The organism is Marinomonas spartinae (assembly GCF_900089775.1).
In the GTDB taxonomy this organism is placed as follows: Bacteria; Pseudomonadota; Gammaproteobacteria; order Pseudomonadales; family Marinomonadaceae; genus Marinomonas; species Marinomonas spartinae.
The window spans coordinates 1-43360 of record NZ_FLOB01000021.1 but is presented as its reverse complement, the minus strand read 5'-3'; the positions used below and the strand labels follow the sequence as shown (position 1 = coordinate 43360).

At 44.0% G+C, this 43360-nt stretch carries 50 protein-coding genes; 40 read left to right on the top strand and 10 right to left on the bottom strand.

Annotation, left to right across the window (positions count from 1 at the left end):
- Positions 1-430 precede the first annotated feature (430 nt).
- The 6 genes from MSP8886_RS21145 to MSP8886_RS21125 all read left to right on the top strand — a co-directional run bounded on the left by MSP8886_RS21145 (position 431) and on the right by MSP8886_RS21125 (position 5633).
- Positions 431-1069 carry a hypothetical protein gene (locus MSP8886_RS21145; RefSeq protein WP_067020901.1) on the top strand — a complete coding sequence of 213 codons (639 nt, stop codon included), beginning with the start codon at positions 431-433 and terminating at the stop codon, positions 1067-1069.
- Between the two features lie 180 nt (positions 1070-1249).
- Complete coding sequence (locus MSP8886_RS21140) at positions 1250-1732, top strand: YbaK/EbsC family protein (protein WP_067020898.1); 483 nt, start codon at positions 1250-1252, stop codon at positions 1730-1732.
- Between the two features lie 242 nt (positions 1733-1974).
- Positions 1975-3219, top strand: a complete 1245-nt coding sequence (locus tag MSP8886_RS21135) for a cystathionine gamma-synthase family protein (RefSeq protein ID WP_245659168.1) — start codon at positions 1975-1977, stop codon at positions 3217-3219.
- Positions 3220-3392: 173 nt separating this feature from the next.
- Positions 3393-3488, top strand: coding sequence for a helix-hairpin-helix domain-containing protein (locus MSP8886_RS22850; protein ID WP_083201084.1), 96 nt, complete (start codon positions 3393-3395; stop codon positions 3486-3488).
- A gap of 259 nt (positions 3489-3747) precedes the next feature.
- Positions 3748-5022, top strand: a complete 1275-nt coding sequence (locus MSP8886_RS21130) for a glycosyltransferase (RefSeq protein ID WP_067020892.1) — start codon at positions 3748-3750, stop codon at positions 5020-5022.
- Between the two features lie 119 nt (positions 5023-5141).
- A complete protein-coding gene (locus MSP8886_RS21125) occupies positions 5142-5633 on the top strand; it encodes a GNAT family N-acetyltransferase (protein ID WP_067020889.1) in 492 nt (163 codons plus the stop codon).
- Positions 5634-5716: 83 nt separating this feature from the next.
- On the opposite strand, the gene acnA is transcribed toward MSP8886_RS21125, so the two are convergent.
- Complete coding sequence (gene acnA, locus MSP8886_RS21120) at positions 5717-8461, bottom strand: aconitate hydratase AcnA (RefSeq protein ID WP_067020887.1); 2745 nt, start codon at positions 8459-8461, stop codon at positions 5717-5719.
- A gap of 629 nt (positions 8462-9090) precedes the next feature.
- Positions 9091-11469, bottom strand: a complete 2379-nt coding sequence (locus MSP8886_RS22020) for an aminotransferase class III-fold pyridoxal phosphate-dependent enzyme (RefSeq protein ID WP_083201083.1) — start codon at positions 11467-11469, stop codon at positions 9091-9093.
- Between the two features lie 277 nt (positions 11470-11746).
- Here MSP8886_RS22020 and MSP8886_RS21110 point away from each other — a divergent pair, with 277 nt between their 5' ends.
- The 6 genes from MSP8886_RS21110 to MSP8886_RS21085 all read left to right on the top strand — a co-directional run bounded on the left by MSP8886_RS21110 (position 11747) and on the right by MSP8886_RS21085 (position 16440).
- A complete protein-coding gene (locus MSP8886_RS21110; RefSeq protein WP_067020884.1) occupies positions 11747-13255 on the top strand; it encodes an aldehyde dehydrogenase family protein in 1509 nt (502 codons plus the stop codon).
- Between the two features lie 73 nt (positions 13256-13328).
- On the top strand, positions 13329-14159 hold the full coding sequence (locus tag MSP8886_RS21105) for a helix-turn-helix transcriptional regulator (RefSeq protein WP_067020882.1): 831 nt from the start codon (positions 13329-13331) through the stop codon (positions 14157-14159).
- Between the two features lie 106 nt (positions 14160-14265).
- Complete coding sequence (locus tag MSP8886_RS21100) at positions 14266-15021, top strand: SDR family NAD(P)-dependent oxidoreductase (RefSeq protein WP_067020879.1); 756 nt, start codon at positions 14266-14268, stop codon at positions 15019-15021.
- 86 nt (positions 15022-15107) lie between these two features.
- Complete coding sequence (locus MSP8886_RS21095; protein ID WP_067020876.1) at positions 15108-15524, top strand: GNAT family N-acetyltransferase; 417 nt, start codon at positions 15108-15110, stop codon at positions 15522-15524.
- A gap of 133 nt (positions 15525-15657) precedes the next feature.
- A complete protein-coding gene (locus MSP8886_RS21090; RefSeq protein WP_067020864.1) occupies positions 15658-16104 on the top strand; it encodes a GNAT family N-acetyltransferase in 447 nt (148 codons plus the stop codon).
- 120 nt (positions 16105-16224) lie between these two features.
- Positions 16225-16440: a DUF6434 domain-containing protein gene (locus MSP8886_RS21085; RefSeq protein WP_067020862.1), complete on the top strand. Its 216-nt coding sequence runs from the start codon at positions 16225-16227 to the stop codon at positions 16438-16440.
- A gap of 197 nt (positions 16441-16637) precedes the next feature.
- Here the strand turns inward: MSP8886_RS21085 and MSP8886_RS21080 are convergent, their stop codons facing one another.
- A complete protein-coding gene (locus MSP8886_RS21080; RefSeq protein WP_067020859.1) occupies positions 16638-17498 on the bottom strand; it encodes a LysR family transcriptional regulator in 861 nt (286 codons plus the stop codon).
- A 325-nt stretch (positions 17499-17823) separates the two neighbouring features.
- Between MSP8886_RS21080 and MSP8886_RS21075 the strand changes: the two genes are divergently transcribed.
- Positions 17824-18579, top strand: a complete 756-nt coding sequence (locus tag MSP8886_RS21075; RefSeq protein ID WP_217491379.1) for a sulfite exporter TauE/SafE family protein — start codon at positions 17824-17826, stop codon at positions 18577-18579.
- Positions 18580-18686: 107 nt separating this feature from the next.
- A complete protein-coding gene (locus MSP8886_RS21070; protein WP_067020855.1) occupies positions 18687-19136 on the top strand; it encodes a GNAT family N-acetyltransferase in 450 nt (149 codons plus the stop codon).
- 195 nt (positions 19137-19331) lie between these two features.
- Here MSP8886_RS21070 and MSP8886_RS21065 read toward each other — a convergent pair whose 3' ends face one another.
- Positions 19332-20453, bottom strand: a complete 1122-nt coding sequence (locus MSP8886_RS21065; RefSeq protein ID WP_067020852.1) for an FAD-dependent monooxygenase — start codon at positions 20451-20453, stop codon at positions 19332-19334.
- Positions 20454-20669: 216 nt separating this feature from the next.
- On the opposite strand from MSP8886_RS21065, the gene MSP8886_RS21060 reads away from it, so the two are divergent.
- The 12 genes from MSP8886_RS21060 to blaOXA all read left to right on the top strand — a co-directional run bounded on the left by MSP8886_RS21060 (position 20670) and on the right by blaOXA (position 28330).
- The gene (locus MSP8886_RS21060; RefSeq protein WP_067020850.1) at positions 20670-21029 is read left to right on the top strand and encodes a PaaI family thioesterase; all 360 of its coding nucleotides are present in this window, start codon (positions 20670-20672) and stop codon (positions 21027-21029) included.
- 61 nt (positions 21030-21090) lie between these two features.
- A complete protein-coding gene (locus tag MSP8886_RS21055) occupies positions 21091-21510 on the top strand; it encodes a TIGR03067 domain-containing protein (RefSeq protein ID WP_217491378.1) in 420 nt (139 codons plus the stop codon).
- Between the two features lie 457 nt (positions 21511-21967).
- On the top strand, positions 21968-22495 hold the full coding sequence (locus MSP8886_RS21050) for an alpha/beta hydrolase (protein WP_139063191.1): 528 nt from the start codon (positions 21968-21970) through the stop codon (positions 22493-22495).
- 70 nt (positions 22496-22565) lie between these two features.
- On the top strand, positions 22566-22925 hold the full coding sequence (locus MSP8886_RS21045; protein WP_067020846.1) for a MerR family transcriptional regulator: 360 nt from the start codon (positions 22566-22568) through the stop codon (positions 22923-22925).
- Between the two features lie 45 nt (positions 22926-22970).
- The gene (locus MSP8886_RS21040; protein WP_067020905.1) at positions 22971-23543 is read left to right on the top strand and encodes an NAD(P)H-dependent oxidoreductase; all 573 of its coding nucleotides are present in this window, start codon (positions 22971-22973) and stop codon (positions 23541-23543) included.
- A 148-nt stretch (positions 23544-23691) separates the two neighbouring features.
- The gene (locus MSP8886_RS21035) at positions 23692-24072 is read left to right on the top strand and encodes a VOC family protein (RefSeq protein WP_067020843.1); all 381 of its coding nucleotides are present in this window, start codon (positions 23692-23694) and stop codon (positions 24070-24072) included.
- A gap of 48 nt (positions 24073-24120) precedes the next feature.
- Positions 24121-24906 carry a 3-methyl-2-oxobutanoate hydroxymethyltransferase gene (gene panB / locus MSP8886_RS21030; RefSeq protein ID WP_067020840.1) on the top strand — a complete coding sequence of 262 codons (786 nt, stop codon included), beginning with the start codon at positions 24121-24123 and terminating at the stop codon, positions 24904-24906.
- Positions 24907-24931: 25 nt separating this feature from the next.
- Positions 24932-25330 (top strand): FosG/FosC2-related fosfomycin resistance glutathione transferase, encoded by a 399-nt coding sequence (fos, locus tag MSP8886_RS21025; RefSeq protein ID WP_067020837.1) that lies wholly within the window; start codon positions 24932-24934, stop codon positions 25328-25330.
- Positions 25331-25633: 303 nt separating this feature from the next.
- Positions 25634-26098 carry a sensor histidine kinase gene (locus MSP8886_RS21020; RefSeq protein ID WP_067020834.1) on the top strand — a complete coding sequence of 155 codons (465 nt, stop codon included), beginning with the start codon at positions 25634-25636 and terminating at the stop codon, positions 26096-26098.
- Positions 26091-26735 carry a response regulator transcription factor gene (locus MSP8886_RS21015; RefSeq protein WP_067020831.1) on the top strand — a complete coding sequence of 215 codons (645 nt, stop codon included), beginning with the start codon at positions 26091-26093 and terminating at the stop codon, positions 26733-26735. The genes MSP8886_RS21020 and MSP8886_RS21015 overlap by 8 nt, the downstream gene beginning before the upstream one ends.
- 83 nt (positions 26736-26818) lie before the next feature.
- Positions 26819-27436, top strand: a complete 618-nt coding sequence (locus tag MSP8886_RS21010) for a LysE family translocator (protein WP_067020828.1) — start codon at positions 26819-26821, stop codon at positions 27434-27436.
- 120 nt (positions 27437-27556) lie between these two features.
- The gene (gene blaOXA / locus MSP8886_RS21005) at positions 27557-28330 is read left to right on the top strand and encodes a class D beta-lactamase (RefSeq protein WP_067020826.1); all 774 of its coding nucleotides are present in this window, start codon (positions 27557-27559) and stop codon (positions 28328-28330) included.
- Positions 28331-28437: 107 nt separating this feature from the next.
- On the opposite strand, the gene MSP8886_RS21000 is transcribed toward blaOXA, so the two are convergent.
- The 3 genes from MSP8886_RS21000 to MSP8886_RS20990 all read right to left on the bottom strand — a co-directional run bounded on the left by MSP8886_RS21000 (position 28438) and on the right by MSP8886_RS20990 (position 31486).
- Positions 28438-29418: a TauD/TfdA family dioxygenase gene (locus tag MSP8886_RS21000; protein ID WP_067020824.1), complete on the bottom strand. Its 981-nt coding sequence runs from the start codon at positions 29416-29418 to the stop codon at positions 28438-28440.
- Between the two features lie 177 nt (positions 29419-29595).
- Positions 29596-30720 carry a Gfo/Idh/MocA family protein gene (locus MSP8886_RS20995; RefSeq protein WP_067020818.1) on the bottom strand — a complete coding sequence of 375 codons (1125 nt, stop codon included), beginning with the start codon at positions 30718-30720 and terminating at the stop codon, positions 29596-29598.
- 43 nt (positions 30721-30763) lie between these two features.
- On the bottom strand, positions 30764-31486 hold the full coding sequence (locus tag MSP8886_RS20990) for a GntR family transcriptional regulator (RefSeq protein WP_067020816.1): 723 nt from the start codon (positions 31484-31486) through the stop codon (positions 30764-30766).
- Positions 31487-31791: 305 nt separating this feature from the next.
- Between MSP8886_RS20990 and MSP8886_RS20985 the strand changes: the two genes are divergently transcribed.
- The 14 genes from MSP8886_RS20985 to rho all read left to right on the top strand — a co-directional run bounded on the left by MSP8886_RS20985 (position 31792) and on the right by rho (position 41341).
- A complete protein-coding gene (locus MSP8886_RS20985) occupies positions 31792-32694 on the top strand; it encodes an aldo/keto reductase (RefSeq protein ID WP_067020812.1) in 903 nt (300 codons plus the stop codon).
- Positions 32695-32730: 36 nt separating this feature from the next.
- Positions 32731-33285, top strand: coding sequence for a TRAP transporter small permease (locus MSP8886_RS20980; RefSeq protein ID WP_067020809.1), 555 nt, complete (start codon positions 32731-32733; stop codon positions 33283-33285).
- 47 nt (positions 33286-33332) lie between these two features.
- On the top strand, positions 33333-34625 hold the full coding sequence (locus MSP8886_RS20975) for a TRAP transporter large permease (protein ID WP_067020806.1): 1293 nt from the start codon (positions 33333-33335) through the stop codon (positions 34623-34625).
- Between the two features lie 33 nt (positions 34626-34658).
- Positions 34659-35738, top strand: a complete 1080-nt coding sequence (locus MSP8886_RS20970; RefSeq protein ID WP_067020803.1) for a TRAP transporter substrate-binding protein — start codon at positions 34659-34661, stop codon at positions 35736-35738.
- A 110-nt stretch (positions 35739-35848) separates the two neighbouring features.
- Positions 35849-35971, top strand: a complete 123-nt coding sequence (locus MSP8886_RS22735; RefSeq protein WP_281197875.1) for a hypothetical protein — start codon at positions 35849-35851, stop codon at positions 35969-35971.
- Between the two features lie 85 nt (positions 35972-36056).
- The gene (locus tag MSP8886_RS20965; protein ID WP_067020800.1) at positions 36057-36392 is read left to right on the top strand and encodes a DUF1493 family protein; all 336 of its coding nucleotides are present in this window, start codon (positions 36057-36059) and stop codon (positions 36390-36392) included.
- On the top strand, positions 36392-36874 hold the full coding sequence (locus MSP8886_RS20960; RefSeq protein ID WP_067020797.1) for a tetratricopeptide repeat protein: 483 nt from the start codon (positions 36392-36394) through the stop codon (positions 36872-36874). The genes MSP8886_RS20965 and MSP8886_RS20960 overlap by 1 nt, the downstream gene beginning before the upstream one ends.
- A 78-nt stretch (positions 36875-36952) precedes the next feature.
- On the top strand, positions 36953-37594 hold the full coding sequence (locus MSP8886_RS20955) for a glutathione S-transferase family protein (RefSeq protein ID WP_067020796.1): 642 nt from the start codon (positions 36953-36955) through the stop codon (positions 37592-37594).
- A 60-nt stretch (positions 37595-37654) separates the two neighbouring features.
- The gene (locus tag MSP8886_RS20950) at positions 37655-38167 is read left to right on the top strand and encodes a GNAT family N-acetyltransferase (protein WP_067020902.1); all 513 of its coding nucleotides are present in this window, start codon (positions 37655-37657) and stop codon (positions 38165-38167) included.
- 114 nt (positions 38168-38281) lie between these two features.
- The gene (locus MSP8886_RS20945) at positions 38282-38503 is read left to right on the top strand and encodes a penicillin-binding protein (RefSeq protein ID WP_067020795.1); all 222 of its coding nucleotides are present in this window, start codon (positions 38282-38284) and stop codon (positions 38501-38503) included.
- A complete protein-coding gene (locus MSP8886_RS20940) occupies positions 38472-38777 on the top strand; it encodes a hypothetical protein (protein ID WP_067020793.1) in 306 nt (101 codons plus the stop codon). Before MSP8886_RS20945 ends, MSP8886_RS20940 begins: the two co-directional genes overlap by 32 nt.
- A 208-nt stretch (positions 38778-38985) precedes the next feature.
- Positions 38986-39636 carry a hypothetical protein gene (locus MSP8886_RS20935; RefSeq protein WP_067020790.1) on the top strand — a complete coding sequence of 217 codons (651 nt, stop codon included), beginning with the start codon at positions 38986-38988 and terminating at the stop codon, positions 39634-39636.
- Positions 39637-39965: 329 nt separating this feature from the next.
- Positions 39966-40226 (top strand): hypothetical protein, encoded by a 261-nt coding sequence (locus MSP8886_RS20930; RefSeq protein WP_139063189.1) that lies wholly within the window; start codon positions 39966-39968, stop codon positions 40224-40226.
- Between the two features lie 167 nt (positions 40227-40393).
- On the top strand, positions 40394-41341 hold the full coding sequence (rho, locus tag MSP8886_RS20925; protein WP_067020784.1) for a transcription termination factor Rho: 948 nt from the start codon (positions 40394-40396) through the stop codon (positions 41339-41341).
- A 62-nt stretch (positions 41342-41403) separates the two neighbouring features.
- Here rho and MSP8886_RS20920 read toward each other — a convergent pair whose 3' ends face one another.
- The 3 genes from MSP8886_RS20920 to MSP8886_RS22195 form a co-directional block, all read right to left on the bottom strand.
- Positions 41404-41868 (bottom strand): bactofilin family protein, encoded by a 465-nt coding sequence (locus MSP8886_RS20920; protein ID WP_067020781.1) that lies wholly within the window; start codon positions 41866-41868, stop codon positions 41404-41406.
- Entirely contained in the window at positions 41772-42722 is a 951-nt protein-coding gene (locus MSP8886_RS22015; RefSeq protein ID WP_083201081.1) for a peptidoglycan DD-metalloendopeptidase family protein, read from the bottom strand. Before MSP8886_RS22015 ends, MSP8886_RS20920 begins: the two co-directional genes overlap by 97 nt.
- A gap of 314 nt (positions 42723-43036) precedes the next feature.
- Positions 43037-43189 carry a DEAD/DEAH box helicase gene (locus MSP8886_RS22195; protein WP_139063188.1) on the bottom strand — a complete coding sequence of 51 codons (153 nt, stop codon included), beginning with the start codon at positions 43187-43189 and terminating at the stop codon, positions 43037-43039.
- Positions 43190-43360: the final 171 nt, after the last annotated feature.

Sequence of the window (43360 nt, the reverse complement as noted above, 5' to 3'; positions counted from 1 at the left end):
CCCTGCAAAAGACGTGGCCGACTTAACTCCAAGGCGCTGGAAGCACCTGTTCGCAGACAAGCCGTTGAAATCGCCATTGCTCTGAGTCAGTGGCTGTCAATGACTCCCTAGAATGAACGCTTACTTTCTAGGGATGGAGAAGTGGTTTTTTTATAGCTGTTGATCAAGTGGACTATTGGTTACAGCAAAAGGTTGGCGCACTGACATACGTATTGGCTACGAATCGTTTGAAAAACAATCAAAAGTTTGTGTGTTTGTACTGGTAGTGACTCAAAAAGTCTGTATAAAATAACTCAGTTTACGAGTGTGATCCTATAACATGTCAGGCATATGCGGGTTTGCGACCATCTATTCCGTTGGCGTTGGCTCATAAAGTGATGCATACAACAAACGTGTAATTGAGACGTCATATTTTCAAAGGAGTTGAGCGGTGGATTTAGAGTTAGATCACGTTTTTATATTGACCGATAAACCAAAAGCAGCGGGTGATCTTTTAGTTTCTATGGGGCTTAATGAAAGCTTTAGTCGGGATCATAAGGGGCAGGGTACGTCAAATCGTCGGTTTGCGTTTTCTAATGGAATGCTCGAAATACTATACGTACGTGATAGTGAAGAGTCGAAGAATGGTCCAGCAAAAAAACTGAGATTCCCTGAACGGATACAAACAGAAAACGCATCACCGTTTGGAATTGTTCTAACGCGAACTAATGACTCCAAATTAGGTATGCCGTTTGGCGGGTGGAAATATCAACCAGACTATTTTGAGCCACCCAATGCATTTCATGTGGGAGAGAATTCTGAGATATTAGAAGAGCCTTTATGCATTTACGTGCCTTTTATCGGTCCAGTGAACAGAATTGAAGAAATAGGAACCTTTAAGTCTATTAGCAACGTGCAACTATCGGTCCCACTAGAGAAAATGTCTGATACGCTTCTTACATTGCAATCGGCGGATAGGCTTGACATTGAGCTTGGTCGTGAGCACATGGTCGTACTTACTCTGGATAATGGGCGTAAGGGATTATCCAAAGACTTGCGCCCAGTTTTGCCATTAATGATTCATTGGTAGATAGGTAAACATATAAGAGTTTTTTCTTGCCCTACGGAATAGTAACTAGAAGCTAGCTTATAAGCTCTATACTTCAACGATAATGGCCAAAATGACTTAAACAGTCGCTCAACCTGACTCGTTAAGTGTGCGACTGCGGCGTTATGTTTATCGTTGAGTTGCTTAGAATATGGAGGAATTATGTCAACAGAATTGAAGGCTTCATCATTGAAAGTACAAGCTTTTTTGTCTCAGCATGGACAGGATTTTGTTGTTCAGCAAATGCCTAGTTCAACTCGAACAGCGAAAGACGCCGCTGAGGCTGTTGGCTGTACGGTTTCCCAAATTGCTAAATCGTTAATTTTTAAAGATGGTGAAACTGGGGCACCTGTCTTGGTTGTCGCATCCGGTTCTAACATGGTTTGCACCGACAAAGTTAAAGAAGCAACAGGGATTACATTGGAAAAAGCAGATGCATCCTTTGTTCGAGAGAAAGTTGGCTACGCTATAGGTGGGGTTCCTCCCGTAGCGCATAATGAGAAGGTCCAAACTCTCCTAGATAAAGACCTACATCAATATACAGAAATTTGGGCGGCTGCGGGTACACCGAATTCTGTGTTTAAACTCAACCCACAATATCTAGGTGAGCTTACGCAAGGTCAGTGGATAGATTTAGCAAAATAAGCATACAAAGCCTTTAAGAGGCGTTCTTTTGGTAAGGGGCGCTTTTAGCCCCTTTTTGCTGCTGGTTCTGAAGTGTTTCTACTGAACAATTTGTCGTAAATAAATTAGCTAAGATAACCGTTAAGACTTGCCACTTTTGTCTAAGCTGATGATGCAAAGCAAAACTCCTCTAGTGGACCAATAGAAGAGCATGATATGGTTTATTAACACCGCTACACCTTATCAAAATGAAGGCAAATCAAGTGAGTAAATCAACAGCAAAACCTTTCTCAGAATCTAAGTTATTACATGCCGACCGCCGTTCCAACACCGAGCACGGTGCGGTGCGCAAACCGTTACATGTTTCCGCTACTTACGCGTACCCAACTGCTCAAGCATTAGTCGATACTTTCCAAGGCAAGCAATCCGGTTATGTTTACTCGCGTCAAGGAAATCCAACGGGCGCCGCTCTAGAAGCCCAAATTAATATGCTAGAAGACAGCCACAGTACCTGCTGCTTCACCACAGGCATGGCTGCAATTTCAGGTATGATGATCGCCTTACTACGCCATGGCGATCATATTATTTGTAGCCAATTCCTTTTTGGAAACACAAATAGCTTTATGGGAACCCTCTCTCAATTGGGAGTGGAGGTAAGTTTCGTTGACGCCACAGACCCACAACAGGTTGCATCGGCCATTCGCTCTGATACGCGTATGGTCTTTGTCGAAACGATTGCTAACCCAGCCACACAAGTCGCGGCTTTAGCCGAGATCGGCCAGCTGTGTGCACAACACGCTATTCTTTATGTGGTGGACAGCACCATGACGACGCCAGTTTTGCTGCAATCTAAAAACATTGGTGCAAGCCTAGTCATACACTCTCTAAGCAAGGGCATAGGTGGCCACGGCAATGCCCTGGGTGGCTCTATTTCAGATACTGGGTTATTTGACTGGAGCACATACTCTAATATCTACCCAGCGTACCAAAAAGGTGACCCTGCTAAATGGGGTATCACCCAGATTCGTAAAAAAGGTTTACGTGATATGGGGGCAACTTTAAGGGCAGAAGATGCTCATCGTATTGCCACTGGCCTTGAAACCTTGTCACTACGAATCAAAGCGACCTGTGATAACGCATTAGCGCTGGCGACATGGTTAGAACAACAGCCACAAATCAAACGAGTCTATTATCCTGGCCTTGCTAGTCATGCACAACATGAACGAGCAGCAGAGGTATTTAGTGGTTTATATGGCGGTTTATTAAGCTTTGAACTAGACGACACTATTGACTGTTTGGCGTTCTTAGATCGTCTACAAATGGTGATTTTATCTAGTCATCTATCCGATACCCGCACCCTAGCGATTCCAGTGGCTAGAACCATCTTCTGGGAAATGGGGCCAGAGCGCCGTGCCAGTATGGGCATAGATGATAACCTAATTCGACTGTCCCTTGGGCTGGAAAATACGAATGACCTGATCGATGATTTTAGACAAGCTCTTGCTTAGGGCTAAACCATCACTTGGAGAGCACGTCTAGATGATAGATGTGCTTTTCTAGGTAGAAAAAGCGGCTTGCTAACACGTCAAACTAAGTGGACGTTGTTTCTCACCGGTAGTGTGTTTGAGAGGTTATTGTGTGCTATGAATCCATTGAAAGTTAATCGTACAGAACCTATAAATTGACTGACTTACCCAATATTGGTAAGGCTGGTACTTCAGACTTGCAGCGGCTTGGAATCACAACCCCCAAAGAGCTTATTGGTGGTCATACATAAGTGAACGCAAACGTCTCCTATCAGTCCTAAATCAAACAATATGCAGCTTTGCGCCTAGCGTGCCAAAATCAGCTCTAACTTCTCTTCATTTACCAATCCTTCACTACTAAAACCCTCCTATGCTCCACAGACTAAAACAAGTCATTTTCTTTGAGCCTAATTCGACTTCTCACTGGTAAACTCTATTGTATGAACTATGATTTGTTCTCAATGGATGGTTTGATTTTTATTATTGGATGATATTGTAAAAGGCTCGTTTATGCAGATTGTGATTTTAACGATCGGTACAGAAGGGGATGTACGCCCACTTGTTGCACTTGCTGTTGGTCTTAAAAAACTAGGTCATCAGGTCAGAATAGCCACGGATATGAGCTGCCAAAGTCCAGTTGTGGATCACGGACTTGAATTTTCGCCCTTAACTGGTGATTTCATGGATTGGATGCGCCGTGACAAAGACCTGCAAAAACGCGGTTTATCAACATTGGCCATGGCGAAGGCGTTTCAAGCCCAGCTTTTGGAAATGAGCCAAGACTGGCCTGAACAGGGGCGGCAGGCGGCACAAGATACAGACCTGTTGATTGGCAATGGCATGGTGTATTTTCTGGCGCAATCGCTTGGTGAAGCGTTCGGGATTCCAGTCGTTGAAACCCAGTTAGTGCCAACCATGCCATCACATCATGCTCCTATCATGCCTTTGCCTGGTTGGATGAAGAGCCTGCCACCAGCGATAAATGTGGGCCTTGGTCACCTTACTCGCCAAATTGTGTGGCATGTCTATCAACCGGTTTATAACAAAGTGGTTCGGCCACAGCTGGGGTTAGCGGCTTATCCACGTTTCGGCCCGTACCATCATAAGAAATTTCAGCGTCCAAAGATGTTTGCTTACAGCCCATGCCTTATTGAGCCACGCAAAAACTGGCCATCAAGAATTCAGACAACCGGACCATGGATGCTTGAAACGGGTGCCGCTTGGGAACCTCCGTCAGAGTTGCTTGACTTTCTTCAGGCTGGGCCAAAGCCTATTTACATCGGTTTTGGCAGCATGTTCCATCATGATGCCCAAGCTTTTACGGATATGATTCAGGCCTCTATTGAAGAAACCGGGCAAAGGGTTATTATCGCGACGGGGTGGGGCGGTTTGCATGTCAAAAACATGTCTGAGGCCAGTCGCGACAAAATGTTAAGTGTCGGCCATATTCCACATGATTGGCTTTTCCCCCGTATCGCATTGGCTGTCCATCACGGCGGTGCAGGCACGACCCATGCTGTGCTCCGCGCAGGAATTCCATCGGTTGTTGTGCCTGTTTTTGGTGATCAGCCATTTTGGGCACAGCGTCTGGAAAGACTTGGTGTGGCACCTAGAGCTTTACCGCGCGAAACCTTAACCTCGTCAGACTTAACAAAGGCCATCACTGTTGCAGCGAGTACGGAAATGCGAGCAAGAGCCAGTACGGTGGCAAGGATGATGCAAGCGGAAAATGGCGTCGACAATGCCATCAAAGCGTTGCGGGATTTTGGTCTTTTGCCTGCGTGAGTTAGCAGGGCATAAGTGACGAATACATTGTCTGCTTTCTATTGTTTTGCCATGAAGTGTTACGGCATACTTAGGTATGAGAGTAGGAATTGTTCTGCCACGTATGAATTGGAGTCAGTATGTCTTTCTTGGTACCCATGTCAAAGCCCTTTTTTGCACCTTATATTGAAGAGTTGATGGTGCAATACGCAAAGGAGAATGTAGAGGCTGGTCGGTGGCAAAAGTCTGGATCATTATCTCGAGCTAGGCGTGATATTGAGCGATTGTTACCATGCGGATTAGACACAGAAAACCATCATTTTTTTGAAATGAAAGAGCCTGAAGTGAATGAGACAGTGGGCATGGTCTGGTTGTCGCTGGAGAATAGTACAACGACAAGCACAGTGTTTATTTACGATTTAGAAGTCAAGGCAGAGTATCGTCGAAAAGGTTATGCCAAGCTTGCTCTGCGGGAAATTGAAGACTTCGCGGCGACACATAATATTGTCAATATTGGCTTGCATGTCTTTTCTCACAATGCTGCGGCACAAAAGCTTTATAACGAAATGGGTTATGACGCCGTGAGCATTAACATGGTGAAGAAAATTAACCAGACTGACGTTTATTTATAGAGAGAAAAGAGTGCAATAAAAAACACCCAGTCTAGCTCAACAGTGAGCTAGACTGGGTGTTTTGTTATGGAACGGGTGGGGGATTAGTCGAGCATATCTCGCAATACGTATTGTAAAATCCCGCCATGCTTGTAGTAATCCCATTCTTTTGGCGTATCAATGCGTATGTCAGCACTGAAGGTTATTTTATTACCCTCGTTATTGGTCGCCACAACGGTGACATCATCGGCTTTGTCGAGCAAACCTTTGATATCAAATTGTTCTTGCCCTGTTAGACCAAGCGATTCGTAACTTTCACCGTCTTTGAATTGAAGTGGTAAGACGCCCATGCCTATTAAATTAGAGCGATGAATTCGTTCATAACTTTCTGCAATGACGGCTTTAACCCCCAGTAACAATGAGCCTTTCGCCGCCCAATCCCGTGACGAACCTGTACCGTACTCTTTGCCTGCTAAAATAATAAGCGGGGTGTTTTCCTTATGGTAGGTCACCGAAGCATCATAAATGCTGGCCAAGTTATTGTCAGGCTGAGTACGCGTAATACCGCCTTCCGTGCCAGGGGCAAGCAGATTTTTTAGCCTTACGTTGGCGAATGTGCCGCGTACCATGACTTCGTGGTTGCCTCGGCGCGAGCCGTATGAATTAAACTGCGCTTTTTCGACACCATGTTCTTGCAGGTATAAACCCGCTGGAGAGTCCGCTTTGATTGAACCTGCTGGAGAAATATGGTCGGTAGTGACTGAATCTCCCAGTTTGGCTAAGCAGCGCGCCCCTTCAATGGTTGGAACACCTGGAGGATCAATACTCATACCATCAAAGAAGGTGACTTTTTTAATATAGGTTGATGTGTCATTCCAGTCGTAAAGCTTGCCATCGGGTATTTTAATTTGTTGCCAGTGGTTATCGCCTTCGTATACGTTAGCGTAGCTTTTGGCGAACATTTCTTTGGTCACGATCTCTTTGACAAGATCACTGACTTCTTTAACACTTGGCCAAATGTCTTTTAGGTAAATCTCTTTGCCGTTTGCGTCTTGCGCTAGCGGTTCCTTATAAACATCAATATCGGTACGACCAGCAAGGGCATAAGCGACAACAAGCGGTGGTGAGGCAAGGAAGTTCATTTTCACATCTTGGTGAATTCGCCCTTCAAAATTTCGGTTCCCCGATAAAATAGAACTAACAATCAGTTGATTTTTTTGAATAGCATCAGATATTTCACTGGCTAATGGACCTGAGTTACCGATACAAGTGGTGCAGCCATAGCCGACAAGGTTAAAGCCAAGATTTTCTAGGTCATCCATTAACCCTGCTTTTTCTAAGTAGTCGGTGACCACTTTAGAACCAGGTGCCAGTGATGTTTTAACCCAAGGTTTAACATTAATGCCCAATTCTTTTGCTTTTTTAGCCACTAAACCGGCCGCTAAAATAACGCTTGGATTGGAAGTATTGGTACAGCTGGTAATGGCGGCGATAACACAAGCGCCATCACTCAATTCAAATTCTTGGCCGTTATAATGTACGATGGCAGCGCCTTTTATGGGGGCTTCATCAACGGATTCATCAGGATGGGTGACAGGACCTTCGCTTTCTATACGAATGTGTTCTTCACTGCTCTTTTCTTCACGAGCCAGACGTTCGTCTTGAAAGCCTTTTAAATGTTGGCGAATCGCGTCACCCGCTTTATCAAGAGCAATTCTATCCTGTGGACGTTTAGGGCCAGCAAGGCTTGGCACAACACTCGCTAGGTCCAGTTCAAGGGCATCGGTATAGTCGGCTTCATCACCATCATTACGCCATAGTCCTTGGTGTTTTGCGTAGTCTTCAATTAGGTTAAGTTGTGTTTCATCACGGTTGGTTAAACGAAGATAATTAATGGTTTCGTCATCAATCGGGAAAATACCACAGGTTGCACCATATTCTGGTGCCATATTGGCAATGGTCGCTCTATCGGCAAGGGGTAAATCAGCGAGACCGTCACCGTAAAATTCGACAAATTTACCAACAACGCCATGCTTCCGCAGCATTTCAGTGATGGTTAGAACGAGGTCAGTGGCAGTGGTGCCTTCTGGTAGGCGGCCGCTTAATTTAACGCCAACAACCTGAGGAATCAGTAAACTAATGGGTTGGCCAAGCATGGCGGCTTCGGCTTCAATGCCGCCAACTCCCCAACCCAGAATGCCTAAGCCGTTTATCATTGTGGTATGAGAGTCGGTGCCTACTAACGTATCTGGGTAAGCAAACTTTTGGCCGTTGCGATCTTCGTTAAATACCACACGGGCTAGATATTCTAAATTGACCTGGTGAACAATGCCGGTAGCGGGTGGCACGACTTTAAGGTTATCAAAGGCGGTTTGTCCCCAGCGTAAGAACTCGTAGCGCTCTTTGTTTCTTTCATATTCCAGCTTGGTATTTAAATCAAATGCACGAGAGTTACCATAACCATCGACTTGCACGGAGTGGTCAATCACCAATTCTGCAGGCGATAACGGGTTGATTTTAGCGGGATCACCGCCTAACTTTTCCATGGCGTCACGCATAGCCGCCAGATCCACAATGGCTGGGACACCCGTAAAATCTTGCATGACAACTCGGGCGGGGGTAAAAGCAACTTCGGAAGCAGGTTTGGCTTGAGGATCCCAATCTAGTAAAGCTTGGATATCGTGCTCTTTGATATTAACGCCATCTTCGTTGCGAAGAAGGTTTTCGAGTAATATTTTCAAAGAAAATGGCAGTCGTTTGGCTTTATCGCCAAGCCCTTTTAAGGAATGGATATGAAATTGCTCGCCGTTAACAGTGATCTGTTGCTGGGTATCGAAACTATTGTTCATCTTGTTCCCCTTTGGTTTTAGAGATCATTGCACGATTACTGCGTTTGCCTCCTTGTGGTTAAAAAGAGCCTTCCATTGGCTTCGCTTGCGATTTCGTACAAAGGTTTCTATTCGGCAGATATATTTAAAAACACCTCTACTTATAGTGCAGTTCGATGAAAGAAAAAAGTGTAACAGTACTTTTTTACTTAGACGACCTCACTTGCATGATATGCCTCCTTTTGCTTGCTTTCATCCCACCTTTTAGACCTGTGTGATAAACACGAACCTTAATTCTTTCGCATTTAATTTTTAGGACAATTGGGTGGCTAAGTGTGCCCTTTGTCGCAGAAAACCTTAGCGTGTCAGGCTCTCGTTTATTCTTCTAGAGAAGAGAGCTGCATTGCATTCATCTAACAAAAAGCAAAAAAGTTGAAAAATGATTGAGCTGTCTATTTTTTGATGAAGAAAGTGTCATTCCCTCCCATTAAATATGGGGAGGGAACTGGAAAGGCCACCGTAAAAGACGGGTTTAACCCTAACACATTTTGAATTGTCTTGTTGTTTATAATAGCCTAGCCGATTCGGCCAGCTAGGCTATTTAATGACAGACTGTGTTCTTGTTTCCCTAAAACGACAGAGTCGCTAATTTAGCTAAGCGCCTTCAGGCTTTCGTCCATTGCGTTGATAAAGAAATCCACTTCCTCTTTCCCCCAAGTCAATGATGGCCGAATTTTTAGGGTGCCCGGAAGGGATTTTCCGATCATGACTTGGCGTTTGATCATCTCATTAATCAATTGCTCTGTTTCTTTTTCCGCTGGAGTGCGGTTTTCCCTGCTTGTCACTAGCTCCAAGCCTACTAACATCCCGCGCCCGCGGACATCACCGATAAGAGGGTGTTTTTCTGCTAACTGGCGGAGTCTTGCGCGTAGCTGGTCGCCAATGTCATTGGATTTCTGTACCAGTTTTTCACGTTCGATGACGTCAAGCACGGCCATTCCTGCCGCACAGGCAACGGTATTTCCGCCAAAGGTACTGAACAGAAGAGGATGGGTGCCACCGATGAACTGCTTCATCATCTGGCTAGAAAGAATCACCACACCCAGTGGATGACCGTTAGCGACGGGCTTACCCATGGTAATAAAATCGACTTTTTCTGGGTTCAATCCCGCTCCCATGAAGCCCCAAAAAGTTCCCATTCGTCCGAGGCCTGCTTGCACTTCATCGGCGATAACATACCCCCCCGCCGCATGGACTTTATCGGCAATTCGGTCAAAGTAGCTGTCGGGCGGAGTGATGACGCCGTGGGCGCACATGGCCGTATCGAGTATAAGGGCGGCTGGCTGAAAGTCGCGCTGATTTAGAGCTTGTATGGCACGGTCAGCATCCGCTGCGTAAAGGGCTGCCGCATCGGGATGATCCGCGTAAGTGCCGTTGTACATATCCGGCTCGATTAGACACTCGATCTGTGTCGGGTATTGTGCTTCTGGCAGATGTAGCCATGATTCAGGAGAATATTTCGTCGTCAGCTCAGTACAACCATGGTAGGCGTTATTAAGGACTAAGCCACCCTGATGACCACTTAGAGACTGGGCTATCTGTATCGCTAGGTCGTTGGCTTCGCTGCCAGAATTGACAAAAATGCAAGTATCCAGATGGTCGGGAAGGTCCTTGGTCAGTCTTGCGGCGTAGTCCGCGACAATGTCACACATATAGCGTGTATTGGTGTTCAGAGCCTCGGCCTGACGAGCGATTGCCTTGACAATATGTGGGTTGCAATGGCCCATTTGGGGAACGTTATTGTAAGCATCAAGATAGGCTGTGCCATCTGCACTATACATCCAGCCGCCTTGAGCACGTGTGATGTGCAATGGCTGATCATAAAAGTGCCAAATCTTACCCAGATGCTGCTCTCTTTGTTGGACTAACGCCTCTTGATGATCTGAAAATTGAGGCCCCTTGTTGTCAATTGGGCTGTAGACAGGGAAGCGCAAGGCGTCACGCAACCGGCGCGTAACGGTTTCTTGGCCCATTTCGTTCAGCTTGAATAGCATCTTGGTAAAGAAGCGATCTTCCAGATGTGTTCCTGCCTCGGGGTCGTTAAGTTTGCGGTAGTTGATGATAAGAGAGGCTATCGCCAGTCGTAGATGCATCACATCAAACAGTAAATCGACTTCTTGTCCTGTGAGGGGATAGGCGCTGTCGTACCCTTGGGCAACATGCAATAAGGGGCGGATGGGGTCTTCCTCGCCTTCGGCGTAGGTCTCAGAGATGGTAACGATTTCTGCTAAAATGCTGTTAAATGCCACATCTCCGAAGTCCAGAATCGCAGCTATTTCAGTCGGATCGTCATGACTTACCATCACATTGGCGTCGTTAGCGTCCTGATGCACCAGTTGGCAGCGTGTTTTCTTCAGGGCTGGCAGGGTGTGATGCTCTGCTTTATCGAAGGTAGAAGTGAGTAGGTCGCGCAGTTCCCCTTCTGGTAGGCCCGGGAGCATATCGCGTAATTGCAGACAATGTCCTAGATCCCAAAGGTGCTGGTTACTGCCTGCATAGGGGTGATAAAAACTTTGTAGCGCGGCGTTCATCCGTCCCATGGTGGCACCGATATTAAAGTAATACTCATCGCAATAGGCTTCTGGGGTATTTTCCACAACACGGCCATCCATAAACGCAATTAGGCGTATCATATGACGCTCGCCACTTAGCTCGGACGTAATCCACTCGTAGGCGTTATGCTGACGGGTTGGTATGACAGGAGGTACGACCAAGGTAGGGTCTTGCTCAAGGATATGTTCGACCGCCTTTATTTGGAGGTCAACAATCCCTTCGGGCTCTTGAGCATTGGAAATTTTGATCACTCCTTGAGGGCCCTCTTCATTACGAATCAGCCAAGCGAGATCCCGTTCGCTATTCAGTGCGGTGAAACTGCCTTCTAGACCATACAGTTCCTTGACCAGAGATTTAATCTGGGACAGCTCAAATTGAGGTGGGTTACGATTAGCCAGAGATGAGTGATTCGTCATAGTGTTATCCTTTCAAGAATAATAGTCGCTGTTTGTATTGGCCTGTCTCAGACCTCTGAGACTATTCTGAGGTGAGGTCGAAAATAAGAAAATAACCCCTATGGCGTAGTTAACTGTGATTCGGTGTAAAAAAATACCCTGCAAAGGGTATACCTCTTTGGCTCAGGGGGATTCAGAGTAGAGTATGTTGTATGTAGGGTTGTGTTGAGCGGAAGCCTTGACGCTAATCCAACCGACCCCTTCGTTTGATTTCCACAAAAACAGGATGAAAACCGCTATGAATGAGACGATTAAAGCAATGCTGGAAAAATACAATGTCACACCAGAGACTCGCGCTTTTATTGAAGCCGGCCACCAGAAGATGTTTATCGACGGTCAGTTCGTCGATAGCGAGGATGGAGCGACGCTCAATATTGAAGACCCGTCCAATGGTGAGCATTTGTTGACAGTACCTAAAGCGACTGTAGCCGATTTGGACCGAGCCGTTGCCGCCGCTAATCGTGCATTCAGAACGGGTCCATGGGCAGAGATGAAGCCAAATGAGCGTCAAGCACTATTATTCCGCATGGCCGATGTGATGGAAGCTCACGCTCAGACTTTGGCTGAACTGGAAGCCATTGATGCGGGTAAGGCGATCAGTGGTTGTCATGAAGTGGATATCGCTGGGTCGATCGACTTTTTGCGTTATATGGCCGGATGGACGACGAAGATTGAAGGCAGCACTCGTAATGTCTCTTGTCCTGGGGAAGCGTTTGGTTTTACCTTGAAAGAACCAATTGGTGTCGTTGGCGCGATTGTGCCATGGAACTGGCCGCTAAACATGGCGATGTGGAAAATGTGCGCACCGCTGGTGGTGGGTTGTACAATTGTGCTGAAACCTGCTGAGATCACACCGATGAGTATGATCTATTTAATGAGAATTTGGCAGGAAGCTGGACTACCAGACGGTGTGGTGAATATTGTCATTGGTACGGGAACTGAGATTGGTAGCCCTCTGGCCGGCCATCCAGGAATCAACAAAGTGTCCTTCACTGGCTCAACACCTGTGGGTAAGCTGGTGGGGAAAGCCGCTTTGGAAAACATGAATCCTGCTACGTTAGAGCTAGGAGGCAAGTCTGCCATGGTTGCTTTTGACGATGCCAATCTAGAGGATATCGTCACAGGAACATTGCAATCCGTTTTCTTTAATTCTGGTCAGACTTGTTCTGCAGGTTCGCGTTTATATGTTCAACGGGGCTTGTATGACCAGGCCGTTGCCGCCGTTGCAAAAGCGGCCAATGATATGGTAGTTGGCGATCCGCTTGATACGAACATCACGCAAGGGCCACAAATTAGTCGTCGTCAACTGGATAAGATACTTAACTATATTGAATCGGGTAAAGCTGAAGGTGCTCGGCTGGTGTGCGGTGGCGAGCAAGTGGATCGCCCTGGCTATTACATGCAGGCGACGGTATTTGCCGATTGTAATAACTCAATGAAAATCGTACGCGAAGAGATCTTTGGCCCCGTCCTGGCCGTTATTCCGTTTGATACAGAAGAAGAGGCGGTGCGCCTAGCGAATGATTCGGATTATGGTCTTACTGCCTCTGTATTTACTCAAGATGTCAGTCGAGCACATCGATTATTGAAGAAAATGGAAGCTGGTACCGTCTTTGTGAACACCCATGATGCGATGGATTCCTCGTTGCCGTTTGGTGGTTACAAGCAGTCGGGTATCGGCCGTGACTTGGGGCCTGAACAATTAGAACACTTCCTACAAGTAAAAACGGTGATCATGCAGTTATAATGGGCTATTCGTTGCTGGGGGAATTTGTATGTCCTGCAACGGATTGTAGCAGGCACATACAAATGAGGTACTGATGAGCAGAACAATACACCCAACAGCCATAGCGATGATTGCCCGTTTGTCCGAAGGTTTGATCCAGCTCGTTCCACAAATCAGTAGTGAGGATTTTCCTCACTTACTGGTTGAGGTGGTCAAGCTATTTGTTCCTGCGGATGAGATAACACTGATTTTATTTGAGGATAAGCCTGAAGTTTTGGTGTCGGAGAAAACCGAGCAGATAGGTAATCAGTCAATTGATATGTATCTTGCGGGGGCCTACTTACTGGACCCATTTTACCGTGCGAGTGTCGAGTTGACGCAAAGCCAATTTTTCACTTATGACGAACTCGTCCCCGATGGGTTTCGTCAGAGTGAGTTCTACAAGCAGTATTTGGTTAAGATTGGGCTTGAGGATGAGTGTGGCTATCTGATTATCTTCCCCGGTGGGCAGTTTCTACATCTGAGTATTGGTCATGGTAGAGGGAGTTCGTCACGCTTAACTCCATCAGAACAGCAACTGCTCGACACTCTGACGCCTCTCATTGATATGTTGTGTCAGCAGCATTGGGGGGAACAACTGTCGAAACCCCTTAACCGTCAATTAGATCAGGCGTTGGCTAATTTTGGCTCCTCAAAACTGACAGAACGTGAGTGCGCTGTTATCCGTATGGTATTACAGGGGTATTCTCCAGCAGCCATTGCCGACAAGTTATTTATCTCTCCGGGAACCGTACGGGTCCACTTGCGTAACAGTTACAAAAAACTTGATATCGGTTCTCAGCTTGATCTGCATAATTTGTTTATAGGTGCTTTGATGCAGTTTGAACACTATGAGGGGGGCGATCCGTTAGAGGGGTTTTTCTGACCGCTCGATGCCTGTTGATGTTGTATCAAAAAAGTAGGACGTTAGGAAAACGCTATATAATATCATCGGCACTGGCATTATCGCCGACACAATTTTAGAGGTATAAATGTTTTCTCTTAAAGGATTAAATGCCCTTATTACAGGTGGTACTTCAGGTATCGGATTGGCGAGCGCAAGACGCTTTGCCGCTGCAGGCGCCAAGGTGGCGATCGTTGGTCGCCGTGATGGAACACATCTCGCCGATGAAATAAACGGAATATTCCTGCAAGCAGACGTGACTGATGAGGATCAGTTGCGCGCGTGTTTCGAGGAAGCGCAGGCACGCATGGGCAAGCTCGATATTGTTATGAACAATGCCGGAATTGAAAATTCTGGACCGACCATTGCCGAGCAAAGTGCCGATGAGTTTCAGCGTATCTTGGAGATCAATGTAAAAGCAGTCTACAACGGCTTGCGCTTTGCGCCGCTACATATGAATGACGGTGGATCGATTATCAATACGTCGTCAGACGTGTCAAAAGTCGGTTATCCCGGTTACGGTCAATACTCCGCAACCAAGTCTGCGGTTTGTAGTTTAACGCGAGTGGCTGCTATGGAATTGGTTCCGCGAAAGATTCGAGTGAATGCGATCTGCCCAGCCTCCATATGGACCGAGATGCTGTATCCTGGCCATTCTGAAGTGGTAATGACCGAGCGAACGAGTCCTATGATTAGGGTTGGTCAACCTGAAGAAGTAGCCGCTCTATGTCATTTTCTTGCTGCGCCTGACTGTAGTTACTTGACGGGGCAATCAATCAACGTCGATGGCGGACTGTCGGCAGGTATGGCCGATCACACTTTCGAGAGATTGATGCGGGACTGAAAGCGTTTAGAAAGAGGCCGAACAAAGTAAGCAAGCTGACGCTAAAATGCGCAGCTTCATTCCGCATTATGTGATTGGAGATTACATTGAATATCGAATACAAAGTGAATAAGCAAATTTCGGCCGAGGAATTTATAGACTTACTTAAGCGCTCAACATTAGGGGAGCGCAGACCAATTGAAAACATTAAATGTATCAATGGTATGCTGGAAAACAGCAATCTTATTATCACAGCGTGGGACGGCAGCAAGCTTGTTGGTGTTGCTCGCTCTGTTACAGATTTCCATTATTGCTGCTATCTGTCAGATCTAGCGGTTGATGAAGAATATCAAAGGTTGGGTATAGGGAAGCAGCTACAGGTTCAAACACAAGGCCAAATAGAGCCGACTTGTAAACTGTTTCTCATCGCCGCCCCAGCAGCCAATGACTATTACGGGCCACTTGGTTACACCAAAAATGAGCGTTGTTGGGTGCTAGAACGTGGCCGTAAAATTATCACATAATAATCATTAAGAGGGATTTTTAACGCTTGACATGGTCAGTCTGAGTCAGTTTTAGTGTTTACGGCACAATGCACAAGCCTTTGTATTGTGTTATCTGCTACTTAACAAGTCGGTATGTGAAGGAATAGATAACATGGAAATTAAAAAGCTTCAAAAAGCCGATCTAGAAGGGTTGTTACGACTTTACAGGCACCTTCATCTTGATGACAAACACCTCGAATTTGAAAAGGCTTCAGAAATATGGGCACAGTCAGCGAAAAACGACGCTATTTCCTACTGGGGCCTTTTTCTAAAAAGTACGCTTGTGAGTTCCTGTCAGCTAGTTCAAGTGCCAAATCTGACTCGGGGTGGTAGAGCGTATTGTTTGATAGAGAATGTGGTGACGCACCCAGAGTACAGAAATAGAGGATATGGTAAAACACTTTTAACCTCAGTTTTGGACCATGCCTGGTCACAGGGATGTTATAAAGCAATGTTAATGACAGGTCGTAGCGAGGAAAGTGTATTGGAATTCTATGGAAGTGTGGGGTTTAATGGTGGTGAAAAACAGGCATTCATCGCAAAGCCAAGCAATATATAACCGTTTCCCCATGTGCGATATCCGTTCCGTCGCCTTGTTTGTGATAGCTATACCACAAAAAGTTCCAACGACATAACGGCGCCATTGGTGGGCGTTACACAAAAAGGAGATTCCAAAATCATGGAAAAGTTTGATTGGCATAAAAATCCAATAGATGATTATACAATAATCACGGATAGCTATAAAACAACCCAAAATGTCCGTAGATATTTCAAATCAAAATTTGGTGAATCGTTTAAATTTGATCGTACTTTTATGGATTGGATGAAGAACGCAACTGGCTTGACTATGGCTGACGCTGCACAAGAGTGGATTAGACGCCAAGCATCAAAATAAGTTATTAACCAAACATTCTTACTTATGTAGGGGTGCGTAGAGAGGTGTTGTATAACAAAATATTAGCCTCAAAATGCCCTACGAGCGAATAAAAAATTTGGTAGTATTTAATTATGGCTACCCCATGGAATAGGAAGCTAGCCTCGTGGGAAGTTATTATGCCTGAGCAATAAAACCTATGGATCAGCTACTCAAATCTACATTTCAGATTTTATAAGCGTTAAAAAAGCCTCTTTGGCGGGATGATGACCGGTTTCCTTGTTCCATATAAAATAATTATGGATGGGTTTCAATGCCGCAAAAGAATACCCTTTTATCCCGCCAATAAGCTTGAACTGTTCAAATACTCCCTTGGGAACTAAGGAGACGCCTGCACCGGAGCTCACGCAGCCAAGAATGGTGCCATAGCTTGCGATGCTTGTTATGGGCACTGAAATACCACTTTCTGATAACCAATTCTCCAAGGCTTTTCGATAGGGACAACCTTCAGGCCACATATAGATGTTTTTACCAACGAGGCTTTCAGGAGATTCAATATTGTTAAGTGCGGAAGAAGCAATCACAGCCAGATCCTCCCAATAAATGGCTTCACAATGCAGCGATGGGTGAGCGGTCTTGACCGCAATAATGGCACCGTCCAGTTCATGCTTTACGACTTTGTTCTCCAAATTTTTCCATGTGTCGGTAGAAAATTCGATATTCACCGCTGGATACGATAGATGATAAGACGACAATAACTTCGGTAGTCTGCTCGTTGCTGAGGACTCTATTGCACCAATACTAAGTGTCCCTATAGGAGAGGATCCAGCGCCAATGGATCTTTTGGCCTCTTCACAAAGTGAGAGAATTTTATTTGTATACGCTAAGAAAACTTCACCAGAAGGGCTAAGAACCAGGCCACGTCCTTTTCTAATAAACAGTGGCTCTCCTAACTCTTCCTCTAAATTCTTAATTCTAGTGGTTATGTTAGAAGGGACACAGTGAAGCTGCTCAGCCGCTCTTGCAATGCCGCCATTATCTGTAATTTTCTTGAACATGCGCAGTTGAGATAATTCCATGACCGATCACTTAAAATGAATTTACCAATCAATATAAGTCACTTTTATTTATCTTTCTAGCCGATTAATTTGGGTATGTATCAAGGCGTCATATAAAGGCGCGGCAAATCATGCGAATTGAGACCGACGAAAGGGACTGACATGAATAAAACGACGCTAGAAAGATCAGCAGATTGTTTTCTTTCTGGACAAACGACCTCTTATGGAATGCTGGAATTTGAACAGACTTTTCTTGCAAAACGGCCATTAACGAAATAACGCCTCCCTTCAATATACCCCTTGTCACCGTTTTGGCAGGGCGCTCTAGAGTAAGAAAAATATGGTAATGGATCTTTATACATTAGGGTTCTTTTCTTTTTGTGGTGGGCTAATTGATGCCGCTGTCGGTGGTGGCGGATTAGTTTTGATGCCTGCCTTGCTCCATGCGTTACCAGATTACGGGTTAACGACGGTATTTGGCACAAACAAATTTGCCGTATGGGCTGGAACGCTCTCTTCTATATTTCGGTATGCAAAAGGTGTCAAGATCGTATGGAAAATCATGATTCCGACTGCTTTGTCTGCTTTCTTTTTTTCTTACTTAGGCGCCATGTCTGTTTCTTTGGTTCCCAAGGAAACGATGCAGGTCGTGGTTTTTATTCTTCTTGTCACAATGGCCATATATACCTTCATAAAAAAGGATCTAGGAAGGGAGCATCAGCACGTAAAAGTCACTAGCAAAGAGATCGCCAAGGGAATAATCTTTGGAAGTTTGATTGGCTTTTACGATGGGTTATTCGGACCAGGTAGTGGTAGCTTTCTCATTTTCCTATTTGTTCGAGGTTTTGGATTCGATTTCTTAAATGCCTCGGCATCGGCAAAATTAATTAATATGGGAACGTTCACAGCAGCCCTTTTGTTCTTTATCCCGTCAGGCAATGTCCTATGGGATGTAGGCCTCTTCGTCGCTGGTTGCAATATTCTTGGGGCTCTTGTTGGTGTATTTCTGGCAATTAGGTATGGAAGTCGCTTTATCCGCATTGGCTTTTTAATTCTGCTTACTTTCTTGATTGGAAGAATGGGACTGAATATTTTGCTTTAATCGTGGTATACAGGACTCTATATTAGTTGGTAAAGGCTTTAGGGGGCAACAGAACGAGTAAACATAGCAAGGCAAGGTAAAAATGATTGAGGTGTTATGTGGAAAGTATGAAATTCGAACACAAGAAAGTAGAACCTAGTAACGAAAACTTTCAATTGCTTGTTGCTGAGTTGAACAGGTCGCTTAGTCAGATTACTGGTGATTCTGGTGAAAGCTCGTTTTTACCTGAGGTTTTTGATTCATCGAAAGGTGGGTGTATTGTAGTCTATCTAAACAAATTCTCTGTAGCGTGTGGGGTATTTAGATATTATCAAAATGAAGTCTGTGAACTAAAGCGAATGTACTCTAATACATCTGGTGCGGGGTCTTATTTGCTTGAGCAGCTTGAATGTTATGCGGTTGAAAAAGGCTATAAAAAAGCTGTTCTGTCTACACGTAGAGTGAACTTAAAAGCGGTAAATTTCTACCAACGTAACTCTTACTCAGAATCACGTGCATACGGTAAATATGTTGGCGTAAAACGGTCAATTTGTTTATCAAAGGTGCTAGTTACATAACAATTTATATCTATGTGTCACAGAAGTTTGGCTATAAATTCGACGGTGGTTCGTTGTTTCCTTTTAATTTAATTGTTCGCGTTGCCAAACTTAATTCTCCGCTCATTCTGGGAGAATTAAGTTATGAACCCATTATCTGTGCTCCTTCACAACTTGTGGCCGAAAACAGATCTGGCTAAATTAATGCCGTGTTTTTTAATCCATCTCCGTTAGCAATTTTCGCCATCCTACAACATTGGCAGGGCCTTTTAGACGAATTATGGTATTGCGAATAAATCGCCCGATAGGCGAGCGGCCTAGACCTGCTAACTTAATAATTTTATTCGACTCTTTAACGGTCCAAGTGACTCTGTCGGCTCTTTTCTGCTGATATTGTTTTAAAGCATCATGCAGTTCATGTTGCTCTAAAAAATCCGCTAAACAGTTAATATCTTCTAAAGACATGCCAGCCCCTTGTTGCAAGCTTGGCGGACAACCATGTAAGGCATCACCGACTAACACCACCCGATTAAAAAGCGGTTCTGTGTGTTGCACGGTCTTTAACTGACCAAGCACTATGTGTTGATCCTCACTCAGGCTATTAATGCATTCAGTAACGGGTGATGCATAGTCAGAAAAAACTTCTTGAATGGCTTTATTGCTTGCTAACGAGGCAAACTTGCCGTCTTCATCCATAATTTGGCCGTAACAATAGACTTCATCTTCACTAATGGGGTAAATCATAAAGGCTGATTCATTACCAACATAGTAAGTTGGCTGAATACCTGCCACAGGCTTTTTAGCCGTGAATCTCCAGTTGGTGACTTTATGAGTTAGGGGAGCAGAATGGGGTTGTACCATCTGTCTAACGGAAGAGTTAATGCCATCCGCTGCGACCACCAAATCATAGGCTTTTGTCTCACCAGATTGGAAAGTCACAAGTACTTCGTTGTTATCTTGTTTAATGTCTTCAAGCCATGTGTTTAGTTGTACATCTTCTGCTATGTCCTTTCTCAACACAGACATAAGGTCATCGCGCTTCAATGCAACAAAAGGGGCTTTATTTAATGGGGCGGTATGCAAAGAAGCGCGCGCCAAGGTTTTGCCTGATGATAAGGCGTATTCAATTTGATCAACTTGATAGGCAAGATTGAGAACAGGTTTACTCAGGCCTAGTTTATCCAGTGCCAACATGGCGTTAGCGGGCAAACATATTGCTGCACCTTCGCTACTGAGTGTTGCTGACTTTTCAATGATATCTATTGTGAAACCTAATGGTTTCAAACGTCGATATAATGCACAGCCTGCCACTCCGGCCCCGACAATTAACACCCGCATTAAATGACTCTCTTGGTTGATTTATGTTGGCCGTATTTTATAACGAGAGGCGGCCAACTATCGATAGTCTCAGTATTATAAAACTAAAAAAGTCATATAAATTATAGTTTTATGCGTTTAGGGAGCGTGATAGAGTTGGCAAAGACCTCGTTTAGGCATGGGGTTTTCAGTCTATACTCGTGGAGGTTTCTTCTGAAGGGAAAAGGGGGATGATGTATGAAAGTCAAAGGAAACATTGAGTTTACCATCAAAGAGCACTCAGAAAGTATTGTGATCTCAGAGATGCCTGTGTCCGCAGGTATCAAAAATCCATTCGGTACAGCGCACGCTGGGGCGATACTTTGGTTTGCTGATGTTACTGCTACCGTGTTGGTTATGGGAGGTGTTGAAGCTAAAGAAGGCATGCAGGGCTTTCCTTTGGCGATCAATTTGAATGCCAACCTCGTTTCAAACCAAACAAGCGGCGAATTTGTGGCAAAATCGGAGTTTGTTAAACGTGGCAAAACGGTAAGTGTCGTGCGCACAACGGTCACAGGTGCTGGCGACAAATTGATTGCTGATCTAACAGGGTCTTGAACCACACTTTTGGCTATCCTGATAATGAGGCAATGACTGTCAAAAGTGAGGTATTCATCGTATGGGCATAACATCGGCTATGAACAAAGAAGAGCATTTAATTGCAAATGAAATAGAAATACTCCAAGGCGCGTGGCAACAGATTGCTTTGGAAGCGGATGGAGAAGTCAACCCTCCTGATGAGCACTCGGTGCCTGGAGCGCTTTGCTATTTTTTCGGGACGCAGTTCTCTGTCCGTACACCCGACGGAACGGTTTTGATTGAAGGGGACTTCGACATCGATCCTTCAGCACATCCGAAACGTATTACATGGATCGATTCCATAGGACCTGATGCGGGAAAACGACTGCCTGCCATATACGCTATTGAGGGCGATCACTTCATATTTGTCGCAACAGATGAAGGGCAGCCATGGCCCACTGAGTTTAAGACGGTTCCAGGTCTGACAATGCGTTCATTTATACGACATAAGGCAAGCTAGTGAGTGACATGTGATTCTCATTACATGAACTGTTTACCTAAGAAGGTGCTTTGTGTGGGTGAGCCGGTGCGTTATTTGTACGGTTGATTCGTAAGCCTCGGTATGCTTGGTTTAGGTAAGAGGGTAATGCTAGCAAAAATATGAATTGACTAGTATAAAAGTCCTAGGAGCGTTTTTAACAAGCTACCATGTTAAAAAGTTGGCAAAGAGGTTATAGAAGTCGGTTTTTTCATTATTTAGTACCAAAATCGATAACGTATAACCGAAGAGTTAGGCATGGACTCTGGAGGGCCATATTAAAGGAATAATACTTGCTATCTGCATTTTAATTGGGGGCGTTGCCACATATGTCTATTGTGATGCAATTGATTCTCAGCGGTTGCGTAATGCTAAGTTCCTCGGTGATAGGGATAGTCATTCTGTTGTTATCTATCTACATGGGATGGATCTACCTAATGTGTCAGATCAAGAGCTGGCTAATCATCAAAAGCTAGATGAAATTGGCCATGTCTTGTCTATTAAATTCTATTTACCTCGATCGGTTACTAAATGTCATCAAAATGATAATCAGCTTTGCTGGCCACAGGATAATGTAGATGAGTTGGCAAGGACGCTTTCGACGATAACAAGTAGTGCCAACTTTGAGCGTGGGGATAAGCTTGAGGGGATAATTGGCTTTTCTAATGGTGGCTTTTTTACCAGTAAGCTTATTCAAAATTGCTTGCTTCCTGATGATTTTTGGGTGGTATCTATTGGAAGTGCTGGTGCTTGGGGGGACTCAGAAAAAGATTTATCAAATTGTGGTCGTGTAACTTCCATCATAGGAAAAAATGATCGTTGGCATTACTCTTACATGCTGAATTTTCACCGATATCTTCAATCCGTTGGCGCAAAATCAAAACTAATTGAAGTTAATGGTGGGCATGCAATGCCACTAAGCGAGTTAAAAAGAGAGCTTGCTTTATTGCTTACGAAAAATCAGTAAAAAGGTATAGCGAGCAATTTTGAGTGATGCCCACCTTACTTTATTTTCGTTTCTACAACAGGAGTCTTAAGTGTTTATAAAGGAAGCATCTGAGGTATCTGGGGCAACTCAAAGAGCCATACGATTATATGAATCATTAGGCTTACTGAAGGTTCCACGCTCCGGCAGGTATCGTGTGTATAACGAGTCGAACATCAACTTAATTAAGATCATAAAAGAAGCGCAGAGTATAGGGATCAAACTGTCAGAGTTAGTTGCCTTAAAATGTGAAGAAGAGGATTTTCAATGGCAGAGAGTGAGTGAATTTCTTAGTAAAAGACACACTGATGTTGAAGCTCAGATAAAGGCATTAAAAGTTCAGAAGCAACGCATTGAGGAATATAAGAAATCAATTGATGCCTGCCTTCAAGGAGTTGACTCTGACCTATAGGTAAGACCTTACACTATGCTTTTATTCAAGAGGGATGTGATATTCATGAAAAAAGTACTAGTTGTTAATGCAAATCCTAAGTCCAATAGTTTGTGTAAAAACTTAGCTGAGCGTTACGCGCATTCTGCGTCGGTAAGGCATCAAGTTAAACGGATTGACATTGGTGAAATGAGCTTCGAGATTAGTTTAGAGCAAGGGTATGATAAAACTGTTTTATTAGAGCCAGATTTGTTGCGATTTCAGGAATTGGTTAAATGGTCTGAACATATTGTGATTGTTAGTCCTGTTTGGTGGGGGACGGTACCTGCAAAGTTCAAAGGTATGATCGATAGAAGCTTTCTGCCCAATTTTGCATTCAAATATATTGAGGGTAAGGCCGTACCAGAAAAGTTACTGAAAGGGCGAACATCTGAGCTGATTGTTACACTTGATACTCCTCCATTTTGGTATAAATACGCCCAAGGGAATGTCATATACAAACACCTAAAGAGCGCGATATTGGAATTTTCAGGCATAAAAAATCGGGCGTCGACTTATTTTGGTCCAGTAATGCATTCTAATAGCGTCAAGCGAGCAGCTTGGTTGGATAAAGTCAGCCGTCTAGCGGAGAGGATATAGTACCTGTCTCGGTGATTGGTGTAATAAGAGTACTATTAACTCAGAGCTGATCTGACCGTCACCTCACTGTCATCTTTTTTATATTGATCTGTGTGTTATTAGAGGCTAGCCTCGTGGGAGTTACTATGTCGATGCACTTGGAGGAACAGTGGAACTTAATCAGGTCACTTTACCGGTTAGCAATATGGCAGACGCCGTGCAGTTTTATCTAAAACTGGGCTTTACGCAAATAGTTGATGCCCCTCAATATGCTCGTTTTTCTTGTCCAGATGGGGCTTCAACATTTTCTCTTTCTCTTGAAAGTGATACATTTGAAAATCATTCGGTGATCTATTTTGAGCATAAAGCCCTTGATGAGCTGTGTGAGGACCTAGCGCAAAAAGGGATTGTCTTTGAACAAGCACCAACAGAACAACCTTACCTTTGGAAAGAGGCGATCATTAAAGATCCGTCTGGTAATAAAATTAAGTTGTATTGGGCGGGGGAGAACCGTTTAAACCCACCATGGAAAGTAGAAAAACGCGCTTAACAAACCTTGGTGTTAGTTTCTTAGCAACAAAAATAGGAGAAGAAAACAATGAAAATGAATCCGCAAGATTTTGTAGCAATGAAGGGAACGAAGCCTATCCCCATGCTAACTGCTTATACTTGCCCGGTTGCCAGAAGTCTTGAGGAAGCTGGGATTCCGGTGATTCTTGTTGGTGACACCGTGGGGATGGTTGAAATGGGCTTTGATAGCACCCGTGAGGTCACTATAGAACATATGGAATATCACATCGGGGCAGTACGTCGCGGTGCGAAGCAAACCCATATAATAGGAGACCTACCTTATGGCACAGATATTGATCCGGAAACCGCCTTCTCCAACGCTCAGCGGCTTATCCAGGCGGGGGCAGATAGCGTGAAACTGGAAGGCGCTAATGTCCAAGTTATCCAGCACTTAGTGAAGCACAATATTCCGGTGGTCGGGCATACTGGATTGCTCCCCCAAACGGCCAAAAATTTCAAGCAAGTTGGCCAGTCTAGCGAGGAAGCGAAGAAAATCATCAATGAAGCTCAAGCGATTGAGAATGCCGGGGCGTTTATGGTAGTGCTTGAGCATATCCCTTATGCGCTAGCAGGTGAGATCACCGAGGCATTGTCTATTCCTACCATCGGTATCGGTGCGGGCCCTGATACCGATGGACAAGTTTTGGTCATTAACGATGCTCTGGGGCTTGGTGATTATTGGCCGCCATTTTCGAAGCAGTATGCTTATGTCAGCAAGACCGTTTCGAAAGTGGCGAAGGAGTTTGCCGGTGAAGTTGAGTCAATGACATTTCCGAGCAATATCATTCCGCTCACAGGAACCAACGGACGTTAATAAGCGCATGTTGTTGGAGTAAACCGTGATTCTAGGCCTTAATCATATCACCATCGCAGTGAGTGACTTGGAACGTTCTCTAGGGTTTTATCGAGATACTTTAGGCTTTACTGCTCATGTTAAGTGGGACAATGGGGCGTACTTGTCGGTAGGTGAACTTTGGTTCTGTCTTTCTTGTGATGAACCTTGCCCTAAAAGCGATTACACCCATGTCGCCTTTGATATCGCTCCTAACGAATTTCAAGCCTTTACAAAACGCATCGTTTCGCAAGGTGTCGACGTCTGGAAAGAAAACAAAAGTGAAGGGCAGTCGTTGTATATTTTAGACCCTGATGGTCACAAATTAGAGTTACACTCAGGCTCACTCAAAAGCAGGTTAGAAGCTCTGACAACAAAGCCATATAGCGGACTTGTTTGGCTGTAAATAGAAAAGCTTTTAAGGTCAATTCCGTTTATTAAAAAGGCCAAGTGTTGCTAAAAACTAGCAAACACTTGGCCTTTTTGTATGACGCTTATAACGTTATTTTATTTCTAATTCGAGTTTGGTGCCGCGTTTTAGTAAAAACAGCATAATGCATACTCCCAAGGTTAACCAACATAGGCCTAAGGTAATAGCATCTTCATCAGGCTAACACGGGACATTCATGATGGGGTTGGCCAAGGGCTGTCTACACTTAAGCTGTTAATCAACCTCAATGCGTCTAAGTTGGAGTCCAATTTGGGGGAGATGCTTAAGTCTGAAGTCGCCAATACCTCGAATACATTGAAATCCGTCATTCGTAATCTAAAACCTATAGAGGTTATGTCAGGCTCACCGACGCAAGCCATTATCAGTTTGGCACAGCATAACTGCAGTTTGGCTGGCATAACTCTCAAAATATTTTCGAAAGATGAAGTTACTTTGAGTCAAGAGGGCGCTTATCAGGTGTATCGTATTGGACAAGAAGCCTTGAATAATGCGATTAAACACAGTAGTGCACAAGAAATTACCTTATCGTTTCGCGTAACAGGCAATATCTATCGAGTGCAGATAACGGATGATGGTAAAGGTATGGAAGAGGAGACAGCGGAAGACAGTTATGGTATGAACTCGATGAACGAGCGAAGTATGATTCTTGGGGCAAGTTTAAGTGTTGACAGCCAAGGTTCCAATGGAACCACTATATTGTTAGAGGTGCCAATTCATGATTAATGCGGTTGTGGTGGATGATCATGTGATGTTTCAGCAGGGCGTTAAAGCCTTGTTGGAAGAGTCTCAGCAAATTAGTGTGGTCGATACGGCTACCAATGTCATTGATGCTGAGCGAATCATCATGGGGAAAAAACCTGATGTTTGTGTGTTGGATATTTCCTTAACACAGGGGAATGGTTTGGAGCTTGCCGAGCGCCTACGTTCTCGTGGTTATCAAGGTGCCATCGTTATGCTGACCATGCATACTGAGCTGAGTATTTTTAAGCGTGCCTCGTCTATCGCTAAGATTGACGGTTATGTGCTTAAGCTGGATGCCTCTGAAGATCTGGTAAAGGCCATCATGGGGGCTATGAGCGGAAAGCGTTTTGTCAGCCCCGCGATTGCTCAAGAAATGGCCTGGCAGGATGGTCAAAATAATCTAGATGAAAGCCCGCTTAGCACGCGTGAAATCGAAGTGCTTACCTTGGTCGCTGAAGGACACGGCAGTGAAGCCATCGCGTCACGATTAAAACTAAGTAAGCGTACGGTGGATAATCATAGGGCGAATATTCGTAAAAAACTGGGTTTAACCAACTCAGCGGAGTTAACACGTTATGCCATTGAGCAGGGGTTACTGCTTAACCTAAATGTCCGCTAAGCCAAGAGATACATATAGTGATATTGTCTAGGTTTGGTGTTAGTGTTCTTGCTAGCTTATACTTTACAAGAAGGATACAGTCGATGATATCTTTTGGGTTTTTACTGACTTCGCTAGTTGTCGTGTTGATCCCTGGGACAGGTGTTTTATACACTGTTGCTACGGGTCTATTTTCTGGGAAGCGTGCGAGTTTCTTTGCGGCATTTGGCTGTACTTTAGGTATTATTCCGGCTTTGTTAGCGAGTAGTTGCGGGCTTGCGGCTCTTTTTCACACGAGTGTTGTTGCTTTTCAAGTTGTTAAGTATGCGGGGGCGGCCTATCTTCTTTATTTAGCATGGCAAATGTGGCGTTCTTCTTCTCCTTTAAGCCTCTCTAAGCAACAGTCAAACAAACAGTATTCGAGCCTTGTCATCAAAGGTTTCCTGTTAAATATCTTAAACCCTAAACTGTCCATTTTCTTTTTAGCTTTCCTTCCGCAGTTTATTCCTAGCAGTGTAGAAAACCCTTTGAACAGTATGCTTTTACTTGGGGCTGTATTTATGCTAATGACCTTTGTTGTGTTTGTTATATATGGCTTTTTATCCGGTTTGTTTAGTGCCTATATCATAAAATCTGAGAAGGCCAGTATTATGATTCAACGCATTTTTGCCACAAGCTTTGCGGCACTTGCCCTCAAGCTAGTATTTAGCGAGCGAACATAATAAGCATTCTGTTAGAAGAGATAGCTTGGTCTTTATAAGAGCTGGCTAAGCTTAAAGAAGCCCTAGCATTGTCTAGAAAACTGCTTACAACAGCATGCTACGTCGAGTAAGGATCAAGGAATGAATAAATTACTATTGCTCATCTTTTTTATTGCCACCAATGTTTTTGCCCAAGAGGGAGACGAAGACCTTAAAGCAGTATTTGCGGATTCTCAAGTTGAGGGAACGGTTGTTATTGAAAACCTAGACGGCTCAAAAAGGTATGTTTATAACCAATCTCGGGCCCATACCAAGCTTGCTGTTGCCTCAACGTTTAAAATTCCCAATACGCTAATAGGGGTAGACGAACATCTCGTAACAGGGAAATCCAGTGTTTTCGAGTGGGATGGGAAAGAACATGACATTAAGGCATGGAACCAAAACCAAACACTGGCTTCTGCTTTCCAAGTATCCTGTGTGTGGTGTTATCAAGATATAGCGAAAAAAGTCGGCGCAGAAAAATATAAAGCCTACATCAAAGCGATGCATTACGGTGCTTTGCCAGACCAGTTTGATGTACAAACTTTCTGGCTAGACGGTACGCTAAAGCTGACGGCGTACGAACAAGTTAATTTTTTAAAGCGCTTATATCATCATGAGCTGACTTTCAGTGATAACGCCTTCCATGTTCTAAAAGACATTATGCTGGCTGAGAAAACGGAAAACTACTCAATGTACGCCAAAAGTGGCTGGGCGCGACGAGTAGAAAGCCCTGTCGGTTGGTATGTTGGCTATGTTGAGAGCCGTTCTGGTGTTTGGTTTTTCGCTACCAATTTAGCGGTTAAGGATGCAAAACATTTAAGCCTAAGAAAGGCCATGACCGTTCGTGCTTTAAGGCATGTCGGGGCTATTTAGCGTTATTCTTACCGATGGAGGGGCGAAAAGACCTTTGCTTGGTGTTGCTCGTGACATCGTGCAAAGGTCTCTGGTTAATCAAATCCTGTCTACTATGGCGTTAGTATTTACTTGCAGGCAATCGAGACGAGAATGCGTCGCTCTCCTTCGAATGGTTGACGAGCATGCAGTACAGTATGATTATTCACCCAGAGTACATCCCCTGCTTGCCATTTAAAGTTAACGCAGCTTTCGTCCATTTCGGTCATTAGTTGTTGCAAAACAGCTTCCTCCATGACATCGCCGTTGGCGGTGGACACCGCCTTTTTACCTTCGTTTCGGGCATCATTCCAACCGGTATAAACCGCGACGATGGAGTTAAAGAAGACTTTTTGTTGTGTTTCTTCATCAAAGCGAATGGCTTTTAAGATCGCTGTTTCTGTTTTCAAATTACCGTTTTCAAGCCATTCCCAGCTCATGCCCGCTTCGCGCATTTTTTCTTCGGCTTGCTCTCGGGTTTTGACATTGAAGGTTTCTTTCCACGAGCGACCAATTGCAGAATTGTTATCCGTTTGGTCAGGCATAACACGAATATAGCGTACGCCTTGCTCTGCAATTTTTTGCGCAAAATCTTCATCGATTTCGAAAAACTTCTGACAGATCTCACCTGAATGAAGTAGGGAGGTCGCCCCACCTTTGTTAGCGGGTGTTTCACAATAAAAGAAAATATAACCCGGTGGAGTGGGGACTTGTGCCATCTCATGATGAAAGGGAATGGTTTCAGAAGCGGGCGATTCATTGGCGGTGACAATACGCGATGCCGTTACTTTTTCTCGTGGGGCAGCGCCACCCACATAGGGCATATTTTCATAGTCCGTCTGGTTGAGCATGTCTTCAAAAGATTGTGACGAGTCAACAGGAAAGCCTCTAAACAGGATAGCGCCGTGCTTAATGAGTAAATCATGAAGTTCCGCTTTATTTTCAGACACCCAGTCTAGAAAGCTTGGTTCATCCTTTTGGACATCATGATTAGGCGGTGTGACAAGCAATGGAAAGTCGAGACCGTTTACCTGCTTTTGTTCTGCCAGTTTGGAAATTACCACACTCATAAGCTACTCCCGAAAATTTTATTATTATTGGATCTGATACACCATATAAAGTGAATCAATAGTGTATCAATTTGTCTGTTCACTTTAATCTTCTGCTTTTAAAAAGTAAATCAATAGTGAATGAATTTTTCTTATCGTGACAAATGTATCCAGCTTACCTATTGATTTAAAAGCTTTTTAAGAAAAGTGAAAACCATCATCCGTTAGCTTGACTGATTGGCCTGTTTGGGCGGAATGCTGTGCGGCTAAACCGATGACCACCGCTCGAAGTCCATCTTCAATGGAGACATCGACGGCCGCTCCTTCGGTAATCGCTTTGAAAAATCCCAGATGCTGATAAAACGTTGAACCATTATGGTCGCCAGCGGCAAGTAACCTATCATCCACTGGAATATCTTTTTCAATGGGGCCTTTGGGGGAGCGTGGACTCAGTACGACCTTTGGCACGGGAGCGGGGCCCAGTGTTTCGCTTGGCCAAAAACGCCCAGGGCCTGGAACAAAGCACTCCAATTTGGCTTTTGGACCAATGGCGCAGATTTCTTCTTGGTAGCGAGAGCCTTCAGCAAACATATTGAGATCTAAAGAAGCCCGTTGACCGCTTGCAAAATCGACGATAACAAAGGCGTTGTCGATAATATCGGGCGTCATACCGTCGTAGCGCTCGTCGAGGTGGTTGCAATCTTGTCCTGTAGAAGCATAGATACGTTTGGCTTCTGACCTTGTCAGCAAGCGCATTAAATCAAAAAAGTGGCAGCATTTTTCAACTAATGTACCTCCCGTTTTTTCGTTAAAACGGTTCCAATCGTTTACTTTTTCTAGGAAGGGAAAGCGATGCTCACGGATGTTGAGCATTTTCATCTCACCAATATCGCCATCCTGTATTTGCTGGCGGAACAGACTGACAGGGGGCATGTAGCGATATTCCATGGCAACCCAAATAGGGGCAGGGTGTTTGGCGGCAGCGGCTCGGATGTTGGCGACTTGTTCTAAGCTTGTTACCACGGGTTTTTCCACTAAGATGGGTAACGCTGTTTTACTAAACAATTCCAATAACTGGTTAGCATGCTGGTAGTTTGGTGTGGTAATGACAATGGCTTCTAACCCCAGATCAGCATTTAGCATATCATCCAGTGTTTGGAAGTAGTGGGCGTCTGGCACTAACTCAGCACAACGACGTTGCATGGTTGGGTCCGGTTCGGTGATGGCGATGACGTCTGCGCCATCAATAAGAGCAAGGTTGCGTAAATGTTCTTGGCCCATCATTCCGCAGCCGAGCATGCCGTATCTTACTGATTTACTCATGTTTAACCTCTTATTTTTATTCGTGAGCGGTGGTTAGAAATGACTAGTGCCATCGTGCTATGTATCTGGCTTTTTCAGGGTGATACCAAGTGAATGAAAACTCTTCAATATTGCCTTCGTTGGACCAACTTCTACGTTGCACTCTTGGCAACACAGTCTCAGGGTCGAGTCCCAGTCCTTGCGTTACCCATTCAGATGGGCAGATACAATCAATTTCGTCTTCTACTCGACTAATCCAAAAGGAAAAATTTTCGCGATAATGGAGATATAAGGATTCGTGTAGGTCTGATGCTTGTAGGGATTTGGCATGGGCGTGACGGAACCAAATTTGTTCCATGGCAACCAATTGACGGTTTAAATAGCGCTCACGTTTGATACACCAAAGTTGATGGGGCTCGTCCTCTTTTAGGGCCAGTTGCTTGGACACGTAGTCGTTGTCATCAACAGAAACACTCAGGGTACTTGCCGTCGGAATGCCGCCACCTTCACGTAATTCAAGGTGGAAGAACTGGTAAATGGCTTGTCCATCAGGGGCGCGTTTTACATAGTTTCCTGACCCTTGGCGACGTTCAAGCAAGCCATCTTCTTCCAATTTTGCTAGAGACTTTCTCAAGGTGCCAACGGCAACGCCAAGCTTTGTAGCGAGTTCTGCTTCAATCGGCAGCTTGTCACCTGGAAGCCAATGGCCGGCGGCAATTTCTCGGTGTAGGAGCTCACTGATTTGAATGTATATCGGTAATTGCTTTGCTGTGTTGTTGTTTTTCACTTACTCACCCAATTTACTGAAAATAGCGATCTTTATTATATAAGTCAGCATGCTCTGTGTAAGTTGAAATGTCCGATACCTCTCGGACAGAACCTTAACTTCATCAATAGTAAAGAGTTTTTACGTTAAATTCATTCACTATTGATTTACATCAAGAGCATACACTGATAGTGTGAATATACAACTAATTGAGACGTCTTCCGAAACTGTGGACGATCTAGATTAGGGCAATAATAAAAATAAATGAGTCAGAATCGTTTAGGACGAATCTGGCTACTAAGCGCGTTAGTCGGGAGTAACAATTAATGGAAAAGTTGCGAGTTGGTCAGTCTGATCTGCAGTTTAGTCGTTTGGTATACGGTGTATGGCGTTTGTCTGATGCGGCGGATACATCTCATACCCATATCCGAGAGAAAGTGGATGCTTGTCTTGATCAAGGCATAACAACGTTCGATCATGCCGATATTTATGGCGATTATGAGTGTGAGCGGCTGTTTGGACAGATATTAGAAAAAGATTCTTCGCTACGTTCCCGAATGGAGCTCATTTCCAAGTGTGATATTGCGCTTTTGTCAGACAAATTCCCTAGTCGTCGCGTCAAATACTACGATACCAGCGCTCACTATATTGAAAAGAGCGTTGAGCAAAGCTTAAAAAACCTCCATACCGATTATTTAGATCTCCTATTGATCCATCGACCTGATCCTTTCATGAATGCCACTGAAACAGGCCATGCTCTTGATGCTCTTATTGATAGCGGTAAGGTTCGCGCGGTTGGGGTGTCAAATTTTTCCGTTTGGGATTGGCGATTATTGCAAGCCAATATGAGGCATTCCCTTGTGGCAAACCAAGTGGAAATGAGTTTGTTGCATCGTGATGAGTTTACCAATGGCAACCTTTCCGCCATGCAAATAGACGGTATGACACCGATGGCTTGGTCACCTCTTGCTGGTGGTGGGCTGTTTAGTTCGTCACCAGGAACACAACGTTTAGCCCCCATTTTTGAGCGCATGGCTGACATGCAAGACTGTACCGTGGATCAAATCGCACTCGCTTGGTTGTTAGCACACCCAGCTTGCATTATTCCAGTGGTCGGAACGAACAATTTGGATCGCATCAAAGCCTTATCCCATGTCTCAAATATAGACATAGATCGTGAAACTTGGTTTGAGTTATGGACGGCCGCTGCGGGTCAGGAAGTGCCTTAATCACAATAAAAACAGCCCTTAAAAGGGGAACGCACGATGATAGTGATAAAAATATTGGTGACCGTTTTAGCTCGCATCAATGAGTGGACCAGCTGTATTGGCAGACAAATCGCTTGGGTTTTGGTTAGCGCGATGTTTGGCATAATCTTGCTTCAGGTGTTTTTTCGTTACGTTCTAAATAACGCACTGCCTTGGCCTGAAGAGGCGGCCCGAGCTTTGATGATCTGGATGATGGCGATGGTGGCGGGAGAGGCTTATCGAAGAGGGTCCTTTGTCGCCATTGATATGTTTGTGCATGCCTTGCCAGAAAAAGCATCCAGCCTACTTAAACTCTTTTTGTTTGTTGTATCCGGTATTGTGTTATTAAAGCTCAGCTTTTTAGGCGTGGATTTTTTTGAGCGGGGTTTTAGGGTGAGAGCGGCTTCAATGCCTATTGCTCGTGCATGGATTTATCTGGCTATGCCGGTTTGTTTTGCGACCATGCTGCTCGCTAACATTGAACTTTGTCTAAGGGAGCTTGGATGTTTAATGGGTTATAAAAAAGACTTTGAACTGCATTTTTTATCCTCAGAAAACGTTAGTGCAGAATAGTTTAAATACAGAGCGTTACTTAAAAAAATAAAAAAGAGAGAGTCAGTATGCTAGCCCTGTTTTTACCTTTATTTTTAGTACTATTGTTAATCGGCATGCCTGTTTTTTTTGCCATGCTGGTAGCACCCGGTTTTATGTTGTTTTCTACTGGAATGGAGCGAGATATCTCTCTGCTGTTCCGCAATATCTATAATGGTATTGATTCTTTTCCTTTAATGGCGATTCCCTTTTTTATGCTCGCAGGCGAGATCATGAATCGAGGGGGAATCACTTATAATCTTGTGCAATTTTCTCAATCATTTATTGGGCATGTCCGAGGTGGCTTGGCCCATGTCAATATTATGTCGAGTATGTTGTTTGCTGGCTTGTCCGGTTCAGCGGTGGCCGATACGTCAGCCATTGGTTCCATGATGATCCCCGCCATGCAGAAGAATGGCTATTCTCGTAAGTTTGCTGCGGCCATCACAGCGGCTTCCTCCGTCATTGGGCCCATTATTCCGCCCTCTGGCATCATGATTATTTATGCTTATACCATGCAGGTGTCTGTCGCATCGTTATTTGCCGCCGGTATTGTGCCAGGGATTTTGATTGGCCTTTCTTTGATGCTTATGGTGGCCTTAATGGCGAAAAAGTACAATTTTCCAGCCGCTGGTGCGAAAGCCAGTTGGCCTGAGCGTGCAACGGCAACACGTAAGGCTATTTTTCCGCTTATGGCACCAGTCATTATTTTAGGTGGGATTATTGGTGGTTTATTTACCCCGACGGAAGCGTCCGCCATTGCAACTGCCTATGCGCTGATTATCAGTGTTTGGGTGATGAAAACAGTCAAGCTAAAAGATTTACCTGCAATTTTTGTCAAAGGGGCTCAGTCATCGGCGGTGGTTTTATTACTGGTCGGCGCAGCGATTGCCTTTAAAACCGTGGTCAGCTTGTCGCACAGTGCGGAAATTTTAGCCAACTGGGTGTTGTCTTTGAGTAGCAACCCACTCATTCTGCTATTTCTGATCAACGTGTTGTTGTTTATTGTCGGCATGTTTTTAGACGCAGGACCGGCCATTATTATTTTAGGGCCGATTCTCGCTCCGATCTTTATTCACCTTGGCGTCGATCCCATCCATTTTGCCATTATCATGAGTGTTAACTTGACCGTTGGCTTAGCAACCCCGCCAATGGGCTTGGTGTTATTTGTTGCTTCCAGTGTCTCAGGTGAGCGAGTAGAAACCATTTCACGAGCTATTTTACCGTTCTTGGCGGTTGAGATCGCCATTATATTCTTAATAACGTTTTTCCCTTCCATATCCATGACCGTGCCAAGACTACTTGGTTTGGTCGCTGGATAGTGCTATCAAGCAAACAATACAGAGGACTTGTCAATGTTACCTAGAATAAAAATAAATCATGTGATTGCCTCCGCTCTGATCGGCGTGTGTGTCATGCTGGGTGGAATTCAACAAGCATATGCCGCAGAGTTTAATCTTCGAGCTGTCTCTAACGCCAATGAAAGTGATGAGGATTACGATGGCTTAATGGTCTTTAAGGATTATGTGGAGTCCCATTCAAATGGGAAAATTGGCGTGGATATTTACATGGGCTCTCAGCTTTGTAGTAACGGTGTTGAGTGCCTTGAAGCGCTAGAGTCCGGATCGATCGATATCTATATCTCGACATCTGGCGGCGCGGCATCTATGTTCCCATATATTCAAGTGTTGGATTTGCCTTATATCTTGCCAAATGACCGTGTGGCTGAAACCGTATTTAGAACGGGCGATTTTACTCGAGCGTTGCGTCAGCAAATTTTGCAAGACTCTGGTCATTCAGTTCGTCTAATGACAATAGGGAACACAGGCGGCTGGCGTAATTTTGCGAATACCAAACATACGGTGAAAACACCTGCCGATTTAAAAGGCATGAAAATACGTACGATTGTTGCCGATCTACCACAGCAACTGGTTCGCGCGATGGGAGCAAGCCCAACACCGATTCCATGGGGCGATCTCTTTACTTCTTTGCAAACCGGTGTAGTGGATGGTTCCAAAAATGGCATTACCGATATAATGGGAATGAAATTTACCGATGCGGGTTTGAAATACTTAACGCTTGATGGGCATGCTTATATGGCGGCGCTTTGGTTTATGAACAATGATGTGTTTGAGAAAATGCCAAAAGACCTGCGTAAAGTCGTGGTGGATGGTTTTTATAATTTGCAGCAAGCGACCTTTGCTTCGCCAAAACGGAAATCCATTCAAGCCTATAAAGACTTTAAGAAAGCTGGTGGTGAAGTTTATGTCCCAACGCCTGCGGAAAAAGCTCAGTTTAAAGAAGCCGCTAAGCCTGTTTATGCTTGGTTTGAGAAGAACGTGAAAAACGGTGACAAGTGGTATAACTTGCTAAACAACGCCGCCATTAAAGCCGAGAAGCAGGTTAATACGGATGATGCAAAAGATCTGAAATAACAAGCCATCTTCGTAAGGCTGGCTGATAGAAGACAACAGGGAGGTTTGTCTTTTATCTGTCCGTTCTTATGTTATCTTCCTTTCATCTCTTGGCGTAATTCAGGTAATAATTGGCCTTGAATCACTTGCCTGCGTTGAATTATTTGTTGGGCGTCATAGCATATTATGAAGTGGGTATGCCGATGTGTGGTAACTCTGCCGTCGCCATTGCCCCTAAAAACGGCGCACTGTAGTGGCAGATATTGTCAGTATAATATATAAGTCTCAGTCCACGTATAATCGGATTGTCGATAAGTCTGATCGGTTGGTTGAGTAGTGATGATGGATATTTTTAATCGTTTAGCCAATATGATTGAGACTGAAACGGGTTACTCAAAACAAAAGGTCTCAAGAGAAACTCGTCTTTATCAAGATATTCGCATCGATGGTGATGATGTTGAATCGTTCCTATATAAGTACTCCGAGCTGTTTGATGTGGATATGAGTCGCTTTGAGTTTGATTGCTATTTTAATAGTGAAGGCTTTGATTCTATTGCTATCATAAAGTCTATTTTTTGCTTTGGTCGTCGCCCAAAACTTGATGATATTACCGTCGAAATGCTAGAGCGTTATGCGGTTTCACATAAATGGGGCAGTGAGGTTGGTGAATCTTGATGGAATCGGTTTTAGAAGAAGCGATAGCACTGCGTCAGTCTGGTCAATACGAAGAGTCCAGAAGGCGGCTTAATACCTTGTTATACAATGAAGATTGTAAGGCAAAGGCGCATCTACAGATTGCTTGGTCCTATGACAATGAAGGTAGGGAGCATGAGGCCATTGTCCACTATGAATCGGCATTGTCTGGCTTGCTCTCAAAGCAAGAGCGTTTCGATGCGCTGTTTGGGTTAGCGAGTACTCTTAGAAGCATTGGCTCTTATAAGGAGGCTCTTCACTACTTTGAGTTAACGCTTGCTGAGTATCCCAATGAGATTGAAGCCAAACCTTTTTATGCTATGTGTTTGTATAACCTAGGTCGTCATAAAGAAGCCACTGCATTATTGCTTGAGTTGTTGGTATCGACGACGAATCATGAGTCAATCAAAGCCTACCAACAAGCCATAATTTTGTATGCAAAGGATTTAGACAAACGCTGGTAGGGTATACCTTGTTTCGTTTATTCTAGGGGGTTTTATGTGAGCCTCTATTGGCTACCTGCTAAATCAAAGGAGTCTTTTGTGAAAATCTATGGTAGAACGACGTCATTTAATGTTCAAAAAGTCCTTTGGTTTTTGGAAGAGCTTGGCGTTACCTATGAGCATATTGAGCTAGGTGGGCGTTTTGGCGGACTTGAATCTGACACTTTTGTCTCATTGAATCCGATGAAAAAAGTCCCTGTCTTAATTGATGGTGATAAAGTTATTTGGGAGTCGCACACGGTTTTGCGTTACCTTGCGGCAACTTATGGTACTGACGACTGGTATTCGGACGATGCCTATCAGCGTTCGCTATATGAACGTTGGATGGATTGGTCTCATGTGCTTTTTCAACCGGCTTTTATGGCGATGTTCTGGGGCTATTATCGAATGCCTGCCAATAAACGCAACATGCCTGAAGTGAATGATGCTCTACAAAAATGCCTGACGTGCCTAGCAACATTAGATGCCGTACTCGCTTACTCCACATACGTTGCTGGTGAAACCATGACTCTGGGCGACATTTGCGCGGGTTCCATTATTTATCGGCTCATTTCCCAAGGACTAGATGTGCCGCTTCCCCAACATGTTGCACATTGGTATGAGAGGTTAAAAATGCACCCTGGTTATCAAAAATGGATCATGAGCGATTTTACTGAGCTGAAAGGTCGAGAAGATTTTTAATCTCTTGTTAAGATAAGGAAATACGGTAGAGAAGAGTTTGCAGGTAAATGATGAATGTCCATGACTGATAAAAGCGTTTCAAAGGTCTCATTGATCAGCATTGAGTCGACATCACGACGTGTACTGGAGAACTTATTCCATTACTATGTGTATGACATGTCTGAATTCATGGGATGGGCGCCAAATGATCAGGGGCAGTTTCCATTCCGGTTGTCTCAGTTTGATGTTTACTGGCAAAGAGAAGATCATTTTCCATATTTTATCTATGTAGAGGGGGAATTAGCGGGTTTTGCCCTGGTACGCAAATATCCTGCTAATAGGTCTGTCTACGATATTGAGCAGTTCTTTGTGTTACGCAAATTTAAAGGGCAGGGCGTTGGTAAGCAAGTTCTTGAACTGATTCTCAAATCCTACCCAGGGAAGTGGCAAATTCGTGTTTTAAAAGAAAATACAGGTGCGCTTCATTTTTGGAAGTCTGCAGTGTCTCGTATTGTGGGCAGTGACTATCGCCTCTGCGAAGATATCGATGTGGATTTGACGATGCATTTTGTTCGCTTTCAAGTGTCGACCTAACCTAAATAGTCAAATAAGCTGTTTTGAATGATAAAATGCTGGGTAAATGTGTTTAAAAACCTAAATAATTTTATGGTAATCAAATTAAAACTTTATTTTTGAATGGAACTTACAATGAGTGAAGAAGATCAACAAGCTATATTGGAAGCACTGAAGATTGCTTTTACCTACATGCCACAAGCGATAGAAGTGAATAAGTATGAGTACGGTGATCGTTATCAGTTGGTACTTCAACATGTCGAAACGGTGAGGGAAACTTTGCTAATTAATGGTATCGATCCTGATGAAGTTGATGGCGAAGTAAATGGCGATATTGCCCCAAATTCAAGCTATTAAAGATGGGGTAGCGTGTTTTATAAGTCTACAACCATTTTGGGCACAGCGTCTGGAAACTTTTGGTGTGGCTCCTGTGACTTTACCACGTGAAACCTTAACCTCATCAGCCTTAACGAAGGTAATAACTGTAGCGGCCAGTACTGAGATACGTGAAAGGGCTCTTACTGTGGCGACGATTATGCAAAACGAAAATGGCGTGGACACTGCCATCAAAGCGTTACGGAGTTTTGGACTGTCGCCGGCGAGATTAGGCCGCATCGACAAAGACAACTAAGACAGTTTGGGAAATTACATTGAATATTGAATAGAAGGTTAATAAGCAAGTTTCGGCGGATGAGTTTATAAACTTACTTAAGCGCTCAACACTAGGGCACGCAGACTGATTGAAAATATTAAATGTATGTTGGAAAAATAAATAGGATTGGATTTATTTATCTAATTTAAATTATAGTCTCTTAATATTCTGAATTATAGGAAGTAGCATGGGATATGATATTACATTTCATTCAATATCTAAGAATGAACTAAAACAGTTTTTCTTCGACATCATAATAGACCCTTCGTGTGCAGAAGCAAGAAGCAAATCTATTCCTGCATCGGAAGAAAAACAGAAGGCAATGTATGAACATCTCTACAAAGATAATCTAGTGCCATGGGGGGAGTTGGTAAGACAAGGAAAGGGAGAGACTATGGGAGATATTTCACCAAGTTTCTCAATGGCAGCAGCTGCAATATCTGGATATCTACACCCGTACCACTACTCAAGAAATTTTTCTCTTTCGCTCATCTCAGACAAATTTCCTGAGGTCAGAGGCTACTTCACCAGCTTAACTAATGTAGATGGTAGTCCACTGGTTGGTCTTTCCGATAGCGATAATGGTCTGATATCCTCAAATTACTGTAGTAGTGGAGTTTCAGATAAGCCGTCTAGCATCCTAGAATTTATCAAAAATAATGAAGAGTCGCTAATAACCGAATATGGTAGTGATGAAATATCAGCAATCAAATGTTGTCTTGATTACTGTATCAGTAATGATCTTTTGTTTATTGAAGCAGCAGAAATTGTATTTCCGCTAGGGGATGAGTGTTTTTCAGATATTGACAATCTGAGAGCATATTTTCTGAATCAATAGGGTTGGAGTCATGGATATTATCTAATTAAAAAAATGGTCTTTTCATGAATCAATGAAACCGACCCGATTCATCCGAAAAGTGTTCCTGTCATTAATGAGATATGCATCTTAAGAAAACAGTATGTTTAACTTGGGGTCCTGTTGTTATGATTGCAAACAGTGGGGCTTCAATAAACCTTATGAGTGAATCAGAATAGATAATGTCAAAGCCATGATTTTGAGGCTAATTGGCTGATCGACAATGGCAAGTGCTGGGGAAGGTATGAAGTATTATCTGTCGCCAAGTGGTGAGCTTGGTATGATGGCCCCTGTTGTCTGGCAGCAAAAAAATGGACTCTGACTTCCTAGCGATCTCTAGCTCAGATGGTAGTGTTTCTATTACTGCCAATACGTTCGGCAAAAACGGCGGACATTTCGAAGCGTTTGCCGAGTATCGTTTCAGTTCACTACAAGACTTATACATCTCTCAAAGCGACGTCTCTCCAATTAAATGCGATGTCTTGCGTGAATGTGAATATGAAAGTACACGCCAGAATGAGGCAGGGCACTCTTATTATTGCAGCAGTTCAGGTTGGAAACGTCTTTGTTAGCATTGCTGCGATCACTCATTGCAAGGACTATAACGAAAACAAATTATTAAAGTTGGGGTAGCGTGTTTTATAAGTCTATAGATTCATCAGTTCATCTCAAAAATACTTCGTCATAAGACGATAAACAGATCCATTCACTTTGTTACCCAAGGCGATCCATCGATATTATGGCGAGAAAAATATTAAGTTTGAAAGGTAAAAGACAGGCAGACGCAGGTCCGATTGACGACGTGGTCGAGGATCAATTTCCTAATGATCCAGAGAAGCGTTTTTTCAATGGTGTTGTTGTTCATCCTTCTCCTTGTCTTCATTTAGCGTCTGGTTCTAAGCAGCGCACTGTGCGAGCGATGGATTTGATTACGCCAATTGGTATGGGGCAGCGCGGGTTGATTGTCGCGCCACCGGGATCCGGCAAAACGACGATGTTAAAACACATCTGTCAGGCGGTGGCAGCAGCTTACCCTGAGATCAAGCTGTATGCCTTGCTGATTGATGAGCGTCCTGAAGAAGTAACGGATTTTAAACGCAGTGTGTCGGCAGAAGTGCATGCGTCGTCTTCGGACGAAAACTACACCCAGCATGTTCGTGTGGCAGATAAACTGCTCGAAACGGCTCGTAAGCAAGCTGGTGAAGGCAAGGATGTGATGATAGTTATTGACTCGCTGACAAGGCTCTCTCGCATACACAACGCAGAGCAGCGAGGTAATGGCCGAACCATGTCGGGTGGGCTAGATAGCCGAGCGTTGGAAATACCGCGTAAACTGTTTGGCGCGGCAAGAAAGATTGAAAATGGTGGATCGTTGACCATTTTAGCTACCGTGCTGGTGGAAACGGGAAGCCGCATGGATCAGGTGATTTTCGAAGAGTTTAAAGGTACGGGGAATATGGAGATCGTATTATCCCGTGAAGTGGTGAATCAACGGATTTTCCCTGCAATCGATATTGCTAAAAGTAGTACCCGTCGTGAAGAGCTGCTGATTGATGCAAAAGATATTGAAAAGGTGCGAACCTTGCGACGTGCATTGACTCATCTTACGCCATTAGAAGGCGCTCAGAAGTTAGTGGCCTTATTGGAAAAGTACCCAACAAATGCCGAACTCTTGGATGCATTATGACTTCCATGAATCCTAGCGGTGTTATCATTTCTAGATTACTAGCCTCATCCTGATTAATGCTATTAAGAGCTAGGGTTATTGCTAATTAGGGAAACCTTTTTATCGATACCCTTGGTTTCTTGCTTGGGAAGTACTTTTTTATCGATATCGTTCGCTTCTTGTTTTGACGTAGGCTTTTTATTCGGTTTAGTTTGGCCGACAAATTTACCGCCAGTTTCGATGCTTAAGTTGTCACTGTAGATTGTGCCTGTGACATAACCACTGCTTAAAATTTCAACGTAATTCGCGTAGCAGGTGCCGTCAAAGTGACCATTGATAATCAGTCGGTCCGTAGTGATTTCTCCTGATACATTGCCAGATGCGCTGATTTTAATTTGATTAATGACCTCTATTTGGCCTTCGACATGTCCATCAATTTGTAGTTGATTAGCTACTTTAATGTTACCGTTGATTGTGCAACCCTCTGCGATGAGAGTTGTAGTTGCTGACTGACTCTTAACTCTATTTTTCCCACCAAAGATTCCCATCTCACACCCCTTGTGCTATTAAAAATGCTATCAAAATTATTGACGTTCCAAGCTAAAAAAGGCTTGGGATTTAATGATCGCCCAACAAATCGTATTTCATAATGAAGGTGTGGCCCAGAAGAAAGGCCACTGCTTCCTGAATAACCAATTAAATCGCCTTTACTCACGAAATCCCCTCTTTTCACTGCGAATTTACTTAAGTGAGAATAGGAACTTGAAAAACCGTAAGAATGCTGTAGACGAAGAAAGTTACCAGACCCTTTATTTCCTGGTCGTATTACTTCTACTGTTCCGTCCGCAGGGGCATAAACCGGCGTGCCTGTATTCACTGCAAAATCTTGTCCACGGTGAAAGGTTATTTTCCTTGTGATCGGATGGACTCGCTTTCCATAGCCTGAAGAAATTCTAGCACTTTTTACGGGGGATCCACTGGGTATTTGCGTCAGCATTGCTACCCGTATTGATGAGGTGATGGCAGCGGTATCCAAACGAGACTCTAGCCCAGCTTTGCTGTCACTATCCATGCCCAGGGTTTTTTCTAGATCATCTAGCCGGTCTGTAACCAATTGCATTGTTTCTTCTCGTTCCGATAATTCCTGTTCTAAGTTTGTTTTTAATGTTGTTAGCGAGGTGACTTCTTTATTGAGATAGGAGGACTTATCCTCTAATTCACGCAGCTTAAGTTTAGAAAATTCTGCATCGTTAATTAAATAGTAGATGACACCGGCCGTGAAGAGAAGGCCAATAAAAATCAAATAGCTCATGAGCTTGAAGGTGTGACGGCTTCTTTTCCCGAAGCTGAAATGCTTGCTTCCATGAATTGAAGAAATGGAGATGGTAATATTGTCTTTCATCGTCTTATTTATTGGCCAACATCAAAATATAGTATTGTGAGAGGTAACATAATAACTGTCTTTGTTCGGCTTTCTAAGCGAAAATTTCAATAATATCCGTTAGGCCAGACATTTAGAGTAAGCGCGGTAAATTAATATCTGTCAGATTATAGAAAAGAAGTGCTTATAACTGATGTTATTGGATCACTCTGTCAGCTTCGCCCAAGAGGATGACTTTTAGCCCATCAAAATGCAGCACATGATGATGAGCTAAATCGAGTAGTTTGCCCAGAGTAGCTACTATACTAGGAGGTCTACCTTCAATTAGGTATGTGCTATTTTTGAAGGTTGGTATCTACACCACCATACACGGCGATAGAGGTTAAGTTCGCGTACTTAGCGTATAGAGCAATGCAGGCTTCGACTTGAATTGCTAACTCACGAAGTGGTGCGAGAATTAGCACACGTACATGTTTGCGGCATAACATTTCTGCTTTACTGTATCGCTTGCTTCAGGTGCACTCACTGATCCTAAGTCCTGAGCCATATAGCAATGAGAACATTAAGTGATCCCGTTCATTCAAGCAGCTTAGTATTTTCTGAATGTCGTTAGGTGCTAAAACAATGGGTAAGCGCCGACCTTGTTTAGCATGCTGAAA

Coding starts and splice junctions, on each gene's coding strand:
- MSP8886_RS21015 (WP_067020831.1), top strand. CDS start 26,091: ATGATTAATGCGGTTGTGGTGGATGATCATGTGATGTTTCAGCAGGGC.
- MSP8886_RS20970 (WP_067020803.1), top strand. CDS start 34,659: ATGTTACCTAGAATAAAAATAAATCATGTGATTGCCTCCGCTCTGATC.
- MSP8886_RS21055 (WP_217491378.1), top strand. CDS start 21,091: ATGGGCATAACATCGGCTATGAACAAAGAAGAGCATTTAATTGCAAAT.
- MSP8886_RS21040 (WP_067020905.1), top strand. CDS start 22,971: ATGAAAAAAGTACTAGTTGTTAATGCAAATCCTAAGTCCAATAGTTTG.
- MSP8886_RS21110 (WP_067020884.1), top strand. CDS start 11,747: ATGAATGAGACGATTAAAGCAATGCTGGAAAAATACAATGTCACACCA.
- MSP8886_RS20935 (WP_067020790.1), top strand. CDS start 38,986: ATGGGATATGATATTACATTTCATTCAATATCTAAGAATGAACTAAAA.
- MSP8886_RS20975 (WP_067020806.1), top strand. CDS start 33,333: ATGCTAGCCCTGTTTTTACCTTTATTTTTAGTACTATTGTTAATCGGC.
- MSP8886_RS20960 (WP_067020797.1), top strand. CDS start 36,392: ATGGAATCGGTTTTAGAAGAAGCGATAGCACTGCGTCAGTCTGGTCAA.
- MSP8886_RS20945 (WP_067020795.1), top strand. CDS start 38,282: ATGAGTGAAGAAGATCAACAAGCTATATTGGAAGCACTGAAGATTGCT.
- MSP8886_RS22195 (WP_139063188.1), bottom strand. CDS start 43,189: ATGTTATGCCGCAAACATGTACGTGTGCTAATTCTCGCACCACTTCGT.
- MSP8886_RS20980 (WP_067020809.1), top strand. CDS start 32,731: ATGATAGTGATAAAAATATTGGTGACCGTTTTAGCTCGCATCAATGAG.
- MSP8886_RS21070 (WP_067020855.1), top strand. CDS start 18,687: ATGAAATTCGAACACAAGAAAGTAGAACCTAGTAACGAAAACTTTCAA.
- MSP8886_RS20940 (WP_067020793.1), top strand. CDS start 38,472: ATGGCGATATTGCCCCAAATTCAAGCTATTAAAGATGGGGTAGCGTGT.
- MSP8886_RS21080 (WP_067020859.1), bottom strand. CDS start 17,498: ATGGAATTATCTCAACTGCGCATGTTCAAGAAAATTACAGATAATGGC.
- MSP8886_RS20965 (WP_067020800.1), top strand. CDS start 36,057: ATGATGGATATTTTTAATCGTTTAGCCAATATGATTGAGACTGAAACG.
- MSP8886_RS21020 (WP_067020834.1), top strand. CDS start 25,634: ATGCTTAAGTCTGAAGTCGCCAATACCTCGAATACATTGAAATCCGTC.
- MSP8886_RS21140 (WP_067020898.1), top strand. CDS start 1,250: ATGTCAACAGAATTGAAGGCTTCATCATTGAAAGTACAAGCTTTTTTG.
- MSP8886_RS21065 (WP_067020852.1), bottom strand. CDS start 20,453: ATGCGGGTGTTAATTGTCGGGGCCGGAGTGGCAGGCTGTGCATTATAT.
- rho (WP_067020784.1), top strand. CDS start 40,394: ATGGCGAGAAAAATATTAAGTTTGAAAGGTAAAAGACAGGCAGACGCA.
- MSP8886_RS22015 (WP_083201081.1), bottom strand. CDS start 42,722: ATGAAAGACAATATTACCATCTCCATTTCTTCAATTCATGGAAGCAAG.
- MSP8886_RS20950 (WP_067020902.1), top strand. CDS start 37,655: ATGACTGATAAAAGCGTTTCAAAGGTCTCATTGATCAGCATTGAGTCG.
- MSP8886_RS20930 (WP_139063189.1), top strand. CDS start 39,966: ATGGACTCTGACTTCCTAGCGATCTCTAGCTCAGATGGTAGTGTTTCT.
- MSP8886_RS20985 (WP_067020812.1), top strand. CDS start 31,792: ATGGAAAAGTTGCGAGTTGGTCAGTCTGATCTGCAGTTTAGTCGTTTG.
- MSP8886_RS21100 (WP_067020879.1), top strand. CDS start 14,266: ATGTTTTCTCTTAAAGGATTAAATGCCCTTATTACAGGTGGTACTTCA.
- MSP8886_RS21125 (WP_067020889.1), top strand. CDS start 5,142: ATGTCTTTCTTGGTACCCATGTCAAAGCCCTTTTTTGCACCTTATATT.
- MSP8886_RS20995 (WP_067020818.1), bottom strand. CDS start 30,720: ATGAGTAAATCAGTAAGATACGGCATGCTCGGCTGCGGAATGATGGGC.
- acnA (WP_067020887.1), bottom strand. CDS start 8,461: ATGAACAATAGTTTCGATACCCAGCAACAGATCACTGTTAACGGCGAG.
- MSP8886_RS20920 (WP_067020781.1), bottom strand. CDS start 41,868: ATGGGAATCTTTGGTGGGAAAAATAGAGTTAAGAGTCAGTCAGCAACT.
- panB (WP_067020840.1), top strand. CDS start 24,121: ATGAAAATGAATCCGCAAGATTTTGTAGCAATGAAGGGAACGAAGCCT.
- MSP8886_RS21010 (WP_067020828.1), top strand. CDS start 26,819: ATGATATCTTTTGGGTTTTTACTGACTTCGCTAGTTGTCGTGTTGATC.
- MSP8886_RS22020 (WP_083201083.1), bottom strand. CDS start 11,469: ATGACGAATCACTCATCTCTGGCTAATCGTAACCCACCTCAATTTGAG.
- MSP8886_RS21000 (WP_067020824.1), bottom strand. CDS start 29,418: ATGAGTGTGGTAATTTCCAAACTGGCAGAACAAAAGCAGGTAAACGGT.
- MSP8886_RS21105 (WP_067020882.1), top strand. CDS start 13,329: ATGAGCAGAACAATACACCCAACAGCCATAGCGATGATTGCCCGTTTG.
- MSP8886_RS21060 (WP_067020850.1), top strand. CDS start 20,670: ATGAAAGTCAAAGGAAACATTGAGTTTACCATCAAAGAGCACTCAGAA.
- MSP8886_RS21075 (WP_217491379.1), top strand. CDS start 17,824: ATGGATCTTTATACATTAGGGTTCTTTTCTTTTTGTGGTGGGCTAATT.
- MSP8886_RS21090 (WP_067020864.1), top strand. CDS start 15,658: ATGGAAATTAAAAAGCTTCAAAAAGCCGATCTAGAAGGGTTGTTACGA.
- MSP8886_RS21085 (WP_067020862.1), top strand. CDS start 16,225: ATGGAAAAGTTTGATTGGCATAAAAATCCAATAGATGATTATACAATA.
- blaOXA (WP_067020826.1), top strand. CDS start 27,557: ATGAATAAATTACTATTGCTCATCTTTTTTATTGCCACCAATGTTTTT.
- MSP8886_RS21130 (WP_067020892.1), top strand. CDS start 3,748: ATGCAGATTGTGATTTTAACGATCGGTACAGAAGGGGATGTACGCCCA.